The sequence below is a fragment of the Phyllobacterium phragmitis genome, from assembly GCF_002980495.1.
Classification (GTDB): domain Bacteria; phylum Pseudomonadota; class Alphaproteobacteria; order Rhizobiales; family Rhizobiaceae; genus Paramesorhizobium; species Paramesorhizobium phragmitis.
Genome location: NZ_PVBR01000024.1, coordinates 1 through 57,671 on the forward strand (window position 1 = coordinate 1; position 57,671 = coordinate 57,671).

Genomic DNA, 57,671 nt, shown 5'->3' on the forward strand with positions numbered 1-57,671 from the left:
CGCCAGCCTCCTGCTCCTTCAGCACCGCAATAATCTGCTCTTCGGTGAATCTCTGCTTCTTCATTCGTCCGTCCTTTAATGGGCCGGACTCTAATCCATCGTGGAGGAAATTCGCAGTGGCAGGTCACCAGCTTACTGTGGAGGGCCGGTTACTCCTATTTCTACCAGTGGACGAAGCGGCGGCTTTGACGTATCCGTTGGACATGAAATCGTCTCTTCAACATTTGCCGGAGAAGAAGCAGCGCTAACTGGCCCGCGTCGTCGAGATCATCCATGAGGAGTTCGCCGACGCGCTCGCCGGCGCCGCCGCGTCCTTCAAGAAGCGCGGGCGGATCCTCAAGATTGTGCTCTTCGGTTCATATAGTCGCGGCACCTTTGTCGACGAGCCGCACACGATGAAGGGATATCGCTCCGACTACGATATCCTCGTCATCGTCAATTCGAAGAAGCTCGCCGAACCGCAATATTGGGACAAGGTGACCGACCGGCTCATGTGGGACAAAGGGATCGCGACGCCGGTCGGGCTGATCGTGCATGGTGCGCGCGAGGTCAACAATTTCCTGGCCGACGGGCAGTATTTCTTCGTCGACCTCGTGCGCGAGGGCATCGTGCTTTACGAGCTCGACGACCGGCCGCTGGCCGAGCCGAAACGGCTAAGCCCAATGGAGCGCTATCAGGCAGCCACCAAACACTATTCCAGAACGTTGCCAGCATGTGCACGTCTGATGGTGACAGCGCGCTTTCATATCCAAAAGATGGAGGGCGATCCGGAATGGGCAAAAGATGCGGCATTCACATTACACCAAGCTATTGAGCGGCTGTATTCAGCATTGCTTCTCACGGTTACGAATTATTCTCCACCCTCCCACAATCTGAAATTCCTGCGCGGGCTGGCCGAGGACAGGGACCGCGGGCTGGTCGATGTCTGGCCGCGTGATCAGCACCGCCACACCGCCTGGTACAACATTCTCAATGAATCATACGTCAAGGCCCGCTATTCCAAGCATTTCGAGATCACCGAAGATGCGCTCGCCTGGCTGATCGAGCGAACGGAGCATCTGCAGCTCTGGTCGATGCGATCTGCCGCGAGCACCTCGCCAGACTGGAAGAAGCCGCCGCCCGCGGGCAATCATAGTGTTGCGCGAAACGGTTCTGTATTCTGTCCGGCAAATTTCCTTAACACCAGGTGCGTGTTTCAGAAATTCGCTGTCCGCTAAATCGCCGACAGCGACCGGAGTGTTTTTGCGAAATACGCATACAAAGGACGGGCAGGTTTCCTCGCCCGTCTGAATCAGCGTAGAACTTGGGTCAATGAAGCTTTATGCTGCCGCTTCCATACGCGATTTAAGAATCTGCCGGAAAGCCGCGACGGTCCGCACTTCTATCCGGCACTTTCATGAGGTCGGCTCGGGCCAAGTTAAAGCGCTTTTGAACCTACTGCGGCGAGGCAGCTTCACTCCCTGGCCAATGAATGGGACCTCAGTGGGCTCGGAGAGTAGATAGCCTTGCACATGAGTTGCTCCCGCTAATCTGGCTGCATCGAGCTGCTCGTATGTCTCAATTCCCTCCACGACCACAATGGGGGCAGCGCAGGCCGCCAAGCCGACCATGTGAGCAAGAATCTGCTCGGATGACGCACGTTCTTGTTGAACGAAAAAGGCATCGATCTTCACGATGTCCACAGGAATGGAAAACAGTGATTGGGCAGTCGAATATCCTGCTCCAAAATCGTCTATAGCTATTTTGTAGCCCAACGATCTAACTGACTGGATAAGGTCAGCGGCCTGCAATGCCACGGAGATTGGCAGCTTTTCGCTTACCTCCAACACCATACGGGATGCTAATGAGCGGTGCCGGTATAGAAGATCATAAAGGAGGCACCAATCTGCTGCTTCGGAAATGCTTTTCGCAGAAAGGTTACATCCCAAAACTGCTTTTGGATGCTCGGAAAGCCAATCGAAGGCAAGATTGATGACGTAGCGGTCAAGCGCAGATATCAGGCCTTGAGCTTCTACAAAAGGAATGAACGAGCCGGCAGTTACGATCGTTCCGTCGGAATCGACGATTCGCCCGAAGCATTCTGAATAAAGGATCTCGCTAATCCTGCTAGATGAATGCACATGCTGCCACGAAAAGCCGACTCGTCCTTCCGCCATCGCCGTAGCGATTTCGTCGTTTAATGCGGGAAAGCTTCCGAGGAACATAAAATATCTTCTCTTGATAATTGCTAAGGAAGATGGATGTGTAAAGTTTATAAATAGAGTGCTCTTCTGTAATATTATGTGCAAGTATAATTTGGTTTCGTTTGATAATAGTAAATTACATAAAAAATACTTGATGCCACTCATTAATAAATTGTGAATTGATAATGGTATTATTTATTTACTTGGGCTGCGGCGGTGGTGCCGGTTGATCGGTGAATACATATTTTAGTTATTCAATAAGAGTTCAATTTTGCATGCAGCCGTAAAGGCGTCTGCTCGCAGCTAAGCCTGCAGCACGTCCTGCGCTCTCGGTGCGCCTAACGTGGCGGCTATGTCAAGGCAGCTAAGACTGTCCCATTTTTCGGTTGCGGCGTGCGTTCTTGATTTTGCAAGGCAACAGCCGAGATTCAGGTTGCCGGCCAGACCCGCGCGAATCACTGCGGTCGCAAACCATGCGGCCAGGTTTCTGTGATCTTTCTCCTTTTTCACTCTGCAAATAGCTGGACCTGCCAGGCGCCGTAGTGGGCGTTATGCGGCTTCCGGCGCCGCCTCCTCTCCAATGAATCAACAAAAACAAAGCCCTAGCTAAATCTAGGGATGAGGAACGAGCGTACAATCCAGGCGGCAACAGCCAGTCTCTAATGTTGCTAATTAGCAGTGAGCCGAAGTGAATGGCCGATAACTGCGGGCCACTCCGACTTGGAGAGGGGGGCTTGGCGGAATCGCCGTGAGGGTGGGAGGTCCACCTTCGCGGCGAGACGAGGATCGAAAAATTCGGAAAGGTTGACCATGCAAGTTCGTGCTCAAATTACTGCTACCGGGTCCAGTACTGCTGTGACGCGGGCACTCGGGGGAGCGGCTCCGTCACTCAATGTCGGGTCCATGTCGCGCGTTGCGTTGAATGTGCCTGTGGAGTCCGTGGTGGCTTATGAGCGCCATGGCGCTGACTTGTATCTCAGATTGAGTGATGGGACGGTCGTACGGCTTGTTGATTATTTCCGAGTTGATGCAGACGGGGAACCGTCTCTTTTGCTGTTGAGCAACGACGCCGAAGCGGGAGCAGAGGCCGCGGATTGCTACGTCGAGGTATCGTTTTCGGGCCAGCATGAAGGCATGTTGGTGCCGACCTTCTCTGAAGGCCTGTGCAATGTAGCAGGAGCGGCTGTGGTTGGATCCGCCGGAGGCCTTGCGGTGGCTGCTTTGCTGGCGGGCGGAGCTGCGGCTGCGGCGATCGCGGGTCATAACTCCAGCAATCATCATGACGACACGGACGCTGACGCCGACTCGGACGCTGATGCAGATGCAGATGCAGATGCAGATGCGGATGCGGACGCAGACGCAGACGCGGATGCTGATGCCGATGCGGACGCTGATGCTGACGCCGACGCGGATGCTGACGCCGACGCGGACGCTGACGCAGATGCGGATGCTGATGCGGATGCTGACGCGGATGCAGACGCTGATGCCGATGCGGATGCTGACGCTGATGCCGACGCGGATGCTGACGCCGACGCGGATGCTGACGCTGATGCAGACGCAGATGCTGATGCCGACGCGGATGCTGATGCAGATGCGGATGCGGACGCTGACGCCGATGCGGATGCCGACGCGGATGCGGATGCTGACGCGGATGCCGATGCTGACGCGGATGCTGACGCGGATGCTGATGCGGATGCCGATGCAGACGCGGATGCTGATGCTGATGCGGATGCGGATGCCGATGCGGATGCTGACGCGGATGCCGATGCGGATGCTGACGCTGATGCCGACGCGGATGCCGATGCTGACGCCGACGCGGATGCTGACGCTGATGCAGACGCAGACGCAGACGCGGATGCGGACGCAGATGCTGATGCCGATGCTGATGCCGACGCGGATGCGGATGCTGATGCAGATGCGGACGCTGACGCCGATGCGGATGCCGACGCGGATGCTGACGCGGATGCCGATGCGGACGCGGATGCTGACGCGGATGCCGATGCTGACGCGGATGCCGATGCTGATGCGGATGCCGACGCGGATGCCGACGCGGATGCTGACGCCGATGCTGATGCGGACGCCGATGCCGATGCTGATGCGGATGCCGACGCGGACGCTGATGCTGACGCCGATGCTGATGCGGACGCCGATGCGGATGCTGACGCCGATGCTGATGCGGACGCCGATGCAGATGCTGATGCGGATGCTGATGCCGACGCGGATGCTGACGCTGATGCAGACGCCGACGCTGATGCGGATGCCGACGCTGATGCAGATGCCGACGCGGATGCCGATGCAGACGCTGATGCTGATGCTGATGCTGACGCAGATGCGGATGCCGATGCCGATGCTGACGCGGATGCCGATGCTGATGCTGATGCTGATGCTGACGCGGATGCTGACGCTGATGCTGATGCCGACGCTGATGCGGACGCCGATGCAGATGCGGACGCTGATGCTGATGCGGATGCAGATGCAGATGCAGATGCAGATGCCGATGCGGATGCGGATGCTGACGCCGACGCTGATGCAGACGCTGACGCGGATGCGGACGCTGACGCGGATGCTGATGCTGATGCGGATGCCGACGCGGACGCAGATGCGGATGCGGATGCGGATGCCGACGCTGATGCGGATGCTGACGCGGATGCGGATGCTGATGCTGATGCCGATGCGGATGCCGATGCGGACGCTGATGCCGATGCGGATGCCGACGCTGACGCAGATGCTGATGCCGACGCAGATGCCGACGCAGATGCTGATGCCGACGCGGATGCGGATGCGGATGCTGACGCAGATGCCGACGCTGACGCGGATGCCGACGCCGATGCTGACGCAGATGCGGATGCTGATGCTGATGCGGATGCCGATGCTGACGCGGATGCGGACGCTGACGCGGATGCTGATGCTGATGCGGATGCCGACGCCGATGCGGACGCGGATGCCGATGCCGATGCGGACGCTGATGCTGATGCGGACGCTGATGCAGATGCAGATGCAGATGCAGATGCAGACGCTGATGCAGATGCAGATGCTGACGCCGATGCGGATGCCGACGCGGACGCTGATGCTGATGCGGACGCTGATGCTGATGCTGATGCCGACGCGGATGCTGACGCAGATGCTGATGCTGATGCCGACGCGGATGCTGACGCCGATGCTGATGCTGATGCCGATGCGGATGCCGACGCCGATGCGGATGCTGATGCTGACGCAGATGCAGATGCTGACGCCGATGCGGATGCTGATGCTGACGCAGATGCTGACGCTGATGCAGACGCTGATGCGGATGCCGACGCTGATGCGGATGCGGACGCGGATGCTGACGCAGACGCTGACGCGGATGCCGATGCGGACGCAGATGCCGATGCGGACGCAGACGCAGACGCGGATGCTGATGCCGATGCGGACGCTGATGCTGACGCCGACGCGGATGCTGACGCCGACGCGGACGCTGACGCAGATGCGGATGCTGATGCGGATGCTGACGCGGATGCAGACGCTGATGCCGATGCGGATGCTGACGCTGATGCCGACGCGGATGCTGACGCCGACGCGGATGCTGACGCTGATGCAGACGCAGACGCAGACGCGGATGCGGACGCAGATGCTGATGCCGACGCGGATGCAGACGCTGATGCAGACGCCGACGCTGATGCGGATGCCGACGCTGATGCAGACGCTGATGCAGACGCGGATGCTGATGCTGATGCTGATGCTGATGCTGATGCGGATGCCGATGCTGACGCGGATGCGGACGCTGACGCGGATGCTGATGCTGATGCGGATGCCGACGCCGATGCGGACGCTGATGCTGATGCTGATGCTGACGCAGATGCGGATGCCGATGCCGATGCTGACGCGGATGCCGATGCTGATGCTGATGCTGATGCCGACGCTGATGCGGACGCCGATGCTGATGCCGACGCTGATGCGGACGCCGATGCAGATGCGGACGCTGATGCTGATGCGGATGCAGATGCAGATGCAGATGCAGATGCCGATGCGGATGCGGATGCTGACGCCGACGCTGATGCGGATGCCGACGCTGACGCAGATGCTGATGCCGACGCAGATGCTGATGCCGACGCGGATGCGGATGCTGACGCAGATGCCGACGCTGACGCGGATGCCGACGCCGATGCGGATGCAGACGCTGATGCGGATGCTGATGCGGATGCCGACGCCGATGCGGACGCTGATGCCGATGCGGATGCTGATGCGGATGCTGATGCCGACGCTGACGCAGACGCTGACGCTGATGCCGATGCGGATGCCGATGCCGATGCCGATGCCGATGCTGACGCCGATGCCGATGCTGATGCTGATGCTGATGCGGATGCCGATGCTGATGCTGATGCGGATGCCGACGCAGATGCAGACGCTGATGCTGACGCTGACGCTGACGCGGATGCTGATGCGGATGCTGACGCCGATGCTGACGACGATGGCGATCTAGCTACAGTCTATCTCACTACTGATGAGATACAGGTTTATTTTCTTCAGGATAATGGAACCTTCAATGCTACGCCCGTCACAACGAATGTTGATGAATATTTTGATAGCAGTAGCTACAGTTGGTCTGATCTTAGTAACGGCTCTACCACATCAGTAAAGCTGCAGGACGTAAACGGCGATGGTATTGGAGATCTTGTTCAAGGTCATAATGCGAATGACGCTATATTGACCTTTATGGGGAATGCCGACGGGACATTTGATATGCAGAATGTCAAAGTGACCGATATGAGCCAGCTAGACAGTTCTATTGATTGGACAGGGAGAAACATACATAGCAATACGTTTCTGGAAGACGTCACTGGCGATGGCGTCCTTGATTGGGTGCATAGCGAAGATGGCTCTACTGGAAGCGGTCTCACCGTTTTCGTCGGACAAGGAGACGGAACGTTCTCGACAGATTATGTTCAGACCCCTTCTTCTGATTTCGCCGACAGTGATTGGGCCGGGGCTGATTCAACATTCCTGGCACAGGTCGGCGAGGGCTCCTCTGGCGGAATGGCTTGGGTAAATGCCAATATCTCTAACGAAACCTTGGATGTTTATTTCTTCGGGGATGATGGAAATATATCAACCCAACCGGTTCAGACCAGCGTGGGTGCTCTTGCAAATGCGTACGTATGGGACGAGCCAAATGATAACACTACTCAAGCCTTCGTGCAGGATGTCACAGGTGATGGTATCGCCGATTTTGTGTATGGCAATAACGCAAACGCCGCGATACTTGTCTTGGCCGGCAAGGCCGATGGAACTTTTGATACCACTCAAATCATTACAACAGATATGAGCTCGTTCAATTATTGGACGGGTGGCGCAGGCGTAGGTAATGTCGGTCGCTCTACTTTCTTACAGGACACAAATGATGACGGCATTCTCGACTGGGTGAATTTGAACGATGACGGCTCTAGTCGCGAAAACTCGTTGATTTTCCTTGGGAACGGCAATGGTACATTCTCCACTACACCGATTGAAGGTGGCTATGACCTATCAGACACGGGTTGGATAGGGGGCGCCAACAACCTATTCGGTCATGTCGGCGCTAAGGATGGCTCCGCTGCGGCTGCCTCTCCTGCTGCCAATGCCGATCCGTCCCCGATGATGCAGTCTGCCATCGAGACATCCGATCATGACGCTACGAGTTCGGATATCTCGCATAGCCTTCCCAAACATGGTGGCACCGACAGTTCCCATAGCATGGTGTGGTCCGGTCATGTCGAGGCCGAGCCGCTCTCGCTCTCCGGCGAAGGGATCTATCTGGATCTCACCAGGATCGATGGCACCAATATCAGGGATACCGGGACCGTCGATATCACCGGCAACGGCTCCAACACGCTGACGCTCAACGCGGAGGATGTGAAGGGACTTCTGGAAGACGGCCATCAGGATGTCTTCAAGGTCATGGCCGATGCCGATGACAAGGTGGAGGCCAAGGGCTTCACGGATACGGGCCAGACAACCACCGAGCAGGATGTGGCCTATCACATCTACGAATCCTCGGATGGCACCCATCTCTGGGTCGAGGATGACGCCCACGTGGATGTCTGATCTGGGCTGATATGGACCAGACCGGAATAGACGGGGATCGATCCACTCCCTTCCCCGTCCGGGTCCCTCTCCCGCTGCTTCAGGCAGCGGGAGAGGGATCAAAACACCAGAAACTTTTTAGATCGTTGACAGCCGGGGGATTCAACACCCGGCGATCAAGCATGAATAGAGACAGTATGTTTCAGCTCTTTTCGCAAGACGGCGCGAACCATCCAAACCGGCATTTTCAGCCAGAGGCGTGGCTCAGGCGTTCCGGTCGACAGGGCAACGGCAACACCGATGTAACTAAGCATTTCAGGGGGGTGTCAGCGTGATCGCTGCAATCATGAAGATGTTGGGGCCAAGGCCACGACATCGCGAGATAACGCTCGCAATTCTTGCTCTGGGGATGCTCCAGGGTTGTGTATCGGCGGAAAGTGTTTTGAGCGAACCGGCGCCTGTTCCACCTCTCGCGGACGGCGATGTGTCGCAACCCTCTCTTGGGAACACGCAAAAATCTTCTCATGGCAAGCAGTTCGGGCAGTCCGGGCAACTCGGGCAGTCCGGCAAAGCCGGCTCTTCTCCTGCCTTGCCGGCGGTCCGCCCTGCCGCGGGGGCGATGGGAGGTCTGCGCGATGCGGTCACGGCGGCGCTCGACTACAGCACGGAAGTGCGCGGCGCGCGGACAGCGGTGGCTGCGGCTGACGCCGATGTGGAAGTGGCACGGTCCGGTTATTATCCGTCGCTGCAGAGCGAGGCCGGCGTCGGTAGCGGAACGCATGATTATGGGCTGACGCTCTCGCAGCCGCTCTATGACTGGGGGCGGACATCGGCGCAAGTCTCCGGGGCACAATCAGGGCGATCGGCGGCTTTCGTGGAGTTCTCGGCACAGCGCGAGCAGGTGATGCTGAACGCGGCAAGCGCTTACATCGCCGTGGCGCGCGCGACGGCATTGGAGCAAGTGGCGGCTGACGAACTCAAGGCCTACCGGCGCATCGCCGGGTTGGCTGGCCAACGAACGGCGGGCGGCTATGGCGATGCCACCGAGGCCGGACTTGCGGAGTTGCATGTCGATCGTGCGCAATCGGCGCTTGAGGAGGCACGCGGCAAGGTTCGCGATGCGCGCAGCGTCTTTGCATCGCGCGTCGGGCGCGAACCCGGAAAGCTTGCCGCCGTACCTGAACTTTCGGCAACGCTGAAAACAGCTCTGCGTTTGTCCGGCAGCAAGGTCGCAGGAGCGGCAAGCCTGACAGATCGCACCGATCAATCGCCGACGGTGAAGGCGGCGTTGGCACGTGCAAAAACGGCCGATGCCACTGCCGCGGCGGAAAAGGCACAGTTGTTTCCAACCCTGAGCGCCGAAGCATATGTGCGCGGGAACGATTCAAGTGATGACGATCTGAAAAACGGCATTGGCCTTCGCCTGACCGGTCCCACATTCACCGGATTGAGCAATTTCAAACGCGTGGAAGCCGCCCGCCTTCTTGCCGATCAGGAAAGATGGAACGCCGAAACCTCCCGCCGCGACGTTTTACGCCAGGTGCAGGCTTTTCTCGATCAGGAGCCGACGCTGCGCGCCCGTCAAACGCTCCTCAAGCAGCAGCGGACAAAGGCTCTGCATTTGCGCGACCTCTATGAGGATCAGTTCAAAGCAAGCAATCGGACGCTGTCGGATCTGGTGACCGTACAGTCGGATGTCACGGAGATCGAGAGCGGCTTAATCAATGCGCGGTTCGATCTTTACGATCTGCAATACAACGCGGCAGGCGCTTTGGGGTTGCTGGGAGATCTCCTGGCGATCACTCCGGTTTCGGATGCGGGAACTGCGCTGTCGAATGATGGCGCAGCGAGGTCTGGAAGCCAAAAAGGGCTTTCGCGGCCGAAAGCCGATCGCGCCTGCAACACGTGCAAATTGCCGAAGAAGACAGGTCATAGGTGAATGCGATGAACACGAACTGGTTTAGAAAACCCTCCCGGGCTGACGCGGTGGACCGCCGGCGGCCTGGGGCGGCGGCCGCTGAGAAGGTCGCACCCCAGACCGCCGGCACTGAGAGCAAGGTTTCGAACGAGCCGCCGGCGGATGTGCCTGTGGCGGATCTTCTAGAGGCGCTTTTGCTTCTGTGTGTTCTTTATAATCGCCCAGCCACGAGGAGCGAGCTGACGGCGGGGCTGCCACTCGAAGACGGACGGTTGACCCTTGAGCTTTTTCCGCGCGCGGCGGCACGCGCGGATCTGCGCGTGTATGTGCGGCGAGGCAAGTTATCGGCAATCAAGCCGCAGCATCTGCCGGCGCTCGCCATTTTGTCGGATGGCACGGCGGTTGCCCTCATCGACCGCGAAGGGCAGCAGTGCCAGATCATCCACCCCGAGCATACCAACGATGAGGAACTGGTGCCGCTGTCTTCTCTTGAAGCACAGCATACTGGCGTGGTGATATTTGCTGCGCCGTTGGCACGATCAGACGACCGCGCAGGCACATACGCAGCGGATCCCGCATCGCACTGGTTCTGGAGCGAGATCGCTGGATCCAAATGGGATTTTGTGGAGGTGGGCTTCGCAGCGGCTCTGGCCAATATTCTTGCCGTGTTCGTATCCTTGTTTGCCATGCAGGTATATGACCGCGTGGTGCCGAACCTCGCCTTTGCGACGCTATGGGTGTTGGCCATCGGGGTTATGATGGCAATCGCGATCGAAGCGGTCGTACGTATGGTACGCGCGAACTTGATGAATACCGTCGGAAAGCGAATGGATCGCAGGCTTTCCTCCCGTATTTTCGAGCAGGTCCTGGGCATGCGCCTTCAATCACAACCAACGACAGTGGGTGCATTCTCAAGTCAAGTTCGAGAGCTTGACGCGGTTCGTGAATTCTTCACGTCGACGACGGTCGGGACGTTGAGCGATTTGCCGTTTGTCTTTTTGTTTTTAACCATCATCTGGTTGATCGGAGGACCGGTCGTTTGGGTGCTGGTTGCTGCAATCCCCCTGATCGTGCTGCCGGGACTTGTAGCGCAGTGGCCGCTATCCAGAATGTCGCGGCAGCAGCTGCGCCAAGGGGCCGTGCGGAACGGTGTTTTAATCGAAGCACTTTCGTCAGCCGAGACAGTCAAAGCATTGCAGGGAGAAGGCCGATTCCAGCAACTTCTGGAAGAATATACGGTATATGTCTCGCGCAACAGTATGCAAATGCACCGGCTTTCTTCTATGCTTAGATACTTGGCCATGGCCGTGCAGCAGGGCACTTATGTGATGATCATCGTGGTCGGGGTATATCAGATTGCTGCTGGCAATATGACGACGGGGGCAATGTTGGCTACCGGTATATTGAGCCGCCGCGCGCTCGGTCCTCTCACGCAACTTTCAGGGATTTTTTCGCGTTGGCAGCAGATGCGCGCTGCCCTGAAGGGTCTGGATGCAATCATGCGGTCCCCCATCGATCGTCCGGCGGGGCGGCGCTTCGTTCATCGCCCCCGGCTGAAGGGTGAGTATGGCATTGAAGAGCTTTCGTTTCGCTACGACGAGGCGGGCGGCCCCATCGCGCAGATACCATCTTTGTCGTTCGCGGCCGGATCGGCAACAGCCCTGCTGGGGGCCAACGGTTCAAGCAAGTCAACGCTCCTGAAATTGCTTGCCGGCCTTTACCAGCCGTCGGAAGGACGCATTCTGTTGGACGGAACAGAGATGCGCCAGATCGATCCCAGGGACCTGCGCAAAGCAATTGCGTACCTACCTCAAGATGTAAAACTATTTTATGGAACGGTTCGTGATAATTTGATGATTGGACTGGAAGGTCGAGAGGACGAGGAACTCCTCGAGGCATTGAAGTTCGCCGGCGCGGAAAGCCTTGTTCGTGATCACCCGCTCGGGCTCGATCGCAAGCTCGGGGAAGGGGGCGCCGGAATGTCCGGTGGTCAACGCCAGTCTATGGGACTTGCGCGGCTTTGGCTGCGCGATCCAAGAGTCGTGCTGCTGGATGAACCGACAGCGTCCATGGATCACGTGCTGGAGATGCGAATTATCGAAAATCTGCGGGCGTGGTTGCCGGGCCGTACTTCGGTTATCGCGACGCATCGCCAGCCAGTCCTGTCGCTGGTGGACCATGCTGTGGTGATGAAAAATGGATGCCCCGCCGCGGTTGGGCCCGTTGAAGGCATACTTGCAGCTTTATCACCCAAAAGCGACACGACGCGGCGAGCCTAGGAGGGCGGCATGGCATATCAAGAAACTACCCGCTGGAGCGTGTCTGGTGCTCACAAAGCAGGGTTTGACACTTCTGAAAAACAACTGTTTGGCAGGCCTGTTCTATGGCTGATCGCCATGACAATTACCGTGTTTGCTATTTGGGCCGCAAATGCGCCACTGGAAGAAACGACGCGCGGATCTGGGCAGGTGACACCCTCAAGCCGAATCCAGGTCATCCAAAGCTTGGATGGCGGCATTCTGCAGAGGCTTGACGTTCAAGAAGGGCAGGAGGTGGAGGTCGGCCAAGTCCTGGCGACGCTCGAGGATACGCGTTCCCGCTCCGCCTATCAGGATATGGACGGTCAGATGATCGCCTTACGGACGGCCTTGAGCCGGCTATCGGCCGAGCAGGCAAATCTGGACGAGTTTCAATTACCCAAGGACGTAGCAGAACATCAGGACGTCATTGATGTTGAAATGAAATTGTTTGCAGCGCGCAGGCGTGCTCTCAACGAGATGACCGCCTCGCTGGAAGAGCGTCTCGCCCTAGCGCAGCGCGAGTTGAAATTGGCGCAGCCGCTCGTGGCGAAGGGAGCGGTATCGACCGCTGACGAAATCAAACTGCAGCGCAATTTGGCCGATTTGCGTGGCCAATTGACGGAGACACGCAACAAATATTTCCAGGAAGTGAACGAAGAGATCGCAAAGAAAAGCGCAGAGCTTTCAAGCCTTGAGCAGCAGCTGAAAGACAAAAGCGCGGCTTTGGCACGTACCGAACTCAAATCACCCGTGCGTGGCATCGTGAAGAAGCTCGAGGTGACCACGCAGGGCGGGGTAATACAGCCAGGCGAAACCATTATGGAGATCGTGCCACTTGATGATGCGCTTTATGTGGAGGCGCGCATCAAGCCGAGGGATGTGGCGTTTTTATATCCAGACTTACCTGCGACGGTCAAAATCACGGCCTATGACAGTGCGATCTATGGAAGTCTTCACGGCAAGCTCGTGTTCATAAGTGCAGACACTATTGTCGACGAAAAGCAGCGCGATGCCGAACCTTATTATATGGTCCGGATCCGCACGGAAGGGGCAGAGCTTCAAGGACCTGATGGCCCACTGCCCATTAAACCGGGCATGATGGCTCAGGTTTTTATCGAGACTGGAACTAAGACGGTGTTGACATACCTGCTAAAGCCGCTGTTGCGTGGCCAAGAGGCGCTCAGCGAGCGTTAAGCAGCACAGACTTGGTTGGTTGATCAAAAAGCGTTGGCGGCTGATTCTAGAGCGGCTCCTGTTTTCATGGAATCACGAGGCGCGCCCCCTCTGTCCGCCCTTCGACAAGCTCAGGAGGACAGAGGGGGGCGCTGTCCCGCCAGTGTTTCTATTTAAAAATGAAACGCTCTAGAAGAGGTGGTATCGATCGGCCTGGTCAAACGTCGACGACTGGGAGGTCGATTGCCATCTACGCGCCGATAAAGTGCACCGTCCGAAATCAAACTGCCAACTGAACGGCGTTGCGGAAGATCGTAGCCTGCATTTTGCTAATTTTGCTCATAAGGCAATGGACCGTTACCTGTTGTTAGACTCGTATTGAAGTTCGAACAACTGCAAACCGGGATTGAATGCCATTCATTTGATCTTGCTTTAGGGGGGACCCATGACGCTTTCCTATCTCCTTATGCGCCTTAGACCGCAGGTCGAACAACACGCCACCGCGCTTCCCGGCCCTTATCCCCAATTCGTTCTCTTTTTCTCAATCAGTGACGGTAAAAAGAGGGCAGAGACTGCAACTGTGACGGGTGCAGACTTTGCTCGCACGTGGAGACAGGGCATACAACGCATAACCCGCATTGCGGAGGCAAAAAAACTGAAGCCGAGATGGCTGCGTGTGGATTGGGTCGAGAGCTGTGAACAAACGACCTGGGGCAAGCTGCAGGAGCATCTGCAGGACACTAAACGCAACTACTTTCGCCATGGCCTCTCGCTCGATCAAGCTTTTGAACACGCATTTCTAGAAACAGAATTGAACGGCAATGCCATGCTCTATGGCGGCGGTAACATTGGTCATGCAGTTTTGAACGTTAACAATTTCCGGCGCTATGCGGCATTGCGGCATAACGTGACAGCGCTAGATTTTCCTAATGGCGGGCAAGTATACGTATTTTCAGCGAGGGGAGCTTTCGCTGAAACGGGTGCCACAGAGGTACATTTGCTGCATGGCGCAGGGCGTGATGCTGGGCGGCGTGATATTCGCGAATTGACCACTGAGCATGCCAGGGATCTGATCAGGAACGGAAGCAACTATCTTGCTTCCCAGGTAGGGGAGGGCGGCAAGTTTCATTATGGTTGGCATCCATGTTTTGATCGCCCAATCGGTTCTTATAATAGTCTTCGTCATGCTTCCACAGTTTATTCTATGCTTGAGGCATGGGAGGTGACGCGTGAAGCGCAACTTAAATCAGCTATCGATCGAGCGCTCGATTATTTAGTTAAATCGCTTATTTCGACGGTAAGATATGAAAACAAGTTGTTGTCATTCCTTGTAGATCAGAACTCTGAGATTAAACTTGGAGGTAATGCAGTATGCCTTCTTGCTATGGTTAAATACAGCGAACTAACTGGGACAGATAAATACCTCTCAATTCTCGAAAGGCTGGCCGAAGGTATCTTGCATATGCAAGATAAAAATACCGGTAAGTTTAGCCATGTCCTCGTGTATCCTTCGCTTGCTGTAAAGGAGGAATTCCGCATCATCTATTATGATGGTGAGGCAGCCTTTGGGCTAATGCGTCTTTATGGCTTGACGGAAGATCCAAGATGGATTGCAGCCGTTGAAAATGCGTTCGCATATTTTATTCAAGCAAAGCACTGGAAGGCTCACGACCACTGGCTTGCATACTGCGTTAATGAGCTTACGCGCTACAGGCCCGATGAGGCGTATTATCAATTTGGGATTCAAAATTTTGTCGATCATCTTGATTTCATAATTGAACGGATCACGACTTTCCCGACGCTGCTCGAGTTGATGATGGCAGCCCAAAAAATGATCGCGCGATTGGACGCGGAATCTGAGCATCGGCATTTGATCGATGACATAGATATGGAAAAATTTTACCGCGCCCTGCACGTCCGCGCGCACTACTTGCTGAACGGTCATTTTTGGCCGGAGCTCGCAATGTTCTTTGAAAATCCTGGAAAGATCGCCGGCAGTTATTTCATCCGTCATCATGCCTTCCGAGTCCGCATTGATGACGTTGAGCACTACCTCTCCGGATTTGTCGCCTACCTTAATTACCTTGAGTCCGGGGCAGATAAGAAATTGCTATCACTTGATAGGACTTGCGCGGCCTAACCCGCCTTATGAGCGATGTGGTTAGTTGGTCAGGGATGTGGAGACATGGTACGGCGTTGGGTCTGTTTCGCCGAGGTTGTGGCAGGATTTGGTAGCACGTGTTCGGGTTGAAGATGCTGGGCTGTGCCGGGCGTCGATACCCCCGCGGCTTTCATGGCGCGGCCGGCGTTCAGGGCGCCTGTGGCAAAACGGGATGAGCATCAGGTGGAGGCGCTGTGGGCCGCACCGGCGCAATCGCTCGCCGGCGTTGCCGCCAAGCTCTACGCGGTTCTATGTGATGGCGAATGATGCGACGACTGTGGCGGGTTCCCTTGCCGTGCCCCTACGGGCGCCGAGGCATGGACCGACCGACTTTGCTCCGGCGGGGTCTGATGAAGCAGACAGCGAATTGGTGGGAGCGCCGGCGCTCCACTTTCGAAAGAGAAGACGGCGCAGGACGTATTTGTGCGAGCGCTTACATGATAAGTATTGGCGCGAGTGACGGGGCTCGAACCCGCGACCTCCGGCGTGACAGGCCGGCACTCTAACCAGCTGAGCTACACCCGCGTGAAGTAATTTTAGTCACCTTACTAAATTATCGTCTGGGTATGTCAAGGAGTTTTCATAAAATTATCCAAAAATTTCTAATTTATACGAAATAGCGTCGCGAAGATGTAATAAATTTCATTTAGTTGCTTTGTATTACATTGAATTTAAAGCGGTATACAATTCTGCATGGAGTATTTAGCGATTTCCATATTTTGCACAGTTCGCCCGAGGTCGTGCTCAGTTGATTTACAAACGGTCCCTTCCGTTGGCGCCCGAAGCACCAACTGTGTCAGGAGGACGGCGTGAGCCGAAAGAGACCCGCCGCCTTTGAGTGGCAAGCGGAACAACGCGAAACACACACACATACATACATACACAGTTGACTGAACACGTGTGGGTAAGTTTTTTGAAATTGCGCGGATTCAGGACGTCTTTTGCTGAGAAACGCCAGCAGGTAGTTAGTTCTCCTCACGACTGGTTAGGCCGCGAGCTTTTTCGGGACTGCAGTGGCTACTATGCGAAGGCCCGGTCTACCGTTTCGTCAAATGAGCAAATAAAAACAAAGATCTAGCTAAATCTAGGGATGAGAGAACAACGTTGCGGCACAGGCGGCAACGGTCAACCTCTCTAATGTTGCTAATTAGCTGTCAGCCGAAGTGGATGGCCCGAGTCCCTCCGATTTGGAGAGGGGGCTGGGAGAATCGCTGTGAGGGTGAATTGGCGCCTTTACCGGAAGTAAAAAAATCATTTTTCAAAAGGAATAGGCATGCAATTTCATGCTAAAATTACTGAAACCGGGTCCGGTACTGCTGTGACACGGGCACTTAAGGGCGCAGCTCCGTCACTCAATGTGGGGTCCGTGTCGCGTGTAGCGTTGAATGTGCCTGTCGAGTCGGTGGTCGCGTATGAACGCCGGGGCGCCGACTTGTATCTCAGATTGAGTAATGGGGAAGTTATCCGGCTTATTGATTATTTTCGCGTCGATGCAGACGGGGAACCGACGCTCCTACTATTGAGCAATGACACCCAATCAGGATTCGTGGTTAAGGACTGGTACGTAGAAGTATCGTTTTCGAGCACGCATGAGGGGGAATTGCAGCCGGTATTTTCCGGCGGCGTGCATGACGTGGAAGTAGCGGCGGCCGGGAGTAACGACGGTGAGTTGGCCGCAGTGGTAGCGGGTGGTGCTGTGTTGCTGGCACTCGCAGCCGGTACTTCCCATAACCATGGGTATCATGCTGATGCAGACGCTGATGCGGACGCGGATGCTGATGCGGATGGCGACGCCGATGCAGACGCCGACGCCGATGCAGACGCCGATGCAGATGCGGATGCAGACGCCGATGCAGACGCCGATGCAGATGCGGATGCAGACGCCGATGCTGACGCGGATGCTGATGCTGATGCTGACGCCGATGCCGATGCCGATGCCGACGCCGACGCCGACGCCGACGCCGATGCAGACGCCGATGCAGACGCCGACGCGGATGCAGATGCCGATGCTGATGCCGACGCGGATGCGGACGCCGATGCAGACGCCGACGCTGATGCCGACGCGGATGCAGACGCTGATGCTGACGCGGACGCCGACGCGGATGCCGATGCAGATGCGGATGCAGATGCCGATGCTGACGCGGACGCCGATGCTGATGCTGATGCGGATGCCGATGCCGATGCAGATGCAGATGCCGATGCCGACGCCGACGCCGATGCAGACGCTGATGCAGACGCCGATGCAGACGCTGATGCCGATGCAGACGCAGACGCCGATGCTGATGCCGACGCTGATGCGGACGCCGACGCGGATGCAGATGCGGATGCCGATGCAGACGCCGACGCTGATGCAGATGCGGATGCCGATGCGGATGCCGATGCGGATGCCGATGCAGACGCTGATGCTGACGCGGACGCCGACGCTGATGCCGACGCGGATGCGGATGCCGATGCCGATGCTGACGCGGACGCCGATGCTGATGCTGACGCCGATGCCGATGCCGATGCCGACGCCGACGCCGATGCAGACGCTGATGCCGATGCAGACGCAGACGCCGACGCGGATGCAGATGCCGATGCCGATGCTGATGCCGACGCTGATGCGGACGCCGACGCGGATGCAGATGCCGATGCCGATGCAGACGCAGACGCAGACGCCGATGCCGATGCTGATGCCGACGCTGATGCGGACGCCGACGCGGATGCGGATGCGGATGCCGATGCCGATGCCAATGCAGATGCGGATGCCGACGCGGATGCAGATGCGGATGCCGATGCAGACGCCGACGCTGATGCAGATGCGGATGCCGATGCGGATGCCGATGCAGACGCTGATGCTGACGCGGACGCCGACGCTGATGCCGACGCGGATGCGGATGCCGATGCCGATGCTGACGCGGACGCCGATGCTGATGCTGACGCCGATGCCGATGCCGATGCCGACGCCGACGCCGATGCAGACGCTGATGCCGATGCAGACGCAGACGCCGACGCGGATGCAGATGCCGATGCCGATGCTGATGCCGACGCTGATGCGGACGCCGACGCGGATGCAGATGCCGATGCCGATGCAGACGCAGACGCAGACGCCGATGCCGATGCTGATGCCGACGCTGATGCGGACGCCGACGCGGATGCGGATGCGGATGCGGATGCCGATGCTGACGCGGATGCTGATGCTGATGCTGACGCCGATGCCGATGCGGACGCCGACGCGGATGCAGATGCCGATGCAGACGCCGACGCTGATGCAGATGCCGACGCTGATGCGGACGCCGATGCAGACGCCGACGCTGATGCCGACGCGGATGCAGATGCGGATGCCGATGCAGACGCTGATGCTGACGCGGACGCCGACGCTGATGCCGACGCGGATGCCGATGCAGATGCGGATGCAGATGCCGATGCTGACGCGGACGCTGATGCTGATGCAGATGCGGACGCCGACGCCGATGCGGATGCCGATGCAGACGCCGATGCCGACGCCGACGCCGACGCTGATGCGGACGCTGATGCCGACGCGGATGCCGATGCAGACGCTGATGCGGATGCTGATGCAGATGCGGATGCCGACGCCGATGCCGACGCTGATGCGGACGCCGACGCGGATGCAGATGCGGATGCCGATGCAGACGCTGATGCAGATGCCGACGCCGACGCGGATGCCGATGCAGACGCGGATGCCGATGCAGACGCTGATGCAGATGCGGATGCTGATGCAGATGCGGATGCAGACGCTGATGCGGATGCAGACGCTGATGCGGATGCAGACGCTGATGCAGATGCGGACGCCGATGCAGATGCAGATGCAGACGCCGATACAGATGCAGACGCCGACGCTGATGCAGACGCCGATGCAGATGCGGATGCCGATGCAGACGCTGATGCTGATGCTGACGCCGACGCGGATGCAGATGCGGATGCGGATGCGGATGCCGATGCTGACGCGGATGCCGATGCCGATGCCGACGCTGATGCCGATGCAGATGCGGACGCCGATGCCGATGCGGATGCGGACGCTGATGCGGGCGATGGCGATCAAGGCAACGCCATAGCCCTCTATTCCCACGGCGACAAAATCGAAGTCTATTATTTCTCTGAGGATGGCACGCTGGCCACGTCACCTTCCCAGACGACGGACCTGTCCGATTTTCAGAAGCAATACCCAGGGATCAACTCGCAGGCTATTTATGTTCATCACTCCAACTTTTTCAAAGACGTGACGGGTGACGGCATCAGCGATTTTGTCTTGGGGGATAGGGGCACTCAAAAACTCTTTGTAATGGAAGGTCGCGTTAACGGCACATTCGATGCCGCCAACGTCAAGGTCACGGATATGAGCGCCTATGACGCGAAATCCTGGGCTGGTAACTGGGGTGGCGGGAATGGAGATCTGATAGACGTAACGGGAGACGGTGTTCTCGATTGGGTTCATGGCAGCAGCAGCCAGGGGCTTCTCGTCCTTAAAGGGCTCGGCAATGGAGAATTTTCGACTGCAGCAACAGTCAGCCCTGCACCTGGCGGCTTCAATTACTGGGCGGATGCGGAATACAGCGTTCTGGGTCAGGTTGGCACCGGTGGCTATGCCTGGGTTACGCTGGATACGACGGCTCAGCAACTGAAGGTCTACTACATCGCTCCCGACGGGACTTTCGCCTCAACATCGCCTGTCGTGACGGACATTTCTGTCCTTGATAATGCGAATAGACAGGCGAATAGCCCCTATACCGGCACCTTCCTCGAGGATGTGAACCAGGATGGTATTGCTGATCTGGTGTTCGGCTCCACCTCCAACGAGGACATTCGGGTTCTCATGGGCCGGGCTGATGGAACATTCGATACGCAGAACGTCCAGGTAACGGATATGAGTCGAGAGACTCACCCTCATTGGGCAGGCACCTCCGTAGCTACGGGGGCATCGCTCGGTGATGTCACGGGTGACGGCATTCTCGACTGGGTTATTCATTTCAACCCAGGTGGTCCGATGGGTGTGTCGGTGCCTGGTTTCGTTAAGATTTACGCTGGCCTTGGCGATGGTACCTTTAACACTGATCCAATTTTGACCGAAGGAATAGACACTCATACGAATGGTGGGGTATTCGGGCAAAACGGTATTACACACGTCGCCTGGATTGGAGAAGACAACCCCAATGTAGCGAGCCCAAACCAGAGTGCCGCGACAGCTGATGTCGACGGCTTGTCGCTTACGGCCAAGTCTGCTGTGGAGATATCTGACCCTGACAGTACGGGCACCCCGCTCGGCCTCGGCGGAGATGATATTCTCGATCTCGGCGGTGTTGGTTTCGCTCAGAGCAAGAGTGGCTCCGGAACGGATACGCTTTCGCTCTCCGGCGAAGGAATCCATCTGGATTTCGCCAAGATCGACGTCTCTACTATTAAGGATGTCGGGTCCATCGACATCACGGGGACCGGTTCCAACAGCCTGACGCTTAACGCGGACGACTTGAAGGGGCTCCTGGAGGATTCCGATACCGATGTGCTCCGGGTGCTTGCCGATGCCGATGACAAGGTGGAGGCCAAGGGCTTTACGGATACGGACCAAACAGCCACCGAGAATGATGTGGCCTATCACATCTATGAATCTTCAGGCGGCGACCATCTCTGGATCCAGGAAGACGCCCACATCGTCGCCTGACCAGAATAGACGGGGATTGCTCACTCCCTTCCTCGTCTGTGTCCCTCTCCCGCTGCTTTCCGCGGCGGGAGAGGGATTAGAGCAGCAGGAGCGGTCTTCGAGTCGCCGGCAGCTGTGGATTCTGCATCCGGCGATTAGCAGGAATAAGGACAGCATGTGGATCGATTTTGATCCGGCCGTCTTTGATAAAGCGGATCAACCCGTCCAGTGCGAGAGAGCATATCGGGCCACCTTAGCAAGCTTGGCAATAGCAGCTGCGCTTCCGGTTGAGTGCAATGAGCACGAGCAGATCGTCGATGTATTCGGGGCATATCTCTCGAATGAGAGAGGGCTCGCCGCCTCGACGGTGGGGAGCCACAAGCTTCTGTCACTTCGATTTCTGCAGGAGGTCTGTCCTACCGGCGCGAATGGGTTTGCAGCGCTCACCCTGAAGATTGTCATTGGGTATGTCGAACGACATGCGCTCGATGGCTCCGCCGACAGCGGCAAGGCAATGTGCGGAGTCGTGCGTGCCTTTTTGCGCTACTTGCATTTGAAGGGCTTCATCTTGACGTCGTTGGCCGATTGCGTGCTGTCCATCCGCCGCTGGCGACTTGCCAGCCTCCCAACATTCCTGCCGCCAGAGAAAGTCCAGAAGGTGCTCGATGTCTGTGACCGGACGACGGCGATGGGTCATTGGGTCTATGCGGTTTTGATGCTCCTGGCCAAGCTCGGCTTGCGCGCCAGCGAAGTTGCCACCCTCAATCATCGATGATATCGACTGGCAGTCGGGCACGATCCTCGTGCACGGTAAGGGGCGGCGGCAAGCGTTTATGCCGCTGCGTCACGACGTCGGAACAGCTATCGTGGCGTATACACTCTGCTATTGCTGGCCGCGCAAACGGGGCTGCGGGTCTCGGAGATCATCAACCTTGACCGAGACTCGGTAATGCTCGGCCGCGGTGCGCATGTGCAATGCGTCGGTAAGGGCCGCAAAGAGCGAAGTACGCCGCTCACAAGGGTTGCACAGCAGGCCCTCTGGCGTTGGCTCAAGGAACCAGGGAAGCGAGACACAACGACTCTCTTTCCGAACATACACGGTGGCAGGCTCAGCGCCGACGGCGTGCAGGCGCTGTTGAACAAATATGTCGCCAAGGCGCGTCAGCACTGCGTCTCCCTTCGCTAGAAGCGGGTATCGCCCCACGTATTGCGGCACAGCGCTGCCATGGAGTTGCTACAGGCGGGTGTCGACTGCTCGGTCATTGCCCTGTGGTTGGGCCATGAGGCGATGGAAACGACGCTGACCTATCTTCATGCACATCTTGAACTGAAGGAATCCGCACTCGCAAAGCTGAAGCCGTACGAACGTGCGAAGGCCCAGCGATTTCGACCAAACGACCGGCTTCTGGAATTCCTGAACGCCCTCTGAGCATAAGAACTATGCCGAGTGTCAACCACCGGCTCACGGCCGAACTGGCCGAGAACGCACGATATACCGTTTCCATCAGAAGAAGTGTTCGGCATAGTTCGCCGGTCGGCATAAACCGCGAAGATGAACGACGTCGATCCCTTTGCCTGGCTCTCTCTGACCCTCCAGCGGATCGCAGCGGGGTGGCCCAATCGCGCTCTCGATCTGCTCCTGCCATTCAACCATCACGACAGATGAACGGCCTTGGCTGGGCGCTTACCCCGGAGGTGTGGCACCTGAAAGTGGTCAGTCAATCTGACCGCCATTGTTAATCTATGCATTCTTCCGCAATGCTAGGCCCCAAGCTGGGTATTTGGCCCCTTGAATTTAGCCAATCGAAACAAGGTGAAGCAGGCGCATTCGACCGAACCCGTGTAGGAAAAGATTTTTTAACTGGGGGAGGCTTCAAGTGGCTTCTGCAGAAAGATGCCAGAAGGCAACTGGCCCCCCTTCACGATCGGCCAGATCGCAGACGCAAGGCAATGAAACCAAATATTAATAAATGTTACATTATTGCTAATTTTGTAACATACCCCTATACGTTGCATCCAAATGTGTCAAGTTTTTGTTCGCAACGTTATTCACAGCCTGTTAGCAGGCTGAGGCCCGTTTCTTTTGAATTCTGGCACTAAATAGGGTGCAACTGTACAGTCGTCGGATTATTAAGCAGGATCGGTAGGTTAGCCGAAATACTACGGAAGCCGTCCTTGAGCTAAACGGGCCCCTCATTAAAGAGACCGGGTACTTTCATTCAACTGATAGCTGTACGAGCAGTGTCTTGGACGCGGAACAGTTCCGAGACAGATTCATGCAGCCAACTCACGTATAGTAATTCAATTTGATGTGAGGGTGGCACTTAAAGGTGTCAAAAACCCGCCGACTATTCAGGACCCAGCATTATTCCGCCTACCTTGCCAGCCGCGCTGCGACGAGCACGCGCTTTTTTTGACAAGGGTTCTCTCTTTGGTCGACTTTTTTCGATCCCGCTTTGCCTCTCAACGACGGACGCATGACCGGGCGTGGGGCTTCGGCGGAGAGCCATAAGCGCTCGGCAAACCCTCGCTCCTCAGGGCCGATAACGTCAGCATATATTGCGGTGGTGCTCCAATGTGTGTGGCCGAGCCAGCGTTGAACCAGATTCATGGGCGCCCCAGCCTCGAGGGCGGCAACGGCAAACCCATGACGAAGACCCTTTGGAGAGGCCTGGCTCCCCTTAATGCCGGCAAGGTCCATGACCGCACACACATGCCGATATCCGGTCATTCGGGTCCAACCCCAAATACGTTCATCATAGTCTTCCGGGGCAACCTCATCCATAAGCGCCTTAAACAGCCGCATGGTATCAGGGGATATAGGTATAACTCGATGGCAAATCTTATTCCGCTTTTTCAAACTGCGGATAATGACGACGCCCTCCTCCAAGTCTATCTTGTAAAGAGTTAAATTCAGAGCCTCTGATATTCGGCACCCTGTTTCAAGAAGAATCCGGCAAAATAACTCAACTTTCTTGCTTTTCTTTGATGCAGCTAGGAAGAAACGAGTTCTCTCAGAAGACGACAGATATTTTCTATTTCCGTAATTGTCTAGCAATGCCCACCCCATCCTAACGTAATAAAATCGCTTGTATAGCCACGCGATCTCGGTTTTGTCGCTCCTGCAGCGCCCTGGAAATTCATGATGCCATGGCAAGAGTTACAAAATTAGCAATAGTGTAACACTATATGTGTGTTTCCAAAAAAATGATGATTGTATCAAAAAGGGGCATTGTTTGTTCTCCAAAGCATTGATTTTGGTGTGCCATGGACGGACCTTTCGGAGGCGTAGCTCTGTGAGCTTCCCCTGGTGCAATGCTTTTGATGTCCAGGGGAGGGGCTTTTTTGATGACTGAGAATTTCGTTGGATGGCAGGTGCTGACGTCTCTTCGAGTTCATGTATTTAAAAGTGTATCTAAGTAATATTTGTATATATATCTATAATGGGAAGTATATAAGTAGGAAAAGTATATTGCGGGGATATATAGATTTAATACAATTTTCGATGCCAGTATTTGTATAGGTGCCGTTATATTGGAGACTAATCGAGAAAGACAGCAGGAGGGCATATGAAGGACATTGGAAATGGAGAGTTTAAGGTAATATTGTTCAAAGAGGATATTAGTCTTGCATACGACATGTATGTCGCATTGGAGTTTGCGGGATTTTCCGTATCTCTTGCCTCTTCGCAAAGTGATTTGGAGAAAATGATCGCTGCCAACGGTCACGTGATTGTTATTCTTGATTTGACAAGCTTCGGAGGTGAGTGGCTATCGACAATTCGGCGATTGGCGGTTCATCAGCAGTTGCGCATTATTGCTCTGACTGCCGACGGAGGCGCTCAGGAGCGACTGGATGCTGTGAAGGCGGGTGTGGATGTGTATCTGACCAAGCCCGCTAGCCTTGATGAATTGAAGGCTGTCATAAGGCGCGTTGTTTCTCGTTTTCCAGGGGCATCATTGGTCTTGGCGTTAGATGTGGGGCGCCAGCTTTTAGTGGTTTCGGGCGGGGGGGCGACTATAAGACTGACGACCTTGGAGTGCTGGTTCCTGGCGTGCCTTGCGGAGGCGCCTCATCGGAGGGCGTCCCGACAAGAAGTCGAGCGTTTTCTCTGGGATGATGGCCTCTCATTGACGGATAAGCGGCTTGACGTTGTGGTTCACCGGCTTCGCAAGAAGCTTGAAGCGGAAGCTCCAGAATTGGGTAATGTCATAACCACGCATCGTAGTCATGGGTTCTCGCTGCTTAGAGAGACGCAGATATGCGAACTGGGCGCTCTGTCTGCAGTTGGAAGAGGGCGCAGAGGCGAGGGGCTGTTGCATAATTCCCTGTCGCTGCATCGAACGATCTAAGCCTGCGCGGATATTTAAGTTATTAAAAATATGAATATAATATTTTAAAAATCAAGAAATATTACAAGTCGTTTATGTATTATTTGCGACGAGTTATCGCATTTCTGGCGCTTGAAAAGAAAAAATTGAAATAAGAAATATATTATTACTATTAATAATCATGTTATGTAACCTAATGAAGCCATTAAAAACTTGAATAATACAAATTATCCGATATTTCTTATAAACAAATGAAGTATTTTTTCATTAAAAATGGATCTCGGATCTTTTAGTCAGAAAGATGCGGAGTGCGATCGGAAGATAAAGCCGGTCGCGCGTCCTCTAGACATAGGGAGTGCAGAAATGAGCCTTGAGCGATTGTCATTAGGGACGATACGATGTGTTCACGAGGTTCTCGCTTGTAGGAGCGTGACGGTTGCGGCTGAACGAATCGGGATTTCTCAATCCGCAGTATCACAACAAATAGCGCGTTTCGAAAAGCTCTCCGGCATCCCCATCATTGTTCGCAATGGTACAAAGCTGACCGTCTGCTCGGATGAAATCGCACGCCTCATATTCACTATGATGGAGCCGATCGACACGATGCGATGTCTTGTGCTCGGCAAAGACGTGGACAAGTTGCGGTTGGGTGTCTGCAATCACATTGCTGCGCATCATTGCCACGATATAAAAAGATATATCGAGTTGGGCAGGGAGTTCGACGTCCATATAGGCCGCCCCGCCGGTATTTCTGAGATGTTCAATCATGGCGAGTTGGACGTCGTCGTGCGCCCCCTTTTCCATCACGAGGGAGAAATCGATCTTATGTTCGATGTTCCTTTGGTCTGGGTGGCGTCAAGCGGCTTTGAAATGGGATTGAATGGTAATGTTCCTGCGTCGCCGCTTCCGGTAATCCTGGAAGCCACACTGTCTCCCTATTCGTATTATGCTGAACGATCGCTTAGGGAGGCGCAAATCCAGTATAAGGTCGCCAGCCGTACCGATGATAACCTCGTTCGAATGCATTTGGTCTCGGCCGGGCTGGGTTGCACGACCATTCCAAAATTTGCGTTGCCCGCAGTATCAGACGAAGAAATTAAATTATTCAGAAATATCCCAGACACGAGTCGGATCAGGTTTGGGCTCTTCTATAACAAGAAAAAGGTACAATATAAAAAAGCGAGCCGGATATTCGATATTATCTCTGACGGTGTCGCGCCGGCGCAGAAATATCTTGCGTAGACAGCTCCCATCCGGACCGCACAGCTACCGGTTCGGCAGGCAAGCGTTGATGCTGTGACGTGCGTGACCGCGAGATCAATGCCAAATATACGAGCGACAAGCACTTTGTTGATGAACTGGCGCCAGCGTGGCTTGCCAGCACTTAAATGGATTGCATTCCATTCGGGTGCCGTTTTTCAATCCTTGCGGGGCTGAGATGAACGTTCCATATAGTCGCAGCTTGCAGAAGTAGAATATATGAAGAAAACTTCCATATTTAAAAAATCACCAATTGAAATGTACTGAAACTAATTAAAAATCAAGTATATAAAATTTGTGATAAATTTTATGAAATATTTCCTGGCGGTTCTTGGGGGTATTGTTGTGAGTATTTGATTCAATAAGGTTGGGGGTGGCATGAAGCACGTCGCGGTCCTGATGGGCGGTTGGTCGTCTGAACGTGAGGTTAGCATAAAGTCGGGGCGAGCTTGCGCGCAGTCGTTGAAGCATCAAGGGTTTGGCGTCACTGAATTGCATGTAACCCCAACCATTACAAAAGATCTGCAAGAGATCCGGCCTGACGTAGCTTTGAACGCGCTACATGGCCCAATCGGCGAAGATGGCAGAATTCAAGGCCTGCTTGAGCTTTTAGGGATACCCTACACCCATTCTGGTGTGCTCGCATCAGCGTTGGCCATGAACAAGGCAAAGGCCAAGGAAGTCATGCAAGCATCTGGCATCGCGGTCGCCGATGGCAAGGTCATGTGCCGCTTCGACCTCGCCAGAGAACATGTTCTCTCTGTTCCTTACGTCGTCAAACCCGTCGCTGAAGGCTCGTCATTTGGGGTCACTGTTGTGACTGATCCGAATGTGCCACCACCTGATCACATCGCGGGAGCAGACTGGCCGTATGGTAATGATGTTCTCGTTGAGCGATATATATCTGGAATCGAACTGACGTGCGCTGTAATGGGGGATAAAGCGCTTGATGTAATGGAGATCAAGCCGATTAGTAGTGTTGTAGCTGATTATAATTCTAAAACGAAAACTTTTAGAGATTATAAATATGGCCAGGAATTCTATGATTATCATGCAAAATATGACAAAGGCGCAGCTATACATGAAATTCCAGCTGATATCGATTGGGATGTATATAGTAAAATACAAGAATGGGCGCTGATCGCGCACAAGGCCATTGGCTGCCGCGGCGTGACCCGTACCGATTTCCGCTACGATAACACACCTGCGGGTACTGGCGAGATCGTTGCGCTCGAAATCAATACTCAACCTGGAATGACGGAGACAAGTCTCGTACCCGAGATAGCAGCTCACGCCGGCATATCATTCGACGAACTCGTTCGTTGGATGCTCGATGATGCTTCTCAGAATCGGTAAGCGCGGCCGCTCAGCTGAATGAATATGCAATTGCATGGTTGTCGCAGCCGAGATCCTGCCGGATGAAGACTGTAAGCGAGTAGCAGTTGTGTGAATGTTCGAGAAAAAACGAGCGACCGTGCTCTCCAGCGGGTCACCCCCCTGCCAGAAGGAGGATATCATGACCAAATACAAGGTCCGTACGCCCCGCAAGACAAACCCTTATCCCAACCGCGCGTCTGATTGCGAGCAGGCCATCGAGCCCGTCTTCATGGCCGCCATGGATGCAGGCGGCACCATTGGGCAACTGTCGGAGGCTGGCATCGCGCTGCTCATTGAGCAGGCCATTGCCGCTGGGTGGACCCATCACGAAATCGCCGCCGCCCTGATCAAGTTCACAATTCGTGCCGACAGCATATCCGTCTCGCCAAAGCGGCCTACAGCAAAGAATCACATCGGTACCACCGATACGTTTCGCGTCGATCCGCCCAATTTGCCTGCCCGCCACGCCAGCCGTATAACTGAATGCATTTATATCCTTGAGCCACTCTTCCTTGCGCTTGCAGAAAGCGCCACCCGCGCCGGATGGGGAAAGCACGAAACTGCCATCGCGCTTGCTGAAATCGCTGTGAGACAGATGCACGGTATCAAACGCAAAACCCACCAGGGATCGTGTTGAAAAGTTGGTAGTGAATTCGGGACCCGACACTTCCAACCACCTAAACTCGGTGCCAGGCTAGAGGCGTCGACGCCGGCGGGAAATCTTGCAACCGGTCCGAACGCTACGGTCCAGGGTTCCGGCGCTGCGCAGCCAGATGGCTAACGTCGTTGACCGAAAGATGGATTCGATCTCCTCAAAGAGGAGCCTGAATGAACCAATTACCAGCCAAAACGTATCCCTTTGCCGATGTGGCATGTCCAAGAGCCCACTGGTGTTGCCTTCGGCGCTCCAGAAACATACCAAAATGTGTCAACGCTAACCCTGTTGTTGGACATGACCGTATAGCGCACGAACTCATGACGGAGTTGATTGGTCTGCTTCCCGACTGTTTCATGCGATAGGGAGAATGCGATGCGCGGAGTGCCTTGATTCTCGATGATCATGAAGCTCGGTATTAGAAAGCCGCCATGAATATCCGGTCCGTGTGTCCCTTTGGCATCTTGGCATTGCTTCAGATCCAGGACAGCCGTAACCTGCTTTACATCCAACAAAGCCGCTTTCAGCTGAGAGAATGTATGAGCAAACTCACTCGCTTGTGCGCTCATGCTAACCAAGCAAACAGCTAACCCGGCTGAAAATAGCAGGGATCGATATAAGTCTACCACAGGGCAAAACCGGAGGTTGCTGTAGCCTATGTTGACAGCCTTTTTCTGAAACACTTCACAAAACGAGATCATAATTGCCGCGTAATTAGCGCTGAGTGGCCAACCAGACTGGATAAGAAAATCCGGCGGGAGATGGGAAAGACCATCCCCCGCCGTCACATCAGGTTATAAAAATTGCTTTCTTGCCATTTGTGCAACGACCAGCGCTTGCATCACTATAACTGGTCCGGCCCAAATTGGCCTTATTGCAGCAACCGGCGATCAAAAATCCCACTCTTCAAAGTGCGCATGAAAACCATGCTTTTGAAATATACTTTCGTTTAAAAAAAGCCGACCTCCTCTCCTATAGGAGGGCAAGGAGACGACGCCGGCCATCTCAGTATGTCGGGCTCTGGAACGGAAATCCTCAATCCCGATGGTGCCAAGAAACACTAAAGCGCGGGTCAAAAAAAGGGGCGCCGTCGCCCCTATTTTATCCCGCTATTGGGCAGCGTCGCCTGGAGATTGTTATTGCCCCGTCTGATCATCGGAACGACGGAGGCGGCTTGAACATGATCGGGCTCACAGTGCGCCCGATTTCTTGACCGCAACCTCAGACCCGAAACATAAAAGGCGGCTTAATTCTCAGTGACAATCCCGGATCACGCCTCGATAGAAATCAACATCCGCACCATGTCGAGACCCCTGTCGGATTAGCCGCAGTGATGCGGGCGCAAAGCCGTGCCGAATGCCCAATGCCGCAAAATTCTTTGTTTATGCTTTAAGCGGATATTCTATCTGGACAGATGTTCCAACTCCAGAGGTCGACATGATTTCAAGCTTCCCAGCTATCGCTTTCAACATTTCGGAGCAACTGGTAAGCCCTAGTCCGACATGTCTTCCGGCTTTTGTGGAGAAAAACGGATCTGTTGCTTTTTTAAGAACGTCCGGATTCATGCCGGGGCCGTTATCGATCACGTTGAGAACCAGCCGTGGTCTACGGAAATATCTCTTTTTCAACCACGCATTGATTGTGATTTTCGGGTTCTGCGTATCGCAGACGGCTTTTTCTGCATTGCGAACAAGCTCGTCCACGATCAGACCTATTTGAGATGCAGGAACCGGCAAGACACAGGCTGCGGGTGATATTCTGAGCTCAATGTGACAGGAACGTTCAAGCTTGATTGTTTCCAGAATATCACAAAGTGGCTCTCGTCCGGCATTTCTGCCGGAATAGCTTATCTTCATTAGCCCGTCATTGATGTTATCGAGTTCAATCGCGGCCTGGCGGGCGGCCTCCACCATTTCCGGATCCGGTTTTTCGTTGCTGTTGAGATCCTGAAGAAACAGGCAGAGTGCTGAGATGCGCGTACGAGTCATATGCGCGAACAGTGACGAAAATGATCGAAGATGTCTGTCTTTACGCCTGGCAAACATGATGCGCTGGTGAATTAAAATCGCCGTGATAATCAGGCTGCCCAGCGCAAAAGCAAATATGAGCCGGTTCTTGGCTGCCTCTGTCTCAATGCGAGCTGTCTCGCTAAAAGTCCGACTGTGATCCACTGCTGCACTTGACACCCGAAAGAGGTCCTCCTCCATGGCTAATACGCGGGCTAAAGCCTCGTCACATTGATTTCCAGCCTCGACTAAAGGCAGAATTTCCTTATCGACTGTTTCCAGCGCACGCTGCAGACGACCGATATCAGCGGTATTGAGAAAGCTCTCGACATAGTTCAGGGACAAAAGTGTATTGAGATTGAAATCGAGGAGCCTGACGTTCTGGACAAGCTGTCGCTGTTGATCTTCTGTCAATTTGGGAAGTTGCAAATAGCCGGTGACATGCGCGATTTTCTCACGCGCCTGAGATGACAACCATTGAATTTCCGAAATTTGATTGGAAATAAGGTCGGTCTGCGCCCTGTAACTGTCGGCGCGTAGAAACGACCAGCAACCAAGGAAAACGGCTGCAGCCAGTCCTATATATGGGAGCATCGCCAAAAAGCGCTTGAGCCAATCATTCATCGTTCGGCCTCACCGCAACAACAAACCATACCCAGATCGCGTTGCGAGCAGGAATATAGGAAGCAGGTAACTCGTCCAATGGCCACACGAGAAACAGAGGACCGCCATCCTTCAGATACAATGGCCTGTAAGTCTGCCCTTCTCGACATGAGCCGTCCTTCCGGCTTTCGTCGTCACACAGACGCTCGATCGCCAGAATTGGTGCGTATTTCTCTATTTCATCCCGCTCAATAATGGATGAAAACCCATTGTAAGCGATTATCTCGACGTTGGTTCCATAAGGGAAATGCTTTTTCAGCACGTCTTTGAGATAAGGTCCCCGAAATCCTATCTTTTGATCTTTCGGCATCCATGGGGTAGGGGTCTCAAGTTCGCGAATCGGGAATACACGCTTCAATTCTTCGACCGTATATGATGCCAATGTTTTTCCTTGGGCGTCTTCGATCATCAGTGTCGCCGGATCCTCATATCGTGCTGACGCCGCAGGAAAGCAGATGGTGAGCGCAAGGACTGTGGCGAGCACGTGGGCTAAATATTGTTTGAAAGGCAGCATTTTTCCTCATAGCTAGATAAATGGATTTGAATCCAGCAAATCAACACATGTGCTATCGCTCTGATTTCCGTAACAGAATTGGGAAGGTCAGAGCCAATAGACGATTGCCGTCCAGCAGGAGGTTTCGGAAGAACGCAGATCACGCTGGATCGGCCGGCAACCATAAGGGGTGAGTGGGTGTTCATCGACTTATCGTAGAGCCAGCACTACACTCCCTTTGGCAAAGCTCCGGTTCGCATGAGCTTTGCCCGTGCCTGCTTGTAATATTTCTCTACAGTGCCAGCATCGATATCGAAATGCATACCCATCTGCTCATAGATATCTTTGCGCTTCATGCCGCTGGGACGTCGTCTCATCCAGTCGAGAATTTCCTGTTCGCGAGGCGTTAATCCTGAATAATGGTATTCAGTCGTGGTCATTTGAACTTCTGATAGATGAACTGCCGTCCCCTTGGCCGATATCTCCTGCAAAGCTCCCGCTATGACTTCGCGGTTCAGTCCCGTTTTTCCCAGATATGCGGCGGCTCCACGCTGCCTAAGTTCGTGCCATTCCTCGATTGTATCGGACCCAGTGACGACGATGTGAATCGCAGTAGGACTTGCCTCAACAATTTGTTCGACCACGGAGAGGCGCGCTTTTTTGGAGGTTGGATCAAATCCCGGAAGGCCGGGATCGATCACAATCAAATCAAAATTATCCGTCCTGAGCAGATCTATCGCCATTTCCAATGTGCCTGCTCCGTAAACGATGCAACCCAGCGAAATTGGGACCACTGCTTTCAGTTCGCGGATCATGGCCAATCGCATCAAATCCTGATCTTCCACAACCAATACGCGATATGGTTGCCCAGAATGCATTGACATGTTTAAGCTCGTAGTTGAGATTTTAGGGTCCGATCGACAATTGCCTAATATACCAGATTATAAGGGCCAATCTCCTTATGAGCTATATAAGAGAAATCCTCTTTGATGACTTGCCTGTTCGATGATGCGGTCACGCGTCGGAATTATGGCGTCGTCGATCTTCCACGTTTTAAGGAAAGCCCTGCAACAGCTGGACACAAGCTTGCGGCAGTGCGGGAAATCCGCCCCGTTTGATCCGCAGGTGCAAAAGCTAAATGACCGGGCTGCAGACATGCCGCCGCCAGTGGCCTCCGCCATAATTTAGAGACAATTGCATTCATAAAAATCCAGCATTGCGACCTTGGATCAATAAGGCCGCAAAAGACGCGTTATTTCGCGTTTAGGTATGAAATTTGCTCATGCCGAAATATTAAATGCATCAAGTATTTTTAGAAAGAAAATTTAATGAAGGTATTTATTTCTATAGTATCTGCCGCTTCTATACTTATAGGCGCTGCTGCTACCGCAGCAAGTTCTCATAAAGATACCGATAGGCTATCAACTCGAGTCGGCGTTTTGTCTTGTGAAGTGAGTGGCGGAATTGGTTTGATCGTTGGATCGAGCAAGGGAGTCAGCTGCGAATTCAAGCATAACAGCGGATCGGTTGAACAATATAAGGGTAGCTTGGGCAAGTTGGGGGTCGATGTTGGCATTACAGGCAAATCATATCTGAAATGGACGGTATCGGCTCCGGCTGGCAAGAAGCTCGGCGCTGGCGCTCTGGCCGGCCGATATAGCGGCGTCTCGGCCGGCGGTTCAGTTGGCCTTGGTGTCCAAGTCCACGCACTGGTTGGTGGGGCGGATAAAAAGATTTCCCTGCAACCATTCAACGCCCACGGAACGACAGGTCTTAATGTGGCGGCAGGTGCGACCAGTTTGACATTGAAGCGGGTCCAATAATTTTCCCCGATAAAACCGAACTTCGTGGATAAGGAAAATCCACCAATTGATCAAGCAAAGGCGACAAGGCCGGGATCGGATTTTGGCCTTGTCGCATAGCCGAGGTGGAAATCCACTTAACGAAATGCCCGGAACTGTTCAGACAAACCAAGCCAACTCTTCTGTCGCGGCACCGGCATTATCAACAATGAACTTTATGCCGGCGTTCTGGTGTGGGACAGGCAACAGCCTGTTAGTCCTCGAGGATCGGGCGATGGTGTAAGGGCTGGATCGGACGAGCATTGTCGGGGTAGAGCGCGGCAAAGCGAGCGATTTGCTCAGCCGAGATCTCCACTGGTTCAATCAAGACCATCCAGTTTACGGCTTCGCTGCACGGAGGCGTCGTCAGCGAGCCGCTGTAGCGTATGTAGTGAAATGTAGCTGGAAGCAGATTCTTAATGGCGAGATGGCCACCGGGAATCTCGGCCATTTTACCAGGCGTCTTCGGCGCGAGCCTCAGGATCTGCTCAAACACATCGTTGCGACGGCCTTCTTTCATCAAAACGCCGATGACCGCGATTTCGTCGTCGGGGAGGCGATGGACGAAATGACATTCGAGCGGAAAGCGCGCGCCTTTGAGAAGATGTTCGCTGGGATGATGAAAATGACATTGAACGAGATTATAGCGCTCCCCATCCACCACCAGCTGGTTGCCCTTTCCCGCCGTGACAAGCACGGTATGACCGTTGTTTTCGACGGAGGTGAAATTATCCCCATAGTCGATCTCAAGCTGGGGTAGCGAAGCCTTGATGCCGTGATCGAGATTGATTGGAGACTGGCTGACGCCAGCACTGCAGCTTTGATATTCTGCCGACAGTTCGCTCCAATGCTGTGGATCGTCGCCCTTATAGTCCCAGTGGGTTTCAGCCGCACTTGCGGGTTGATACAGCGGGAAGCATAGGCCGGTAAAAGCTTTGAGTAGATTTCGTCTGTTCATAATAATACACCTAAATACTAAAACAACGAGTTGATATACCATTTGAGCGCTCTCGTAAACAGTACGTATCGTGCATCGACTGCAACAGCTGGATGCCCGTCTGCGCAGACCGGGCTATCAACGGATAGAAACGCTGGAAGAATGGAACGAACTCCCACGGTGATTAAGGTTACGGTCAGGATCATCGCGGGTTTCCGGTTGGCTCTGTCGGCGAAAGCATCAATCATCACGCCGCCAAGCGGTCTGGTGAAGAAGCCGACGCCATATGTACCCACTGAGGCTAGCAGGCTGCCGAATTCGGGAGTGCGCGATTTTGCCGCCGGGTAATCCCCAAAATTCATCTAGCGCCATGGCCATTGATACTCCGTCCATAACGGGCGTGATTAGATATCAAGGCGTCACAACACAAAAAGGGGCGACAACAGTCCTATATCTGAGTACATAACAAGAACCTATATTCCTCAGGACGCTGTCGGCCTTGAGCGCTTCGTAGTGCGCAGTCTTGCCAATTTTGATGCGGCGCCGGTCTCGATGGTCTGCAGCCTGTAATTCGCTAAGTTCTTTTCCTGTTCAGTTTGCTTTTGAATTGTGCCAGCGCGTCTAAAAGGCGGGAGACGAACCTAGTCGCCGTAGGATCTCGCATCACCACTTATCTGCCTTTAGGGTTGCTTCCCACCCCTATCCTGCACCTACATCATGCGCTTCGGCCTGGCTCACACGGGAAAGCTGCTTTTGGCTATCAAGATCGAGCTGATCATTCAGGGCCAATGTCGGATGCTTGTATCGCGAGATGCATTTGTAAAATCGCGAGCAGAATCCGCACGCCGTCGCAATATCCGAATCAGAGGCCTGTAGTCTGGGAACGCCGCTCACCAATACAAATATGTGAGCTGCCTTTCATCTGATTGGAATACCTAAACGCAGTGGTGATGGCAGGGTGACGGTCCAAACAGCGGATTGGAATGGCAATGCAAAATTGCTTCATTTGCTCATAAGGAAGCTTTCTTTGTTTCCTGAAGAAGAATATTGCGTCCGTTTCCCTAAGCTACGTCTTGTCTAGCCAGTTGCCAGAACAGAGCTTAAGAATCCGGATCAATACGAAGCAGTTGTTTTAATTGACATAATGCCGGGCGGATCATGTTTTCACAGCATATTTATTGCAGCGCGTTAATGGGCTTGAAGCGGACGAACAAACGAGAACGTCTTTCACCGGATTCCTCAAGCATGAGAAAGCGCTGGGTGACGGCGTTTGATGCGGCGATCTCTTCAGCATCGCCTGGTGCGACGGCACCCGCGTCAAAGGGCTCTGTCGTCGCACGTGAAAGCATAGCGGAGGCGGCCTCCCCGATGCTGGCAATCCTATCAAAGAGAAGCTGCTCGAATAGGCCGCTCATGGGCGGAAACGATAGAGCAGCACGATATGGCCTGACATCCCCATCCCCCGCCACACACCGCGGGATGTCAGATCATCCAGGCTCCTGCCTTTCTAGGAAGGCAGGAGCCTGTGAGAAAACGTGAAAAGATCGAGACAATCACCTGTCACACTGGAGACATGGAAAGCATTGGAGGAAATGCCATGCGGCCGAATGCATCAACGAAAATGGTTCTGATCACGTCCGTTGTTCTGGCCGTCTTTTCACTGTTGCCGGTCTTCGGCGTATTAACTGGTGTGCTGGGTATCGATAGCTATTGGCTGATGTCGATGGCATTCTTCGTCCTCGTCACGGGAAACCTTTTAAATGGCGTCTGATGAGGCGATCACCCTCAATTCGAGCGCGGGTGATACGAATGCCCGGCGCCGTTTTCATGATCGCGATCATATTTGCAGGCGCCATTATATACGGGTTCCTGTTGTGAGAGCAGCCCGGATCAGAAGTGCTCTCGCCAGCGCTCCACCGCAGCCCCGGAATCCTGCTGACGGCGCGAACAGCCGAACGCCTGAATCTCGGGTCAGGCCCGAAAATCCTTTCGGCGTTTGTGGGAGCTGCCAATGCCACGATGGTGTCGATACGCCACAAAATTCAATTGCAAACCAGGAGAGTGGTGATGTTAAAGTTGCCATGCATTCTATCGATCGCCGTCTTGAGTGCATGTGCTAGTCCCGCATCTGGCCCGAGTGTCGGCAATATCCGAAACGCCATCCTTCCCGGTTCGAATGAAAAGATACCGATTGTTGAACTGGCAACTGCACCCTCCCAGGCGCCAGATCCGGTAGCCTTTGTTTCACGTCGCCACGGCTTGAGTGGATTTCACTCTTCAGGTGCTATGAATAATGGCTTGCAAAAGGGGGACGTGATCGAAGTCACCATCCTGGATTCAGGTGAAGAGGGATTGCTATCCCCGACAGAAACAAAAATGCTTAATCTGGGCCGCTTTACTATCGATCAGCAGGGATTTGTCACACTTCCCTTTGTTGGACGGCAACGTGCAGCCGGTTCCTCGCCGGAGGCTCTTCAAAAACGGATCGTTGAAGGTCTGCGCGGGTCGGCGGTCAACCCGCAGGCCGTTGTCACAGTGGTGGAGAAGCCGACCAGCAGCGTTACTGTGAATGGGAATGTACGCACCGCCGGCCGTATCCCATTGACCAGCGGCAAAGAACGCATGCTCGATGCGATTGCATTGGCGGGCGGCTCGGCTTCTGCTCCCGGCTCAACAATGGTGACCCTGGTCCGCGGATCGCAACGCGCGAGCGCGTCCCTCGACCGCATACTTGCCGAAGACCGCCAGAATGTTCAACTGCTCCCTGGAGACCAAATTTTCATTGAGGGCGATGCTTCGAGCTTTACCGCGTTGGGGGCGTTCAAAAGCACTGGTGAATTCGAGTTTGAAGCGGGCAAATTCACACTTGCCAAGGCATTCGGGCGCGTCGGCGGACTATTGGACGATCGTGCTGATGCAGGTAATATCTATCTTTTCCGCAGCCAGACTGGCCGCGATATCGCAGAATCTGTCGCAACAGACAACACCACAACTGCGCCAGCCTCGGAAACGACGCCAATCATTTATCACATCAATCTGCGCAAGGTTGCCAACTTCGCGAATATGCAGGCGTTCCAGATGCAGGATGGTGATATTCTTTATGCCAGCAATGCCCGCATTGTGAATGTGGCAAAGCTTTTCACGGCTTTCCAGAAGAGCCCTCCTTTACCCGCCGCGCCCGCACCGAAAGATTGATCAAGGAGCGATTGTCCGCAAAATGGTGAATGCTTCCTCTGCACTTTGCGGACGACGATCCGGATCATCATAAGTGAGTTGCCGCGCAAGCGCCGCCAGATCTGTTGCCAGTGCTGCGTTTCCTATGCTGCGTTGCAAAAGGTGCAGCAAGATTTGTCCGCAGGCATGAAGGTCGGATCGCTCATCTGGCAGGCCGCCGACGGTGCATTCCGGGGGCGCCAGGCGAGAGCGCGTCTGTACCATGCGTTGGACATTGTGATCGTCGCTCCCGTACTCCCGTGCGATGCTGAAATCGGCGATTTTGAGGCTCGCGGGATCGTCTCCGGCAAAGAGCAGATTGGCCGGGGTAATATCGGCGTGCACGAACCCCGCCGCATGGATTGCCTGCATTCCTGAAATGAGCCCCTCCATGATTGCGTGAACGGTGCCTGCTGGAAAACGTTTTGTTTCTTTCAGGCGTTGCGAAAGGCTTCCCCCCTCCATCCATTCGAGTAAGAGCGCGGGGCGACCGTCCGACAGTCGCAATACTACGTGGGCTGACACAACATTTTCGTGACGGACCGACATGTGCATACGCGCTTCCCTCAGCAATAAGCTCGCGCATATGGCATCATCTGCATGTTCTGGGCGTAGCGTCTTCAGAGCATAGGCTGTGCCAAGGTCGCGGTGGCGCACTCGATATATTTGCACCAGCGGCCCCTCATGCATCAATTCTTCGATCAGGAAGGTGTCCGCGACCATCTCAGATGAAGGTGAGGCGCCAAGCCGCGCATGCCCTCGGTCAAGAGCTGTGCGCACACGATCAATGAGCAGCCTGCTTTCTTCGCCGTTGCGTACTGTGTTGCCGTCATGCGTAAGAGCGTGCCAAAGCTCGGCGAACCGGAGGGCGACTTGGTCCAATGCCATGTCGTCGCTTATGTCATGTCCAGTCATTTCAGCCGGGCCTCGACGGTGATCGCGCTGATGTTGTCGCGGATATTTGCGATCAGAGCCTCCTGTATAAGCACACAAGAGGCATCACGAAGCGGTGTGTAGAGGAGCGCCTTTGCGATTGAACGCTCGCCGAGCACGCGTGGTAGGGACGCACTGCACAAGAGTAGTCGATCCCCATCCCGTAAGGTTTCGTTGATGACATCTGGCACCAATGGCACGTGCCTTCCAATGCAACGCGAAAGCTGCCGGTGCAGACCGATCTGCACATGGTCGTGCGTGAGGCAGCACATCATGCCATCTCTGACGAGATAGCAACGGACATCGCCCGCCCATACGACCGCAAACACATCATCGAGAATGGCAAGTGCGGCCACGCTCACTTTCGGCGTTTCGCCCTGTCGATTCAACATGGCGGCTGCCTGTAATAATCCATGCGCGCGCCCGAACTTTTGCTTCAGTTCTTGCACGAAGCCAGCAAGTGTCTCTTGAGGCGCTATGCCCGTCAGTGTGTTGATCGTCACCTTCGCGGCTTCTGCGGCAGACATGTCATCTCCCACGCCGTCGGCGATGACGAAGAGATGCGGAGCATCTGAAACGAGCAATGCGTCACTGTTGAGGAAAAGGCGGGCGCCAGGATGCGTAGCGTAGCTCTTCTCAATGACCAATCTGCGCGGTGAGGATAGGGGGGAGGGTTCCTGCTGTGCCGAAGCCGAAATCGGTTCAGATACTTCTGTCCGTGGAGGCGATTTGGATCGCTCGGCAGTGCATTCGAGGAGTTTTGGGAAGTCGGACCCTTTCGGCGGGCCGACCGTTTTGAAGCCATGCGCCCGACCCGTATCGGGATCGATCGTCCACCAGATGGAAATAGGCGCGTCTGCGCTTTTGCAGCCGTCCTTCTTCTCAGGCGTGTTGCCGGGTCGCGGATTGGCATGCGGCAAGCGAAGGCGCTGCAGTCCTGCTGATAACCCTGCAAGATCGAAATCGCTGGTGCGTGAGGTTTCGGCTAGCGCTTCGGCCGCGATGAACCACGTATTGTCATAGCAAAGCCGGCGCGGGTCACCCGAATAGCTGCCAAGCTGGGCGGCAATGATGAGCGGAAAGTCGCGTCCCACACGATCTTTGCTTGGCAATAGCACACCGGCAATCGTTGCCGCCGCCCAAAGCCCCTCCTGCATGACGAAGCGCCAGGGGGCAGAGGCGTGAAACAATTCGCGCCATTGCTGGCCAAAGATCTGCTTGCTCGATTCCAGTCCCTCCTGTATCCAGCCGTCCAGCGCTTCCCGCAGTCCCGGCCCTAAACCGTCTGACACGAAGTCGCCGTGCGTCGGTGTCTTGCCGAAGAAACCGACGCGATCGATTCCCGGATTGGCCGGTTCCATCGTCTTGCGTTGGATCATCGATCGCACCTCGTCAGAACTGTGAAGGACAGCTGAAATCCGAGAGCGCCTTGAGGCGAAACGGCGTGAGCACCGAGCCGAATTGAACCTCGAAATCTGCCGTGTGGCCGCTGCTTTTAAAGCGCGCGTGGAAAAGGTCGTCGCTCTCATTGGTGATCTCGGCTCTGTCAAAAAGCCGAAAGGCAGACCAATCGCCCGTCTCCGTTATGGCTTGCTTCCAGCCGCCCGGCTGGAACGCAATGCGCGAGAGATTGATCGCCTGGCTGGAAGGCCAGGAAATGGTCTTGGACTGCACTGGGCCGTGGAAATAGACGACACGCTCACCTTCGATCTCCAGCATCACTGCTCCCGCCGAATCCGACAGCGAAAGTGGTTTGATATTGATGGAGATATTCGGGCTTTCGCTGTTGGATTGAAAGAACGCGCGGCGGATCTTGTCGGCATTCTCGAATTGGGCGAGGGCTTTGCTGGGCATTCCCGGTGCACCGAATGTTCCACGCCATGTCCACGGTGAGGTGGAGGTATCGACGAAGGCCTTTAACCGTTCCTGAAAAAAGGTATGAAAAATGCCATTTGGCCCAAACAGCCGGACAAAATCATGCATCGCGACGTCATGTAAGGATGAACGGACGAAAGGATAGCGGCCCGTCACAATGCTTGAGCATAGCACCCCGTCGGATTCCCACAGCGTATCTACCCGGCTACGTGCCGTCTTGACCGCAAGTGAGCCGATATCAGCTGCAATACCCGCCACCCAAGTATCGACAGGGGCGGGCATGCGCCGCGCCTCCTGAAGCAGATCTTGATTGGCGTTGGTGAGCTGGCTGTCCACATCAAAGATTTGCGCGACCTCGGCGGTCGACGTGGCCGCGCGTGAAAGCTGGCTGGAGACCGCCTTGATTGCGAGTTGCAAAGCAGAAAGCGGGGCGCGCGAACTCTCACCCTCCTGATCTTCGCCATTTGTTGAGGGCACTTCAAGCGCCTTACGCAGCCCTTCGTAAGGGTCGGGCGGGACTAGCACACCATCAAGCAAGGATGCCGCTGCGTCATTTTCCGTGCTGGCGATATCGAGCGGTCTCAGATCTGTTGCTGAAGCGATTGTTATTGCTATCGCCTCGATCGGACTCGGATTGCTGGCCAGGATGCGCGTGGTCTCGGCCGCATCAGCCAGTGAGTGCGATGGGTGAACACGGATATCTCCTAGTAACCGCGACCATTGCTGCTCGAAATTGTCGAAATAAAGCTGAAGTGCGGCTTTTGAAACCGCATCGATCGTCCCCGCCGAACTGGCCTCCCCGCGGACCCACTGCTCGTTCAACGCCTCCCGTGCTGCATTTGCGATCTGAGGCAGAACGACGGAACGGTAGCCGCTGGCGGTAAAGAATCCGGTTATGCCTTCCTGGAGCGAGGCTCCCGAGGCACGTTCGAACACCTGCTCGCCGAGCGCGCCGAGTGCGTCGGCGGGTATCCAGGATTGGAGCGCGCGCATTTCTCCATAGCCTTTCAGGATATCATAGGCGCGGCCCGCCACACTCTGATCGCGTATGACCTCCCGGGCTTTCGTGATCAGCTGATTGTCAAGATTGATCGGTGCGATGGGGCCGGTTGCCAATGCCTGAGCATGTGCGATCAGCGCTGCCCGTACAGCTTTGCGGCCTTCACCCGGATAAAGGCGGGCGAATATATTCTTGGCTTGAAGCGAGACGAAGTGGGGATCGACCGAACCCAGACCGCCCAGCATTCCATAGAGCTTAAGCGCATCAAAGGTCTCTCTAACGTCCGTGCTATCAGCGAGCCTATTTTGCAATTCGACCAGCATGCGAGGCAAAAGCAGTGCGTTGAGCGCCCTCTGGTAGGCTTGACGATGGCGACTTTCAATCTTTCCCTCCTGATCAAGCCCGAAGCTGAGGGGCCACACCCTTTCTCGCTTGAAGCCGGTGGTGATCGCGCGCAGATTGTCCAATGTCGGCAGAATACGGAGGAAATCCGCGTCGGACACATCGCGCACAGCTATGCCCTGTACAAGTTCCTCATAGGCGTCGATACGTTCCTTGGCCTGCGCCAATGCGCCGGTGTTCTGGAAATAGGTTGCCGTCCAACTTGCCAGCACCGTCACCAGAAGCACGGCGGCCAAGCTATATACCCCACGACGGAGGAAGAGCTGGCGGCGGGAAAGCCGCTGGTCAGATGCCACGAGCGATGCTTCACCGAAGATGACCTGAGTGAAAAGCTTTGACAGAAAATAACTGCGCTGCGCCCGTGATACCCCAGCTTGCGCCGGAGCGTTTTCATCTGCCTGGGTTCCTGATACGAAATAGACGCCGCGCAGCAAAGGAGCCTCGACCAGGTTCGAACCGGAACACAGCGTCGTCAGGACCTCTTGCAGCTTCTCTTTCAAGGACGCTAATTCGGCGGGGAAACGGAACATGCGCCCCCTGGCTTCGATATCAGGTTCCTGCTGAAGCCTCTCAAGAAGCATGGCGCCCACACGCTCCTGAAGCAAAGTAAATTCCGCGAGGAAGCGCTCAGGCAGCTCAGTGGCTTTATGGCTCTCTTCCAGACTGAACGTCGTGCCCCAGACCTGTTCTCTGTCCGACTTGTTGAAGCCATCGAAAAATTCCACGAAGCCTATGAGAAGATCGGCCTTGGTGAGCAAGAGATAAACCGGCACGCGCGCCTGAAGATATTCGTCAAGCTCGGAAAGCCGTTGCCTGATGGCGCGCAACTCCTCCCGCCGTGCGGCTAGGTCGCGTGTCAGCAAGTCGCCGATCGAGACTGTGACAAGAACGCCGTTGACTGGCTGTGAGCGGCGGTACTTCCGCAGAAGCTTGAGAAACCCTTCCCAGCCCGCCTTGGATGCGCCGTTCAAATCATCCTGCGTGGTATAACGACCGGCCGTATCAATCAGGATGGCCTCATCTGTGAACCACCAGTTGCAGTTGCGGGTACCTCCGACACCCCGGACAACATTGGTGCCGAGTGCGTCGCCCAGCGGAAATTTGAGGCCGGAATGGGTCAGCGCAGTCGTCTTTCCTGATCCCGGAGCGCCGAAGATGAGGTACCATGGCAATTCATAGACATATCCAAAGCGCTTGCCGGTGATGCGGCGAAGCAGTGCCAATGCCCCCCGAAGGCGATTTCGTATTTCGGCAACTTCGGTCTTCTGGCTGGCCGCGGCATCGGCAGCCGCGTCATTTGTTATTTCGTCGACGAGGGCTTGATCGCGCCGGCGGGCGCGAATGGCCGAGATGACCATATAAATGATCCAGCCGACAAGCAGCAGCGCGATGATCAGCAATCGGATCCGCACGCTTTCCAGCGGCTTGAAGTCACCATAGCCCAGCAGATAGCCATAGAACCAGATGACGATGCACAACGCCGCCAGCCAGACGAGCGACAGGAAGCGCCTGCCAACGAGACCCGCATAGGAGTCCACGTAGGAGCGAACTGTATAGAAGTAGTTGAGCGGGTTCATCGCGTGTCCTCCGCCTCTCCGGCTATAGGCCGAGAACCTTGGAGTGGTGCGATGCCTGCCGCTCCAAGGTTCTCGGCTGGATCGGTCAGCACCAGAATCTCGGTACGCCTGTTGATCTCGCGTCCTTCGACGGTATCGTTGCTGGTCAATGGATTGGAATCTGCGCGTCCTTCGGTCAGGATCGCCTGTGGTCCTGTGAATTCGGCAAGTATGTCGCCGACAGCCTTCGCGCGTGCCTCCGAAAGATGCCAGTTGGATGGGAACTGTGCTGTTCTGATCGGCACATTATCGGTATAGCCGATAACGACGGCGCGGAATTTTTCGGCGGCAAGCGCTGCCCCGATGCGCTTCAGCAGATCGGAGAATTCGGGGCCGACTTTGGCGCTGCCGATATCGAAGAGCCCAGCATTTTTGATCCTGACGAGAAGCCTGCCATCAGCATCCGCGAGCGACACGGTACCGCGCTCCACTTCCGGCTGGAGGAAGGCAAGCAGGTTTTGGAGGTGGTTGAGTGGCTCGGGCTTTGGCGGTGGTGGGGGCTGCTTGCTGGCTGGAGGTGAAGGTTGCGTCACCGGAGGCCGAGGCTCGGCGTGCGGCAAGAGAGCCACGCTCGGCATCTCGCGTGGCGGCAAGTTGGCGAGCCGCTCGAACACGTCGTCTGAAACCCGGTTCAGCGAAAGCGTAAAGAAGAGATAGCCAAGTGCGAAGACCAGCGTCAGTATCGAAAGCAGCGTCCACAGCGCGGTGGCTGTGCGAAGCGGTTTGTAGCGCATCGAGATACCGCGCCAGTGCGGGGACAACTCACGTTCGAAGATGCCATACTGACCGAGCAAGGTTTTGTAGAGGCTGTCGCGGATACGGCCAAGCTGCAGTGGCCCGCGAGGTGAAACCCGCGTTCGCCCTTCGAAAGCCAGCGAGATGCAGAGATAAATCAGCAGCAGCAGATCCTTGCTTGCCGCGGGACTCTGATGGAAATGGTCGAGTAGGTCGAAGACACGGTCGCCGCCCGTCACGTCCATGTGAAAGGTTGAGACGAGACCGGATCGCGCCCAGCCTGCGCGTACGCCCCACGGTTTGCTCAAGATGACATCGTCGATGGTGGCGCAGACGATATAGTGTGCTGCGCGCGCCCGGTCCGGACTAATGCGAGCGCTTGCGAGATCACGCTCGTAGCGGCCAATTTCTTCGATCGTGACGCGCCGCAATTCGTCAATGTTGGGCTGATCGTTGCTTTGGCGCAGTGCGTGGGCGAGGTTAAGCAGCGGCGCAGCCGACGCGACGATGGTTGGCACTTCCTCTCCGCCGAAACGGAAGTCGCGCACCAGCGTCTCGACGGACCAGCCTGCGTTTGATGCGTCCCCGCCCGTTGCAGACTGTGTTGTGTCTGGCGTGTGCTCCAGCACATTGTTCAACATTTCCGCCAGCTTGCCTGCGTCCTGCTGCTTGCGTGCACCCTCTTCGGTAAGCTCGACGATGGTGGGCAGATCCTGCCAGGGGATAGACGGCTTCTTGCTCATTCTCTCAAAGCCCAAAGTTCCATTTCAATGTTGGGGTATTCGCCGGCGAGGTGGAGGGCTATCGCGCCCGACGTGTCGAGCTGTTTCCACAACGGATTCTTGGTATCGAGATCGAAGTAGACGGTGCCCGAGCGGTATGGAAGCTGGCGCGGCAGAACCGGGAGCGGTCTTATGGGAATGCCTGGCAGCGCTACATTGACGAGTTCGGCTATGCGCTCCACTGGTCCGATCTTGATCTGCGCAGGCAGGTTGCGTCTGATATCCTCTGTCGGCATCTCGGCGCGCACAGCGAGCACGAAGCCGGCATCCTTGAGCAAAGTGCGATCGTTGATCGTACCTACTCGCACGCCGTGACGCCGTTCGACCAGCTCGATTGCCACTGCCGCCTGCTCCAAGACCGCCGACAGCGAGGTCCGCAGATCGTCGAAGACGCTCTCGAATGTATCTTTCAGGTCGTCATGACGATATGGCGGAAAATCCGTGGCACGCTTGGAGGCCGCCGTGAAGGTGGAGAGCTCGCCGGCAAGCTGAACGCAAAACTCATAGAAGACGAGGGGATGGAGGCGGGTCGCATTGGCGGAAATATGCCGCAGCATGGGGTCGGCGCGATTGAGGATCTGGAGCAGAAGATAATCGCCGACCTCAGCTGTTCCGCGGACGGTGGGATCGCCGATGCGTTCGGCGATCGCTTCTGCGCGGTGGCGAACGATGCCCAGCAGTTCCGTAACGAGCTCATGAAGTCGTGGTCCGGCAGCGCAATTTAGCGAAGGGGCGATATAGGCGGAATCGAGGATCACGGCCTTGTCCGAACGAACCTCGATCACTCGGGCAAGTCCAAGCAGCTCGTAGCCGGCAAGCTCGTCGCCGCTTTTGAGAAAACATAGGTTCACCCGGCCGACATCGATCGTGGCCATGAAGTCGGTTTCGACATTGGCGTCGGGTGCTTCATATGGTGAGGCGATGATACGGACCCCGGTGGTGTTCGCGCGCCCATTCATGGTGACGTCGGCCTTTCCCGGTCGCCGTGAGGGCAATGCGAGATAGATGATCGCGTTGCGGACCGATTCATCGAGCTCGAACGGCGGGGGCAGGTCCGTATCGATCGGTGCTTCAAAGATGGTGCCGTCAGGCAGAATGCCGCGCAAATTGGAAAGGGCAAACTGGCCCGTCGCCAATGCACCACGGTCGATGCCGATCTCTGCGATCCCCCAAGGATAGGGGGAAAGCTCACGCATAGCCGTGCGTACCAGCCTTTCGGTCCAGCGATCCGATTGCTGGAAATGTTGTACACGCAGGAACATGCCTTCGTTCCACGCGACCCGGTTTTCATGTCTCATTTATCGAGGCTCACTTCTATATCGTCGCCAGGAGTGAGTTCCTGACGGGTATTGTCCTCGGCATCGCCGCGCAGCGAGCGCATCATCGTCTCGCGAAATAGATCGCGCAGCGACAGCCGCTCTCCGTCTTTTTCAAAATGTGCCTTGAAGGCCTGCCAATAGGCGCGGTCGCTGCGCCAGGGAAGCCTTCTCGATTCCGTATCGACCCGAGCCTCCAAGATGCGTGGCTCCATCACACGGCTCATTTCATCAAGCAGGCTGCCAATTGCGGTCCCCAGTGCGAGTTGCATGGAAAGCACGGCCTCGAAACGTGCTGGAAGTGCCTCTTCGCGCGGCAGCTCGAGCAGGTCGGATGTCGGGGCGACAGCTTGGACGTCGAGATCAAAGGCGGCGAATAGATCGCAGCACGCCTCCTCGCAACGCTCGGCGAGTATGTCCAGACGCTGCAAGAGGCTCGTAGTTGCGGTCGCGTCGGCCATTGATGGCGCGTTCGGTTGAATATCCCCCGAAGCAAGCACCTCCGGCTCGATAGGCTGCGCCTCATATTCGATTTCGGATTCTGCCTGGTCCGTCTTCATATTGCGGGCGAAGGTGACAGAAGCTCGCGTTGCTGGCGCATGCTCAAGCTGATTGCCGTAATCAGATCCTTTATTCCAGTCCTCCGGCAGAGCGGCCTTCCGCGCTGTTTCGGGAGGGCCGCTCCAGCCGATCTCCACATTGCGAGACAACGACATGCTTCCGCTGCCCCGCCGCGCTGGGTCTTTAGCGGAGACACGTTCCGTCAACGTTTCGTCGTGCCCACGAAGACCATGTGATCTTGGGCTGTTTGGCGCTATATCGGCGAGGATGGAAGAAACCGTCAGGTTCTCATCACCGAGAACGAGACCGGCATCCGGATCGGCAAACTCCATATCCTTTTGGCCGGTAAGGGAAACCGAAAAGGCGAAGCCGCCGAATTCTATGATCGAGCCATGGGACAGCCGAGCGGAACAGCCCTCCAGCACCAGCACGCCGTCGACCACCGAGCCATTCGAGCTCTTGTCGTGCAGCACGAAGCCGTCACGGTCGGCCTCTATCAGGCAATGCAGCTTCGAGATCATGCATTGCGGATCGGGAATTTGCCAGTCGCACTCTGCCGATCGGCCAAGTGTCCGCCGGCCCCGCTCAAAATACCAGCTTAGCGAGATTCCACGTTCCAGTGGACCTTTGGCGTGCTTGAGTTCGAGCCGCAAAGCCATGGTTATCTCATGACGCAAGCGACGACACGGCCGCGCTCTGTCTTATGATGGCGTCGCCACTATCGCGTGCGGGGCGCGCTATACGTGCCCAGCTATTCCATCCCAGACGCGTTGCATCGCCTGGTCTGCCAAGCTGGCAAAATGGGATCTGCTCTTTCTTCAAGACGATCTGGACATCGAAATCGAGGCTTGGGCCGACGAACAACCTCGTCACCGCAAAAAGGTCGTTTGCGGCCTTGTTTCCCGGGGCGAAAGCCGAATAGTCTGCATAATCGAGTGGCCCGATCACGACGCGAAAGCCGCCGCTGAAATCACGGATTGCCGCGCCTGCCATGGCGTTGACGCCGAGACTCGTACCCGAATGTCTCCCCATATTGCTTTGCTCTTTTAGCGGCACGGTCAGCCATCTGCCGCGAAACAATTCGATCTTCACCGGCAGCCCGGTGAATTCGCGTAGCATTGCAGTCAGATTGGAAGCATTGCGGGTTCGCGCTGCGAAGAAGCCGCTGAAGCGAAGGATCAGCGCTTCGTCCACACCGCTGGTTTCGCGCACGCGCGCCGTACCGAAGCCGGTGAGCGAGAACAAGGCTGTAAGAAAGCCATTACGCGGACTTCCGTGGCCCCATCGTAAAAGGCGCGCGATTCGGTATTTTTCGCAGGCATCAACGAATAGCTCAGTTAAACGCGCTCCAAAAAGGTCGAGGAAAGCAGTAAGACCACGAGAGCGGTTGCGTTCCTCGCGGATGGCCAGCTCGTTATAGCTGGGCGGGAGGGCGCCGAGAGGTCCCAGCAGATTGGGGAACGCACTCCTGAGCATGGCTTTGCCGCCTTCGCCGCGTCGAAAGCCGTCAAGCGGCAGCGGTGCCGGAGAGATACCAATATGTGAACTGACCTGCAGCGCGTCGCAGGACGCTTGAGCTACGCGAAATGCCGTCGTCGGCTCGAAACGGCCAGGATCCTTTTCGAGGTGACTGGCGAGCTCCTTGCTTCTTCGTTTTTGTTCGATCGTCAGCTTTATCATGCCTCCTCCATGCCTCTACAAAAGAGGGTGCTCGGCGGCGCGAGCAGGCCATGTCGCAACGGGCTTTGATCGACCTTTCAGCGCCACGATCAACCGGGTGAAGCTATTCACGGAAGTATAAAGACCGAAGAAACGGTCGAGGACGCTTCCGAAAAGATAGGCGGATGCACGATCGATGGCGGCGGGATCGAACTCCAGAAGGATCTCGGTTCCCGGTACCATGCCGCCTTCGCCAAGCCGCGCCGTGGAGGCGCGAGCCTCCACGCGAACGATCGCATTCACGAGTTGCTGCGTCTCTGGCGCGTCACGGAAGGCATAGAGCGATAGGATATCCTTCAATGCCGCGCCTTCATTATCGAAAAGAGAAAGATGGTTGAGCATGAGGTGCGACATGAGCCGCCAGTTACGACCCTCGTGATCGTTCATGCGCACCGATGGCGTTGGTGGGATCAGCGGCTCGATGCTAGCAACGGCGTCGTGTCCGGAGGCGATCTGGAGGTTGGGATGGCCGCCGCCAAAAGGCAGTTTTTCTGGCAGGTCTCTATTGAGGCACAGCGCGTCCACGCTCGCGACGGCGTCTAATCGCCTCACTGCGTGATGTGCCGCATCGACAAATGTAATATCGATATCGGATGTGCCTTGGTCCGCCTCGAAGCGGCGCTGGATTTGCCAATAGGTCGTTGTCGCCCCGCCATGCAGCGAGCGGCCGAAGAAAGGACAACAAATCTCCTCTTCGCCATTGCGGTTTGTCAGCAACACGCGTTCCACCGAATAGATCTCACGCGTCTTTTGCCTGCGTGAATCCGGCAGCAGGCGGTATTCGGTACGTGTGCCGTCCAGCAGGGTCGGCTCGCAAGACTGACGGAAGAGATTAATGACAGGGGTGGCGTGGAGCACGAGATCGCCTGCACTGACGGCGCGCTCCAGTTTTCTGTCCGTTTCGTCGAGATAGATGAAGATATCGAGCGTGTCGTCGCGCCAGCATTCAAGCCCGTTGATATCGAGAAACAGAAATTTTTGCGGCAGCGCGAAGAATTCGGTCAACAGCCGATAGCCAATAAAACTGGACGGCGGGTAGGGCAGCATCGATTCTGTCTGGTCGAACCCAACAGGGCGTAGATTTTCGCGCGGCAGGAATATTGGCGTCTCGTCGTCGGCATGATGCGCGAGCGCAATACCCATCGTATGATTGGCTAGAAGTTCGTACAGCGCGCTTGCCTGGCGCCACTGTGATGCGAGATGTAGGCGCAATCGCTTCAACCCGATCTGCGAGAGCGGCTTTTTCTCGTCATGCGGCATGAGTGAGATCCGCAGGCATCCCGCCGCCCCCGAAAAAGGCGATGGAGGTGCGCCGATTGGTTGTCCGGAAAGCGAGGCCGACGATATCTGTATGGGCGCAATCTCCACATCCTGGGTCGTGCGGAAGCGGCAAGCCTCGCCAGCCACCGGTTCTGCAAGTATCTCGGTGTGGCGCGGCACCGCCTGAACGCTTGCGAGCGTCTTGCCGGGGATGAGGCGCACCATGCTCATTGACGGGATTGGCGCGAGGTAATGCGGATAGAGTGTTTCCAGCAACCCGTTGGTTAGCTCGGGAAACTCGTCGTCGAGCTTATGGCGGATGCGCGCGGCCGAATAGGCAAAGCTCTGAATAAGGCGTTCCACATGCGGGTCATCGGCCACTTCGCCTGTCATGCGCAGCCGGCCTGCAATTTTCGGAAAGGCCTCGGCAAAGCCTGCAGCGCGACGCCGTATTGTCGAGAGCTCCTCATTATAGCGATGGAAAAAACTTTCAGCCACGAGGCGCCTCCACAAGAAAGTGCTGAGTGGAGGGGTCGATCATGGTTTCGAAGCTGATGGGAGGCATCCCATCATGCGGCCGGAACATCGCCTCTATCCGGATGCGCAGCGTGCGTCGGCTGCCCGCTCCGTTTCTCAGGATCGTCACCCGGACATCCGAAAGCCGCGTTTCGAAGCGTGTGATGGTCCGTTCGAGGGCGCGTGCCAGCACCAGCTTGGCTTCGTCGGTCACAAGGTTGACTGAGACAATGCCGTCCACACCATAACAGGCCAGTGCATTCTTCAGTTCTGTCAATTCAGAGGGCGGCGTTATAGGGCAGCGACGTGTGTTCAGCAGCGCCTCGAGATCCCGGCGGATCGCCTCACGCATCTCGCGCAGCTGATCAAGGAGGCTGATGGGGGGATCCTGCTTGATATCCGGGCTGGCATCGAGCAGCCGGTCGAGGACCGACCGCGCCAGAACGCGCGATTGCGGCCTGTATTGATTAAGCGGGCTTACCATTCCTGGTCCTTTGCTGCTTATGCAAGACGGCGCTGCCGATTGAGGTTGCGTCATGCAGCGACACGAGTTCATCGCCGGCGAGGAAACACCGCTGGCCGCGACCTGTGGTGATGCCACTTGTCTCTTTCACCCATTTAGTTTCGCGGCCCAGAAGGAGTTTCGGATCATCGCCAGTCCCCTGATAAATTGCCGGCAGCAGCACCGGTGCAGTCGCGCCGCCAATCAGCGAAAGCTGGGCACGGCGAAAAGCGAGATCTCGCGGGTGCACGATCGGCTCGACTATGACAGCCGCGATCCTGGAAAAGTCCACCCAGAGATAGGCTCCGCCGATCGTCAAAGCTTCGAGAGCATGTGGTATCCGGTCATCGAGATCGCGGAAATCGGAAATCAATTTGTCATTCCAGCGCATGGGGCGCTCGCCGCGTCCATCCTCCAGCACGGCGAGCGCTGCCTTGACCAGCTTGCGCTCACCGGCGCGGTCTGCCAGGGCAGCAGCCAACGCTGCCCTGTCGCGTTCAGTCGGTCCCAGGGGGAAGGCCGGCATCGCGCCCGCCTCGAACCATGCTCGCCGGGCGGCCATGGCACGAAGCTGGTTGCGAAGATGTGCAAAGCCCACCGTGTCCTCGGGCGCGAAGGTTGTCGCCAGATTACACTGGGCATCCGCTTTCTCGTAGTCACCGGATAGGATGAGCAGGTCGATATAGAGATGCCGCGCCGGTTTGTATGAGGGATCGACCTTCACGCGCTCCCGCACCTTTTCAATCGCCACGGTCAGAGCATCTTCGGCCAAAAGACCTGCGATCTCTTTGGAAAGCGTCATGCAGGCACCCCCAAGGATGTGGAGGCCGCACGGTCCGACCGTCGCTGCACGACCGCGGTCTCGGCAATGAGGTGGAAGCTTGCCGAAAGGTCGTCGAGCTGGAAGTGAGGCTGAAGCTTGAGGGTGCAGGAGAATGTGCCTGGTTTGCCCGATATCTCTTCCACGTCGATGCTGGCGGAGCGCAATGGGTAGCGCGTGCGCAGCGACAAATCAGCATCGTCATTGCCGAGAGTATAGCCCGACAGCCATTCTGCGAGCTTGTGCTGGATCGCGCCTGCGTCGGAAAGCTGGCCGATCTCGTCGCGCATGATAACTTTGAGATAGTGCGAGAAGCGCGAAGCACACAATACGTATTGCAGCATAGCGGCAAGCCGCGCGTTCTGGCGGGCATTCTCGTTTGTATAATGCTGCGGCGCGTGCAGTGATTGATTGGAGTTGAATATGGCTGACGCTGAAAGATAGGCGCTAGCGACGGGAATAAGGCCAAGATCGCAGAATTGTTGTTCCAGTGCGTCCGTCAGCCGCACTTCCACAGGCGGTTGCGCCGAAAGGCCGCTGCCCTCCGTGCCGAAATCGTAGGACGGCAGTTCGTCCGGGCTGAGAAGACCGCCGTCGACGACATCTTGCGTGACGCCGCGGATATCTGCGAACCAACCAGATTCGATAAAGTTGCGGATAACGATGGTGGCAAAAGCGAACGCGCCATTGCCCCATAGAAGGGTGCTGCCATCGGGTCCAATGGTTTCGCGGAAAGGAAACCCGTCATTGCGGTAACGGGCATAGGGCTCGTGAGGCGCGCGCATCAGGACGCGTGGCGCCACCAGCCCAATGAACCGCGAGTCTTCGCGTGTCCTGAGTGCGTTCCAGCGAATGTGTTGCAGGCTATCTGTCAGACGAGACAGATCGATAACACGATTCATCTCATGGAAGCTCTCCAGCCCAAGCACGCGTGGCGAAGCGCCCGCAACGAAGGGACAGAAAGCGGAAGCCGCGACCGTGCCGATATCGCCAAGGGTGTCGATTGCGTCGCCTGGCCCATCGGGCGATAGCTGATAGTTTCCCACGAGCAAGCCAAAGGGTTCGCCGCCGGGCATGCCGAACTCACGATTGTAAACAAGCTCAAAAAGATGGCTTTGATCAAACTCCGATGCCCGCTGCATACTGCGGGCAAGCTCAGTCCAGCTCGTACTAAGAAACTTGATTTTGACATCAGGGCTGCGCACTGCCACGTGCACGAGCATTGCGAGCCCACGCCACCCGGCCTCCAGGGCCTGGAAGTCGGGATGGTGCAGAATGATGTTTACCTGGCGGTTAATTGCGTCGTCGATCAACGCGATCAGTTGATCAGCGCGCCGCCGCCACTTTGTGCTGGAATTGGTCGACATGGCATGGCCCTCAAAAAATGCCCCTCCGGCAACTGCCTGTGAGAGGGCTGCTCTCAGTTCTTCGAGGGAATGCGTGCAACCATCCGCAGCGAGGTCGTCAGCTCCTCCATCTGAAGCCAGGGTCGCATCCAGGCAACAGCATTGTAGGATCCGGGCTTGCCAGGCACCTCATGCACCGTGACGCGGGCATCGCGCAGAGGATATTTGGCGCGTGCCTCCTCACCGGCATCTTCATTGGCATTCACATAGTTCGATATCCATCGATTGAGCCAAGCTTCACAATCCTCGGCTTCCATGAAGGAGCCGATTTTGTCGCGGCCCATAACTTTGAGATAGTGGGCGAAGCGGGAGGTGGCCATCATATATGGCAGGCGCGCGGAAACCGCCGCATTGGCGGTTGCTTCCGGCTTGTCGTAGATTTTAGGCTTGTGTGTCGTTTGTGCGCCGAAGAAGACGGCGTAATCCGTGTTCTTGTAGTGGCACAGCGGCAAAAAACCTAGTTTGCCAAGCTCAGCGTCGCGGCGGTCGGTGATGCCAATCTCGGTTGGACATTTCAGATCGAGGTCGCCATCGTCACTGGCAAAGATGTGCATCGGCAGGTTTTCAACCTTACCTCCATTCTCCGCACCGCGAACGGCCGTACACCAGCCGCTCTTGGCGAAGGCGTCGGTCAGGCGTGCACCCATCACATAAGCCGCATTCATCCAGCAATAGCTGTCATGTGGCAGCTCGCCATTCTTCGAGCCCTCGGTTTCATCATAGTCGAATTCATCAATGGCATTCGTCGTTTGACCATAGGGCATTCGTGCAAGCACACGCGGCAGCGCAAGCGTCACAAAACGCGAGTCCTCACTGTCGCGCAGCGAACGCCATTTTGCGTATTCGGCGCTCTCAAAGATCTTCTCCAGGTCACGTGGTTTGGCGAGTTCGCGAAAGTCCTCGAAACCGAACATACGAGGGCTCGCAGCGGAGATAAACGGCGCAAAAGAGGCAGCGGCTATGGACGACAATCCTTGCAGGAGCTGAACATCCTCGAAAGAATTGTCGAACTCGTAATCACCAAGAATGGCACCCAGCGGTTCGCCGCCCGGCGTGCCGAATTCATCCTCGTAAATCGACTTGAAGAGCCGCGACTGGTCAAATTCGACAGCCTTCGCCATATCTTTCGACAGTTCCTGCTTACGTGCATTGAGGACGCGAATTTTCAAATTGGCGCTGGTTTCAGAATTGGACACCAAATAGTGCAAGCCACGCCAGGCGCCTTCAAGCTTGGTGAATTCCGCAGACTGCATAATGACCGCGAGCTGGCGCGAAATGGTTCGATCGATTTCCGCTATCGCCTTGTTCAAAGTGACGGTCAGATTTCGATCATAGACGACCGTGCCTTTCAGTGCCTGGCTCGTCAACGCACGCAGGAGATCCTGTGCGCGATCGGGTTCGGTCTGCCGCGTTGCGGCCACGACCTTCGAAAGCAGACTGTCATCGGCGGAAAGTGCGACTGCACCCTCGTTCTTAAGCTGGGTTTTGGCGGTCATGTTTCAATTCTCCCATCCAACGCTCAATCGTCGGCATCGCTGTTCTTGCCACCTTCAAGCTCTTGAGTGAGCTTGTTGAGTTCGATCTGGTTCTGGAGGATCTGCTCCAGCATATGCTCTAGATTCTCCGAGCGGTCAGCCTTCGTCATCAGGTCGCGAAGCTGATTGCGGGCGTCCAGCAATGATTTCAGCGCAGGGACCTGGTTGACGATTGCACCAGGCTCGAAATCCTCGAGGTTCTCGAATCTCAACGACACCTCCATCTCGGTGCCGTCGCCTTGCAGAGTGTTTTCGACCGAGATATTGAGGCCGGGCGTCATACGGCGCATCACATCATCGAAATTATCACGGTCGATCTGTACGAACTTCCGCTCGCCAAACGGCTTCAGCGGCTGCGTAGAATCGCCCGAGAATTCGCCCAGCACGCCGACGACGAAGGGCAGTTCCTTCACCACGACCGCGCCTTCTGTCTCCACTTCGTATTTTATGTGGACACGGGGTTTGCGGACCCTTTCCAGCTTATCGTGAACGCTTGCCATATTGGCTCTCCTTCATGTGGACGGCGTGGTATTCAGCGCCTCGTCTTCAACAATCGATATTCATTCAGCGTGCGAAATGCTCCGTGTTCCGGCCGCACCCTCTTCCTCGCCATCAGCCATGTGCCGAATTCTCCTTGTCGTCCGCTTGGGGCTGAATCCCTGCTGCTGCGAGTACAGCTTTGCGTGCCTGCGGTTCAGGAAGCAGCTCGGCCAGAAGCTCGGAAAAATTCATGCGGCCTCGCCGGACGAGTGTTTCGAGTGCCAGAGAAAGCGGGGAGTGGGGTTCGGCGCCGCGGAAGTAGCGCGCGACCGAAAGCAGGATCATGAAAGCTTCCTCGCGCGAACCGATCGCTGTTGCATGAGACGTCCTCTGCGGAAGCAATATGCTATCGTCCCCGCTCGCCAAGCCGCTCTCGTTTCCTTCCATTGGGGGAAGAGGCGAAAGTGACGCTTCTTCGTCAAGGCCGGCCAGCGCACGAATGGCTGCAGCGGCTTCCAGCAGGGTGTTGCGCGTGTTGGCACTGGGCGGTGCAAGCTCTCCGCAAAGAGCGTCCAGCGTCGCGACAAGCGTATCAAATATGTCAATGCATTCTGTAAGGGATGCAAGATGCGCCGCCATTGCCGTGCCACCGGCTTCGGCCGCAGCGTCATGCAGCATCCCCCATCGCTCTTCCTCGCCGCTACGCTGGGCGAGCTGATAATCCCAAAGCGTATGGTGCGCAAAGCCTGCACTTGGCACGAGCGGTGCGAGACGAATTGCCTGGATCAATGTTCCTTCGCCGCTGACGCCGTTGAGTCCTGCCAAGGGTGCCATTTTGTCTTCAACGGCGCCGTCAGAGATTGAATGGATGTCCTTCCAATGCCTCTTGACGAGAGACTCGGACGCATAGAACACATCGCGTAATCCGGCATATCCGTTTATTCTGATCTGAGCCTCTGCGAGCCATGCCAGAACCTCGATGTCTTTGCTGATAGAAGTGAGGATTTGCACTCCAAGGTCATTCACATCATGCCATTCTTGGGCGAGCCGCAGAGGCTCGCGTGGGGCGACATTGCGTTCAATACTGCGCGCTAAGTTCCGCGCGTCCTTGACCTTATAGTATATGTCCCTGTGTTGAGGGTCATTTCTGATGTCCACTCCACATGGTGCATCCTCGCCAATAGGAGAGATGATATCGTTTAACTCAAGGGACACGGTGCAGGCAGCTTTCGCCATTAGAAAACTAATTTTTAAAACACTACCGTCTTTTCAAAGTTTTGCTTTGTCAATTGCAGTCAGTATTGAAATATATTAAATGAGACGATTTGTAATACTCTATATCATTTTGTAAGTTAATGTAACCAATAATCCCTACCAAATCTATTTCGGAGGTATTATCCATATGTCTATAGTGATTATAAATTTTTATTTTGCCTCCATGAATTTTGGACGTCATGCGTTGCGGAGGCTTTTGGGATGCGTTCTGGATGCCGGATATCAATCTCAATCGACTTGTCAGGACGCTTGAGCCTGCCCTGCAAGTGAGCCTCGAGGCTGCCGTTTCTCTCGCGGTGCGAAATGCTCACTCGACAGTTGAGATCGCTCACTGGATGCGGACGCTTGTCGATATTGAAACAATTTCACCCATTTTCGCACACGCTGGCGTCAATCTTGGAAATCTTCGCGGTGAACTTGATCTTGCGGTAGACGACCTCGTTCGCGGTGACGGGTCTATCCCCACACTTTCGCAGAATATGTTGTTGCTTGCGCGCGAAGCATGGCTCATCGCCTCCCTGCAATTTGGACGAGACCGGATTAAGTCCGGCGACCTGCTGATTGCTCTTTCATCGGAGCAATCATTAAGGCTTGCGGCTCGCGGTATAGCTCCATCGCTACGTGATATAAACGTCAAGGCGATCGAGGCCGAGCTGCAGGCGGACACAGATACAGGAGCGATCGAAACTGAGCCGCACAGCGCAAGAGCTTCTCCGGGCGATGATGAGTTTTTGCGTCTTTACACGCAGGACA

The 57,671-nt window shown here is 55.7% G+C and carries 40 protein-coding genes, 1 tRNA gene and 5 pseudogenes (1 of these 46 running past the window's edge); 22 read left to right on the forward strand and 24 right to left on the reverse strand.

What is annotated here, in order from left to right; genetic code table 11:
- The first annotated feature begins 248 nt into the window (after window positions 1–248).
- Window positions 249–1,135, forward strand: a pseudogene (locus C5748_RS22995) (nucleotidyltransferase and HEPN domain-containing protein).
- A 259-nt stretch (window positions 1,136–1,394) separates the two neighbouring features.
- Here the strand turns inward: C5748_RS22995 and C5748_RS23000 are convergent.
- On the reverse strand, window positions 1,395–2,204 hold the full coding sequence (locus C5748_RS23000; RefSeq protein WP_105744725.1) for an EAL domain-containing protein: 810 nt from the start codon (window positions 2,202–2,204) through the stop codon (window positions 1,395–1,397).
- Window positions 2,205–2,993: 789 nt separating this feature from the next.
- On the opposite strand from C5748_RS23000, the pseudogene C5748_RS29560 reads away from it, so the two are divergent.
- The 8 genes and pseudogenes from C5748_RS29560 to C5748_RS28320 form a co-directional block, all read left to right on the forward strand.
- Window positions 2,994–3,251: pseudogene (locus C5748_RS29560) on the forward strand (BapA prefix-like domain-containing protein); the annotation flags it as partial.
- Between the two features lie 211 nt (window positions 3,252–3,462).
- Window positions 3,463–6,642 carry a polyadenylate binding domain-containing protein gene (locus tag C5748_RS28655; RefSeq protein WP_199194877.1) on the forward strand — a complete coding sequence of 1,060 codons (3,180 nt, stop codon included), beginning with the start codon at window positions 3,463–3,465 and terminating at the stop codon, window positions 6,640–6,642.
- A 260-nt stretch (window positions 6,643–6,902) separates the two neighbouring features.
- Window positions 6,903–8,243, forward strand: coding sequence for a hypothetical protein (locus tag C5748_RS23020; RefSeq protein ID WP_146119599.1), 1,341 nt, complete (start codon window positions 6,903–6,905; stop codon window positions 8,241–8,243).
- Between the two features lie 463 nt (window positions 8,244–8,706).
- Window positions 8,707–10,161, forward strand: coding sequence for a TolC family protein (locus C5748_RS23025; protein ID WP_158259912.1), 1,455 nt, complete (start codon window positions 8,707–8,709; stop codon window positions 10,159–10,161).
- Between the two features lie 5 nt (window positions 10,162–10,166).
- The gene (locus C5748_RS23030) at window positions 10,167–12,419 is read left to right on the forward strand and encodes a type I secretion system permease/ATPase (protein ID WP_105744733.1); all 2,253 of its coding nucleotides are present in this window, start codon (window positions 10,167–10,169) and stop codon (window positions 12,417–12,419) included.
- Between the two features lie 9 nt (window positions 12,420–12,428).
- Complete coding sequence (locus C5748_RS23035) at window positions 12,429–13,634, forward strand: HlyD family type I secretion periplasmic adaptor subunit (RefSeq protein WP_105744735.1); 1,206 nt, start codon at window positions 12,429–12,431, stop codon at window positions 13,632–13,634.
- 424 nt (window positions 13,635–14,058) lie between these two features.
- Window positions 14,059–15,753: a glycoside hydrolase family protein gene (locus C5748_RS23040; RefSeq protein WP_105744737.1), complete on the forward strand. Its 1,695-nt coding sequence runs from the start codon at window positions 14,059–14,061 to the stop codon at window positions 15,751–15,753.
- A gap of 123 nt (window positions 15,754–15,876) precedes the next feature.
- Window positions 15,877–16,041 carry a hypothetical protein gene (locus tag C5748_RS28320; RefSeq protein ID WP_158259913.1) on the forward strand — a complete coding sequence of 55 codons (165 nt, stop codon included), beginning with the start codon at window positions 15,877–15,879 and terminating at the stop codon, window positions 16,039–16,041.
- Window positions 16,042–16,222: 181 nt separating this feature from the next.
- On the opposite strand, the gene C5748_RS23045 is transcribed toward C5748_RS28320, so the two are convergent.
- Window positions 16,223–16,299, reverse strand: a tRNA-Asp gene (locus C5748_RS23045).
- Between the two features lie 748 nt (window positions 16,300–17,047).
- Between C5748_RS23045 and C5748_RS29565 the strand changes: the two are divergent.
- Window positions 17,048–17,278, forward strand: a pseudogene (locus C5748_RS29565) (BapA prefix-like domain-containing protein); the annotation flags it as partial.
- Window positions 17,279–17,311: 33 nt separating this feature from the next.
- Here C5748_RS29565 and C5748_RS23050 read toward each other — a convergent pair.
- Entirely contained in the window at window positions 17,312–19,843 is a 2,532-nt protein-coding gene (locus C5748_RS23050) for a hypothetical protein (RefSeq protein WP_199194878.1), read from the reverse strand.
- Between the two features lie 213 nt (window positions 19,844–20,056).
- Here C5748_RS23050 and C5748_RS28660 point away from each other — a divergent pair, with 213 nt between their 5' ends.
- The 4 genes and pseudogenes from C5748_RS28660 to C5748_RS23065 all read left to right on the forward strand — a co-directional run.
- The gene (locus tag C5748_RS28660; protein ID WP_210204478.1) at window positions 20,057–21,430 is read left to right on the forward strand and encodes an FG-GAP repeat domain-containing protein; all 1,374 of its coding nucleotides are present in this window, start codon (window positions 20,057–20,059) and stop codon (window positions 21,428–21,430) included.
- A gap of 154 nt (window positions 21,431–21,584) precedes the next feature.
- Window positions 21,585–22,184 carry a tyrosine-type recombinase/integrase gene (locus C5748_RS23055; RefSeq protein ID WP_245581939.1) on the forward strand — a complete coding sequence of 200 codons (600 nt, stop codon included), beginning with the start codon at window positions 21,585–21,587 and terminating at the stop codon, window positions 22,182–22,184.
- Between the two features lie 111 nt (window positions 22,185–22,295).
- Window positions 22,296–22,838 (forward strand): annotated as a pseudogene (locus C5748_RS23060) (tyrosine-type recombinase/integrase).
- 114 nt (window positions 22,839–22,952) lie between these two features.
- Window positions 22,953–23,075 (forward strand): annotated as a pseudogene (locus C5748_RS23065) (transposase domain-containing protein); the annotation flags it as partial.
- Window positions 23,076–23,783: 708 nt separating this feature from the next.
- Here the strand turns inward: C5748_RS23065 and C5748_RS23070 are convergent.
- Window positions 23,784–24,467 carry a tyrosine-type recombinase/integrase gene (locus tag C5748_RS23070; protein WP_158259914.1) on the reverse strand — a complete coding sequence of 228 codons (684 nt, stop codon included), beginning with the start codon at window positions 24,465–24,467 and terminating at the stop codon, window positions 23,784–23,786.
- A gap of 511 nt (window positions 24,468–24,978) precedes the next feature.
- On the opposite strand from C5748_RS23070, the gene C5748_RS23075 reads away from it, so the two are divergent.
- From C5748_RS23075 to C5748_RS23090, 4 genes are all read left to right on the forward strand, one after another.
- A complete protein-coding gene (locus C5748_RS23075; protein WP_105744741.1) occupies window positions 24,979–25,761 on the forward strand; it encodes a response regulator transcription factor in 783 nt (260 codons plus the stop codon).
- A 342-nt stretch (window positions 25,762–26,103) separates the two neighbouring features.
- Window positions 26,104–26,982, forward strand: a complete 879-nt coding sequence (locus tag C5748_RS23080) for a LysR family transcriptional regulator (protein ID WP_158259915.1) — start codon at window positions 26,104–26,106, stop codon at window positions 26,980–26,982.
- Between the two features lie 396 nt (window positions 26,983–27,378).
- Window positions 27,379–28,356, forward strand: a complete 978-nt coding sequence (locus C5748_RS23085) for a D-alanine--D-alanine ligase (RefSeq protein WP_105744745.1) — start codon at window positions 27,379–27,381, stop codon at window positions 28,354–28,356.
- Between the two features lie 160 nt (window positions 28,357–28,516).
- Entirely contained in the window at window positions 28,517–29,014 is a 498-nt protein-coding gene (locus tag C5748_RS23090) for a hypothetical protein (RefSeq protein WP_146119601.1), read from the forward strand.
- A gap of 200 nt (window positions 29,015–29,214) precedes the next feature.
- Here the strand turns inward: C5748_RS23090 and C5748_RS23095 are convergent, their stop codons facing one another.
- The 4 genes from C5748_RS23095 to C5748_RS23110 all read right to left on the reverse strand — a co-directional run bounded on the left by C5748_RS23095 (window position 29,215) and on the right by C5748_RS23110 (window position 33,078).
- Entirely contained in the window at window positions 29,215–29,601 is a 387-nt protein-coding gene (locus C5748_RS23095) for a VirK family protein (RefSeq protein ID WP_158259916.1), read from the reverse strand.
- Window positions 29,602–30,414: 813 nt separating this feature from the next.
- A complete protein-coding gene (locus C5748_RS23100) occupies window positions 30,415–31,662 on the reverse strand; it encodes a sensor histidine kinase (protein WP_105744751.1) in 1,248 nt (415 codons plus the stop codon).
- Window positions 31,655–32,215 carry a putative pterin-binding protein gene (locus C5748_RS23105; protein ID WP_105744752.1) on the reverse strand — a complete coding sequence of 187 codons (561 nt, stop codon included), beginning with the start codon at window positions 32,213–32,215 and terminating at the stop codon, window positions 31,655–31,657. Before C5748_RS23105 ends, C5748_RS23100 begins: the two co-directional genes overlap by 8 nt.
- Before the next feature lie 206 nt (window positions 32,216–32,421).
- A complete protein-coding gene (locus C5748_RS23110; RefSeq protein WP_105744754.1) occupies window positions 32,422–33,078 on the reverse strand; it encodes a response regulator transcription factor in 657 nt (218 codons plus the stop codon).
- 444 nt (window positions 33,079–33,522) lie between these two features.
- On the opposite strand from C5748_RS23110, the gene C5748_RS23120 reads away from it, so the two are divergent.
- On the forward strand, window positions 33,523–34,017 hold the full coding sequence (locus C5748_RS23120; RefSeq protein ID WP_105744757.1) for a DUF992 domain-containing protein: 495 nt from the start codon (window positions 33,523–33,525) through the stop codon (window positions 34,015–34,017).
- A 232-nt stretch (window positions 34,018–34,249) separates the two neighbouring features.
- On the opposite strand, the gene C5748_RS23125 is transcribed toward C5748_RS23120, so the two are convergent.
- Complete coding sequence (locus tag C5748_RS23125) at window positions 34,250–34,993, reverse strand: carbonic anhydrase (protein ID WP_105744760.1); 744 nt, start codon at window positions 34,991–34,993, stop codon at window positions 34,250–34,252.
- Window positions 34,994–36,147: 1,154 nt separating this feature from the next.
- Window positions 36,148–36,387 carry a hypothetical protein gene (locus C5748_RS23135; protein ID WP_105744762.1) on the reverse strand — a complete coding sequence of 80 codons (240 nt, stop codon included), beginning with the start codon at window positions 36,385–36,387 and terminating at the stop codon, window positions 36,148–36,150.
- A 110-nt stretch (window positions 36,388–36,497) separates the two neighbouring features.
- Here C5748_RS23135 and C5748_RS23140 point away from each other — a divergent pair, with 110 nt between their 5' ends.
- On the forward strand, window positions 36,498–36,743 hold the full coding sequence (locus C5748_RS23140) for a hypothetical protein (protein WP_146119602.1): 246 nt from the start codon (window positions 36,498–36,500) through the stop codon (window positions 36,741–36,743).
- 125 nt (window positions 36,744–36,868) lie between these two features.
- A complete protein-coding gene (locus tag C5748_RS23145) occupies window positions 36,869–38,167 on the forward strand; it encodes a polysaccharide biosynthesis/export family protein (protein WP_245581940.1) in 1,299 nt (432 codons plus the stop codon).
- Here the strand turns inward: C5748_RS23145 and C5748_RS23150 are convergent, their stop codons facing one another.
- The 14 genes from C5748_RS23150 to tssA form a co-directional block, all read right to left on the reverse strand.
- Window positions 38,168–39,100, reverse strand: coding sequence for a protein kinase domain-containing protein (locus C5748_RS23150; protein ID WP_105744769.1), 933 nt, complete (start codon window positions 39,098–39,100; stop codon window positions 38,168–38,170).
- Complete coding sequence (gene tagF / locus C5748_RS23155; RefSeq protein WP_245581941.1) at window positions 39,097–40,479, reverse strand: type VI secretion system-associated protein TagF; 1,383 nt, start codon at window positions 40,477–40,479, stop codon at window positions 39,097–39,099. The genes C5748_RS23150 and tagF overlap by 4 nt, the downstream gene beginning before the upstream one ends.
- A 31-nt stretch (window positions 40,480–40,510) precedes the next feature.
- On the reverse strand, window positions 40,511–43,972 hold the full coding sequence (tssM, locus tag C5748_RS23160; RefSeq protein ID WP_105744773.1) for a type VI secretion system membrane subunit TssM: 3,462 nt from the start codon (window positions 43,970–43,972) through the stop codon (window positions 40,511–40,513).
- A complete protein-coding gene (gene tssL / locus C5748_RS23165) occupies window positions 43,969–45,489 on the reverse strand; it encodes a type VI secretion system protein TssL, long form (protein WP_105744775.1) in 1,521 nt (506 codons plus the stop codon). Before tssL ends, tssM begins: the two co-directional genes overlap by 4 nt.
- Entirely contained in the window at window positions 45,486–46,826 is a 1,341-nt protein-coding gene (gene tssK, locus C5748_RS23170; protein WP_105744777.1) for a type VI secretion system baseplate subunit TssK, read from the reverse strand. Before tssK ends, tssL begins: the two co-directional genes overlap by 4 nt.
- Entirely contained in the window at window positions 46,823–48,064 is a 1,242-nt protein-coding gene (locus tag C5748_RS23175) for an FHA domain-containing protein (protein ID WP_105744779.1), read from the reverse strand. Before C5748_RS23175 ends, tssK begins: the two co-directional genes overlap by 4 nt.
- A 7-nt stretch (window positions 48,065–48,071) precedes the next feature.
- Window positions 48,072–49,085, reverse strand: a complete 1,014-nt coding sequence (gene tssG, locus C5748_RS23180) for a type VI secretion system baseplate subunit TssG (RefSeq protein ID WP_105744781.1) — start codon at window positions 49,083–49,085, stop codon at window positions 48,072–48,074.
- A gap of 15 nt (window positions 49,086–49,100) precedes the next feature.
- Entirely contained in the window at window positions 49,101–50,882 is a 1,782-nt protein-coding gene (gene tssF / locus C5748_RS23185; protein ID WP_105744783.1) for a type VI secretion system baseplate subunit TssF, read from the reverse strand.
- Entirely contained in the window at window positions 50,875–51,384 is a 510-nt protein-coding gene (tssE, locus tag C5748_RS23190) for a type VI secretion system baseplate subunit TssE (RefSeq protein WP_105744786.1), read from the reverse strand. Before tssE ends, tssF begins: the two co-directional genes overlap by 8 nt.
- A complete protein-coding gene (locus tag C5748_RS23195) occupies window positions 51,368–52,204 on the reverse strand; it encodes a type VI secretion system accessory protein TagJ (RefSeq protein ID WP_105744788.1) in 837 nt (278 codons plus the stop codon). The genes tssE and C5748_RS23195 overlap by 17 nt, the downstream gene beginning before the upstream one ends.
- Complete coding sequence (gene tssC, locus C5748_RS23200) at window positions 52,201–53,589, reverse strand: type VI secretion system contractile sheath large subunit (RefSeq protein ID WP_105744790.1); 1,389 nt, start codon at window positions 53,587–53,589, stop codon at window positions 52,201–52,203. Before tssC (C5748_RS23200) ends, C5748_RS23195 begins: the two co-directional genes overlap by 4 nt.
- A gap of 53 nt (window positions 53,590–53,642) precedes the next feature.
- Window positions 53,643–55,124, reverse strand: a complete 1,482-nt coding sequence (gene tssC, locus C5748_RS23205) for a type VI secretion system contractile sheath large subunit (protein ID WP_105744792.1) — start codon at window positions 55,122–55,124, stop codon at window positions 53,643–53,645.
- A 23-nt stretch (window positions 55,125–55,147) separates the two neighbouring features.
- A complete protein-coding gene (tssB, locus tag C5748_RS23210; RefSeq protein ID WP_105744794.1) occupies window positions 55,148–55,663 on the reverse strand; it encodes a type VI secretion system contractile sheath small subunit in 516 nt (171 codons plus the stop codon).
- 112 nt (window positions 55,664–55,775) lie between these two features.
- Window positions 55,776–56,879, reverse strand: a complete 1,104-nt coding sequence (gene tssA, locus C5748_RS23215) for a type VI secretion system protein TssA (protein ID WP_105744796.1) — start codon at window positions 56,877–56,879, stop codon at window positions 55,776–55,778.
- Between the two features lie 251 nt (window positions 56,880–57,130).
- Between tssA and tssH the strand changes: the two genes are divergently transcribed.
- Window positions 57,131–57,671, forward strand: partial view of a type VI secretion system ATPase TssH gene (tssH, locus tag C5748_RS23220; RefSeq protein ID WP_105744822.1) — the 5' portion only. The gene runs 2,312 nt beyond the window's last position; 541 of the gene's 2,853 nt are visible here — the first part of the coding sequence; it begins with the start codon at window positions 57,131–57,133; the stop codon falls past the right edge of the window.

Bases quoted from the DNA above. Each gene is read 5' to 3' on its own strand.
- C5748_RS23000 (WP_105744725.1), bottom strand. From the start codon at position 2,204: ATGTTCCTCGGAAGCTTTCCCGCATTAAACGACGAAATCGCTACGGCG.
- C5748_RS28655 (WP_199194877.1), top strand. From the start codon at position 3,463: ATGACGACACGGACGCTGACGCCGACTCGGACGCTGATGCAGATGCAG.
- C5748_RS23020 (WP_146119599.1), top strand. From the start codon at position 6,903: ATGCAGAATGTCAAAGTGACCGATATGAGCCAGCTAGACAGTTCTATT.
- C5748_RS23030 (WP_105744733.1), top strand. From the start codon at position 10,167: ATGAACACGAACTGGTTTAGAAAACCCTCCCGGGCTGACGCGGTGGAC.
- C5748_RS23035 (WP_105744735.1), top strand. From the start codon at position 12,429: ATGGCATATCAAGAAACTACCCGCTGGAGCGTGTCTGGTGCTCACAAA.
- C5748_RS23040 (WP_105744737.1), top strand. From the start codon at position 14,059: ATGACGCTTTCCTATCTCCTTATGCGCCTTAGACCGCAGGTCGAACAA.
- C5748_RS28660 (WP_210204478.1), top strand. From the start codon at position 20,057: ATGGAAGGTCGCGTTAACGGCACATTCGATGCCGCCAACGTCAAGGTC.
- C5748_RS23055 (WP_245581939.1), top strand. From the start codon at position 21,585: ATGTGGATCGATTTTGATCCGGCCGTCTTTGATAAAGCGGATCAACCC.
- C5748_RS23075 (WP_105744741.1), top strand. From the start codon at position 24,979: ATGAAGGACATTGGAAATGGAGAGTTTAAGGTAATATTGTTCAAAGAG.
- C5748_RS23080 (WP_158259915.1), top strand. From the start codon at position 26,104: ATGAGCCTTGAGCGATTGTCATTAGGGACGATACGATGTGTTCACGAG.
- C5748_RS23085 (WP_105744745.1), top strand. From the start codon at position 27,379: ATGAAGCACGTCGCGGTCCTGATGGGCGGTTGGTCGTCTGAACGTGAG.
- C5748_RS23090 (WP_146119601.1), top strand. From the start codon at position 28,517: ATGACCAAATACAAGGTCCGTACGCCCCGCAAGACAAACCCTTATCCC.
- C5748_RS23095 (WP_158259916.1), bottom strand. From the start codon at position 29,601: ATGAGCGCACAAGCGAGTGAGTTTGCTCATACATTCTCTCAGCTGAAA.
- C5748_RS23100 (WP_105744751.1), bottom strand. From the start codon at position 31,662: ATGAATGATTGGCTCAAGCGCTTTTTGGCGATGCTCCCATATATAGGA.
- C5748_RS23105 (WP_105744752.1), bottom strand. From the start codon at position 32,215: ATGCTGCCTTTCAAACAATATTTAGCCCACGTGCTCGCCACAGTCCTT.
- C5748_RS23110 (WP_105744754.1), bottom strand. From the start codon at position 33,078: ATGTCAATGCATTCTGGGCAACCATATCGCGTATTGGTTGTGGAAGAT.
- C5748_RS23120 (WP_105744757.1), top strand. From the start codon at position 33,523: ATGAAGGTATTTATTTCTATAGTATCTGCCGCTTCTATACTTATAGGC.
- C5748_RS23125 (WP_105744760.1), bottom strand. From the start codon at position 34,993: ATGAACAGACGAAATCTACTCAAAGCTTTTACCGGCCTATGCTTCCCG.
- C5748_RS23135 (WP_105744762.1), bottom strand. From the start codon at position 36,387: ATGAGCGGCCTATTCGAGCAGCTTCTCTTTGATAGGATTGCCAGCATC.
- C5748_RS23150 (WP_105744769.1), bottom strand. From the start codon at position 39,100: ATGACTGGACATGACATAAGCGACGACATGGCATTGGACCAAGTCGCC.
- tagF (WP_245581941.1), bottom strand. From the start codon at position 40,479: ATGGAACCGGCCAATCCGGGAATCGATCGCGTCGGTTTCTTCGGCAAG.
- tssM (WP_105744773.1), bottom strand. From the start codon at position 43,972: ATGAACCCGCTCAACTACTTCTATACAGTTCGCTCCTACGTGGACTCC.
- tssL (WP_105744775.1), bottom strand. From the start codon at position 45,489: ATGAGCAAGAAGCCGTCTATCCCCTGGCAGGATCTGCCCACCATCGTC.
- tssK (WP_105744777.1), bottom strand. From the start codon at position 46,826: ATGAGACATGAAAACCGGGTCGCGTGGAACGAAGGCATGTTCCTGCGT.
- C5748_RS23175 (WP_105744779.1), bottom strand. From the start codon at position 48,064: ATGGCTTTGCGGCTCGAACTCAAGCACGCCAAAGGTCCACTGGAACGT.
- tssG (WP_105744781.1), bottom strand. From the start codon at position 49,085: ATGATAAAGCTGACGATCGAACAAAAACGAAGAAGCAAGGAGCTCGCC.
- tssE (WP_105744786.1), bottom strand. From the start codon at position 51,384: ATGGTAAGCCCGCTTAATCAATACAGGCCGCAATCGCGCGTTCTGGCG.
- C5748_RS23195 (WP_105744788.1), bottom strand. From the start codon at position 52,204: ATGACGCTTTCCAAAGAGATCGCAGGTCTTTTGGCCGAAGATGCTCTG.
- tssC (WP_105744790.1), bottom strand. From the start codon at position 53,589: ATGTCGACCAATTCCAGCACAAAGTGGCGGCGGCGCGCTGATCAACTG.
- tssC (WP_105744792.1), bottom strand. From the start codon at position 55,124: ATGACCGCCAAAACCCAGCTTAAGAACGAGGGTGCAGTCGCACTTTCC.
- tssB (WP_105744794.1), bottom strand. From the start codon at position 55,663: ATGGCAAGCGTTCACGATAAGCTGGAAAGGGTCCGCAAACCCCGTGTC.
- tssA (WP_105744796.1), bottom strand. From the start codon at position 56,879: ATGGCGAAAGCTGCCTGCACCGTGTCCCTTGAGTTAAACGATATCATC.